Source organism: Simplicispira sp. (genome assembly GCF_028687295.1).
Taxonomy (GTDB): Bacteria; Pseudomonadota; Gammaproteobacteria; order Burkholderiales; family Burkholderiaceae_C; genus Simplicispira; species Simplicispira metamorpha.
On the sequence record NZ_JAQUAL010000010.1, the window covers coordinates 1 to 44,702 of the forward strand.

Consider the following 44,702-nt stretch of genomic DNA (forward strand, 5'->3'; position numbering starts at 1 on the left):
GCTGGCCGGGGCTTTTGTGCTGGCCAAGATTTGGCCGATGCCGAAGTCCGCTTTGTGCCTGGCGAGACCCCGCCCGATCTGGGCGATGTGGTGGAGCGCCACTACAAGCCACTGGTGATGCGCCTGGTCAATCTGCGCGTGCCCACCGTAGCCGCCGTCAATGGTGTCGCTGCTGGCGCAGGTGCCAGCTTAGCGCTGGCCTGCGACATGGTGGTTGCCAGCCAAGCAGCCTCTTTCATGCTGCCGTTTGCCAAGATTGGTCTGATCCCCGATACCGCCTGCTCTTGGCTGGTGCCGCAGCGCCTGGGTCAGGCCCGTGCTTTGGGCCTGGCGATGACAGGCAACAAGCTGCCTGCCGCCAAAGCTGCCGAATGGGGCCTGATTTGGGACGCTGTGGCCGAGGATGTCTTTGCAGATGCCGTGCAACAACTGGCCGAGCAACTGGCCACCATGCCCACCAAGGCGCTGGTGCGTACCCGCCAAGCCATGCAGGCCGGGCGCACCAATACGCTGGAACAACAGCTCACGCTGGAGGGCCTGTACATGCGTGAACTGGGCCGCAGCAGCGATTACGTGGAAGGTGTATCTGCCTTCCTGGAAAAGCGCCCTCCGCGCTTTACGGGTGCATGAGTCCGCTCTGCGCCCAATGCACCGTCCCGCCGCTGATCCAACCTGCTGTTGATACTGGAAGTATTTCCCATGTCTGAAGTCGATACCTCTAGCCTCAGCCCGCAAGCGCTGGCCGATGCCGCCAGCGATGCCATGTGGCAGCGCGACCGTGCTGCCCACGCTCTGGGCATGGAGCGTCTTTCGGTGGCGCCGGGTCATGCCACGTTGCGCATGGTGGTCCGTCCTGACATGGTCAATGGTCACCAAACTTGCCACGGCGGCATGATTTTTTCGCTGGCTGATACCGCCTTTGCTTACGCATGCAACAGCTACAACCTGAGCACCGTAGCTTCGGCCTGCCATATCGACTTTCTCGCGCCGGGGCGTGAGGGTGATGTGCTCGAAGCTGTGGCCGTCGAGCGTTCGGCAGCCGGTCGCACCGGGGTTTATGACGTCACGGTGAGCGTGGTCGGTGGCAAGACCGTAGCGCTGTTTCGGGGCAAGAGCTATCGCATCAAGGGTGAAGTAACAGCCAGTTTTGCTATGCAGGCCTGAGCGCCAGCGCCGTCCTGCTTTTCCCCTTTCATAAAAATCCTGGATGAAGGAGACCAATCTATGACCGTCAAGCAACCCGCTCCGGGCGATTTGGAACCCATCGAGACTGCCAGCCGCGATGAAATTGCCGCACTGCAACTCGAACGCCTGAAATGGTCGGTGCGCCACACCTACGACAACGTGGCCCCCTATCGTGAGAAGTGCATTGCCAAAGGCGTGCATCCCGACGATCTGAAGGCGTTGGCTGATCTGGCCAAGTTCCCCTTCATGACCAAGCTGGATTTGCGCGACAACTACCCTTTTGGTCTGTTTGCTGTGCCGCGCCAGAACGTGGTGCGTCTGCATGCTTCCAGCGGTACCACGGGCAAATCGATTGTGGTGGGCTACACCAAACAAGACGCCGACAACTGGGCAGATTTGGTGGCCCGTTCACTCCGCGCTGCCGGTGTGCGACCTGGTGACATGGTGCAGAACTCTTACGGTTACGGAATGTTTACCGGTGGTTTGGGCGCGCACTTTGGCATTGAGCGCCTGGGTTGCACAGCAGTGCCGATGTCGGGTGGCCAGACAGAAAAGCAAGTCCAGCAAATCATGGACTTCAAACCCGATGCCATCATGGTCACGCCGTCGTATTCACTGGTGATTGCCGAAGAGTTCGAGCGCCAAGGCATCACGCCAGACGAGATTTCACTCAAAGTCGGTATTTTTGGTGCCGAGCCTTGGGGCGAAGGCATGCGCGCTGAGATTGAGAAGAAATTGGGCATTGATGCCATCGACATCTACGGCCTGACTGAAGTCATGGGCCCTGGCGTGGCCTGCGAGTGCATCGAAACCAAAGATGGGCCAGTGATTTGGGAAGACCACTTCTACCCCGAAATCATCAACCCCGACACCGGCGAAGTGCTGCCCGATGGCGAGTTGGGCGAACTGGTGTTCACCTCGTTGACCAAAGAAGCTTTCCCGGTCATTCGTTATCGCACCCGTGACCTGACCCGCCTGTTGCCACCCACATCGCGCTCGTTCCGCCGCATGGGCAAGATCACTGGCCGCTCGGACGACATGCTCATTGTGCGTGGTGTGAACGTTTTTCCGACCCAAGTAGAAGAGCAAATTCTGCGTGACAAGCGCCTGTCGGGTAACTACCAGATCCATCTCAGCCGCGACGGTCACCTCGACAACGTGGAAATCCGCTGCGAATTGCAGCAGAACCTGAGCGGTCAGCTCAGCCAGGCTGAAGTGCAACAGCTGACCAAAGAGTTGCAACACCACATCAAGACCATTGTAGGTATTTCCACCAAAGTCACCGTCTTTGAGGCCCATACCCTGCCACGCACTTTGACTGGCAAGGCGCGCCGCATTTTCGATGATCGCCCCAAGCAAAACTAACCCGAGATTCGCATGACACAAGCCTATATTTGCGACGCTGTTCGCACCCCTGTTGGTCGCTACGGCGGTGCTTTGTCCTCGGTGCGTGCAGATGACCTGGGGGCCGTGCCACTCAAGGCACTGATGGAGCGCAACCCCCAGGTGGACTGGGCGGCGGTGGAAGACATCATTTACGGCTGCGCCAACCAAGCGGGTGAAGACAACCGCAACGTGGCGCGCATGTCCGGTTTGTTGGCTGGCTTGCCGGTACAAGTGCCTGGCACTACTGTCAACCGCCTGTGTGGTTCGGGCATGGATGCGATTGGCCTGGCAGCGCGCTCCATCAAGACCGGAGAAGCCAGTCTGATGCTGGCGGGTGGCGTGGAAAGTATGAGCCGCGCTCCATTTGTCATGCCCAAGGCCGACAGTGCCTTTAGCCGTACCAATGCGGTGTATGACACCACCATCGGCTGGCGCTTCGTCAACCCGTTGATGAAGAAGCTCTACGACACCCACTCCATGCCGCAAACGGCAGACAACGTGGCCGAAGAGTTCCAGATCGGTCGCGCTGACCAAGATGCGTTTGCACTGCGCTCACAACAGCGCTGGGCGGCTGCCCATGCCGCTGGCCGTTTTGCCGACGAGCTGGTGCCTGTGACCATCCCGCGCAAAAAGGGCGATCCGATCATCGTCGCCACCGATGAGCATCCACGCCCTGAAACCACGCTGGAAATGCTGGCCAAGCTCAAGGGCGTTAATGGCCCCGATTTGAGCGTTACGGCAGGCAATGCCTCGGGGGTCAACGATGGTGCTTGCGCCTTGCTGCTGGCTTCTGAAGAGGCCGCCAAGCGTTATGACCTGATCCCGCGTGCGCGCATCGTCGGTATGGCCACTGCTGGTTTGGCCCCGCGCATCATGGGTTTTGGCCCGGCTCCGGCTGTGCGCAAGGTGTTGGCGCAAACGGGCCTGACGCTGGCACAGATGGACGTGATCGAGCTCAACGAAGCCTTTGCGGCCCAGGGTCTGGCGGTTTTGCGTGATTTGGGTCTGCCCGACGACGCGGCCCATGTCAACCCCAACGGGGGTGCGATTGCCATAGGCCATCCGCTGGGCATGAGCGGTGCCCGTCTGGTGACTACCGCCAGCTATGAATTGGCCCGCCGGGGCGGTCGCTACGCGCTGTGCACCATGTGTATTGGCGTGGGCCAAGGCATTGCCATGGTGATCGAACGCGTCTGAAACACCCACAGAACCTATTCATCAGGAGACAAAACAATGAAATTTCAACTCAAGCAAATTGCCGTCGGTACCGCTTTGGCACTGGGCGCTGTGGTTGCGATGGCAGCCGATCCGATCAAGATCGGTGCCGTGCTGTCAGTGACGGGCCCAGCCGCTTTCCTGGGCGATCCCGAGCTGAAAACCTTGCAAATGTATGTGGAAGACCTCAACACCAAGGGCGGTGTGCTGGGCCGCAAGCTGGAGCTGGTGCATTACGACGATGGTAGCGACGCGAACAAGGCCAACGGCTTCACCAAGCGCCTGATCGACAACGACAACGTGGATGTGATCATTGGCGGCACCACCACGGGCGCCACCATGTCGATGGTGCCGTTGGTTACCAAAGCTGAAGTGCCCTTTATCTCGCTGGCGGGTGCCGTGGTGGTGATTGAGCCGGTGAAGAAGTGGGTTTTCAAAACCCCGCACACCGACCGCATGGCCGCCGAAAAAGTGTTTGAAGACATGAAAAAGCGCAACCTGACCAAGGTGGCGTTGCTGTCAGAAACTTCAGGTTTTGGCCAGTCGGGTAAAAAAGAAACCGAAGCTGTGGCTGCCAAATACGGCATCACGTTGGTGGCTAATGAAACCTATGGCCCCAAAGATACCGACATGAGCCCCCAGCTCACCAAGATCAAAAATACCGCCGGTGTGCAAGCCGTGTTTGTCTTTGGTTTGGGCCAAGGCCCGGCTATCGTCACCAAAAACTACAAGCAGTTGGGTATGGCGCTGCCGCTGTACCAATCTCATGGTGTGGCCTCGGACGAGTTCCTGAAACTGGCTGGTTCAGCGGCTGAAGGCGTGCGCTTGCCATCGCCAGCCCAGTTGATTCCTGAGCAACTGCCTGCCAACGACCCGCAAAAAGCCGTGGTCGCCGCTTACGACCTGGCTTACAAGACACGCTACAAGTCCGAAGTGTCTACTTTTGGTGGCTATGCCTACGACGCTTTGATGCTGACCGTCGATGCCATGAAGCGTGCCAACGGCACCGACAAAGCCAAGGTGCGCGATGCCCTCGAAGCCACCAAAGGCTTTGTCGCTACCAGCGGCACCTTCAACATGTCTGCCACTGACCACATGGGGCTGAACCTGTCCGCCTTCCGTATGTTGGAAGTCAAAGACAGCAAATGGCATCTGTTGCAGCAATAAACCCCTGACTGTGAGCACCTTGCACCATGTATTCCACCCTGAGCATTGAGCGCCAAGACCGTGTTGCCACGATCTGGATGGATCGTCCCGACGTGTTCAACGCCTTTGATGAGCAACTGATTGCCGATTTGGGCGCAGCCTGCGCCGAACTGGATGCCGATGCTTCGGTGCGGGTGGTGGTGTTGGCTGGCCGTGGCAAGCATTTCTCTGCCGGAGCCGATCTGAACTGGATGAAGCGGGCCTCGGTCTTTACCGAGGAAGAAAACCGTGCCGATGCGCGCAAGTTTGCCCACATGCTGCGCGCTCTGTCGGACATGTCCAAGCCCACCGTAGCCCGCGTACAAGGGGCTGCTTTAGGCGGCGGTACCGGTTTGGCTGCGGCTTGCGACATGGCTGTAGCTAGCGTGGATGCCCAGTTTGCGACCTCTGAAGTCAAGTTCGGCATCATTCCGGCGGTTATCAGTCCCTATGTACTGCGTGCCATTGGGCCGCGCCATGCGCTGCGCTACTTCCAAAGTGGCGAGCGTTTTTCAGCACAGCGGGCGCTAGCGATGGGTTTGGTGACGGAGGTGTGCGAGCGTGACCAGCTGGATGCCACTATCGTACAACTGGTTGGACTACTGATGAGCGGTGCGCCACTGGCGCAACAGTCCGCCAAACACCTGATTGCCGCTGTCGATGGGTGTCCGATTGATGCTGCCATCAGCGAAGAAACTGCCCAGCGCATTGCCCGCCAACGGGCCACCAGCGAAGCCAAGGATGGCATCAGCGCTTTCTTGGAAAAGCGCACACCGGCCTGGTTGCTCTGATTTTTCCCTCCACCGTATTGGCCTCAACCTTCAAGGAGTAATCGCCATGTACACGCAATCGTTCAGTGTGCCGGATGACGCCGGCCAAAAACACATCAAGGCCGTGGCGGCTGTCGAACCGCCAGAATTGATGGCGAAGTTCGATGCCCGCATCGATGCCGATGGCCGCATTGAGCCACAAGATTGGATGCCTGACGCTTACCGCAAAACGCTGGTGCGCCAGATCAGCCAGCACGCCCACAGCGAAATCGTGGGCATGCTGCCCGAAGGCAACTGGATCAGCCGCGCCCCCAGCTTGAAGCGCAAAGCCATTCTGATTGCCAAGGTGCAAGATGAAGGCGGCCATGGCCTGTATCTGTACAGCGCTGCCGAAACGTTGGGTACCAGCCGTGACCAGATGCTTGAAGCCTTACACAGCGGCAAAGCCAAGTACAGCTCCATCTTCAACTACCCCACGCTCAACTGGGCCGACATCGGCGTGATCGGTTGGCTGGTTGATGGCGCTGCCATCATGAACCAGGTGCCACTGTGCCGCTGCTCTTACGGCCCTTATGCCCGCGCCATGATCCGCGTTTGCAAGGAAGAGTCTTTTCACCAGCGCCAAGGCTATGAAGCCCTGCTGGTGATGATGCGTGGAACGGACGAGCAAAAAGCGATGGTGCAAGACGCCGTCAACCGCTGGTGGTGGAAGTGCCTGGCCATGTTTGGTCCACCCGATACCGACAGTCCGCACAGCGCCCAAGGGATGCGCTGGGGCATCAAGCGCGTCTCCAACGACGACCTGCGCCAGAAGTTCATTGATGCCACCGTGCCGCAGGCCAAGGTGTTGGGCATCACGTTGCCTGACCCCGACCTGAAGTGGAACGAAGAACGTGGTCATTACGACCACGGCCAGATCGATTGGGATGAGTTTTGGACCACGGTGAACGGACACGGCCCGTGCAACAAAGAGCGTCTCTCGACCCGCGTGAAAGCGCACAACGACGGCCAATGGGTGCGTGATGCAGCCCAGGCCCACGCCCGTAAACAGCAACAACGCGCAATGAAGGAAGCAGCATGAGCACCCCTGCACTGAAAGATTGGCCCCTGTGGGAAGTTTTTGTTCGCAGCAAGCAAGGCTTGGATCACAAGCACTGCGGTAGCCTGCACGCCTCGGATGCGCAGCACGCGCTGCAAATGGCTCGCGACGTGTACACCCGTCGCCAGGAAGGCGTGAGCATCTGGGTGATTCCTTCGGCGCAAATCACCGCCAGCAATCCTGATGACAAGGGTGAGTTGTTCGATCCAGCGGCAGACAAAATCTACCGCCACCCCACCTTCTACGAAATTCCCGAAGAAGTGGGGCACATGTAATCATGAGCGCAACCGCCAACTACCTGTTGCACCTGGCAGACAATGCCGTGGTGCTGGGCCAGCGCAACGCCGAATGGTGTGGCCACGGCCCCGTGATCGAAGAAGACATTGCGCTGGCCAACGTCAGCCTTGATTTGATTGGTCAGGCTCGTCTGCTGTACCAGCAAGCCGCTGTGGCCTTGGGTGGCGATGCCACCGAAGACAAGCTGGCCTACTTCCGCGATGTCCCCGATTTTCGCAACTACACCTTGCTGGAACTGCCGCACCGCAGCGCCTTGGTGGGTTATGCCAAGTCTGATATGGACTATGGCACCACCATCGTGCGCAACTTCCTCTACAGCGCTTTGATGGTGCTGGTCTGGGAGGCCTTGCAGCAGTCCAAAGATGAGCAACTGGCTGCTATTGCTGCCAAATCGCTCAAAGAGGTGCGCTATCACCTGCGTCACTCGCGCGACTGGCTGATCCGTCTGGGCGATGGTACGGATGAGTCACACGCCCGCGTGCAAGCGTCGCTGAACCACCTGATGCCTTACACCGAAGAGTTCTGGACGGACAGCAACATTGAAAGCGCTGCCGTGGCCGCCGGTGTGGGCGTGAGCGTGGCCAGCCTGCGCGCACAGTGGGATGCGTTGGTGGACGACGCACTGGCTGAGGCCACCCTGGTGCGCCCCCAGTTCGAAGGCTATATCACCCAAGGCAAACACGGTTTGCATTCTGAGCATCTGGGCTTTTTGCTTACCGAGATGCAAAGTCTGGCCCGCGCTCATCCCAACGCCACTTGGTAAGCACCATGAATACCGTTGTCGCTCCTGCGGACGCCATACAGGCAGCCTGGGCTGCCCTGGAAGCCTTGACCGATCCGGAAATCCCGGTGGTCTCGTTGCGCGAACTGGGCATTCTGCGCGATGTGCGCCAGGGCGCCGACGGGTTGGAGGTGGTCATCACCCCCACCTACAGCGGTTGTCCAGCGATGGGCCAGATTGAGGATGATGTGTACACCACCCTGCAAGCCGTTGGCTTGCAGGCCAAGGTGGTCACGCAATTGGCCCCGGCTTGGACTACCGACTGGATGACCGATATTGCCAAAGAAAAGTTGCGTGCCTACGGCATCGCGCCCCCTGGCCAACACTGTGCCAAAGGCCGTGAGGCCGGTGAGAGCGTACTGCGCTTTGTGCGCGGTGCCGCTGAGCCAGAACCGGCGGTACCTTGCCCGCACTGCGGCTCCAGCCATACCGTCGAATCCTCGCATTTTGGCTCCACGGCGTGCAAGGCGCTCTACAAATGCCTGGATTGCCAGGAACCTTTCGATTACTTTAAGCCGTATTGACGGCGTTATCAACGCCATTACCGGAAACGCCAGCATGTCTGCCCCCCATTTCCATGAACTCAAAGTCAAGCGCGTCAGCCCGGAAGCGGCTGGCGCGGTGGCCATCACTTTTGACATTCCGGCCAACCTGCGCGAAGCCTTCGCCTTTGAGCCAGGCCAGTTTCTGACGCTGCGCGCCACCATCAACGGCCAAGACGTGCGCCGCAACTACTCCATTAGCAGTCCTCGCAGCCGTCTGACCCGGCAAGGCGAAATTGAAGTGGGTATCCGTGCGGTAGAAAATGGCTTGTTTTCCAATTGGGCCACCACTGCTGTCAAGGCCGGTGATGCGCTGAGCGTGATGCCTCCCGATGGCCGATTTGTGGTGAAAAAGCAGCGTGCTCTGCACCGCGTGGGTTTCGCCGGTGGTTCGGGTATTACCCCGGTTCTGTCGATTGCCGCCACCACGCTGGAAGAGCAACCAGAGTCCAAGTTCACGCTGGTATATGGCAATCGGAACATGGCAACCGTCATGTTCAACGAAGCGTTGCAAGACCTGAAGGATCGGTTCGCTGGCCGCTTCACCATGATCCACATTTTGTCCAGCCAAGCCCAAGAAGTGGACTTGCTGCAAGGCTTGATCAATGGCGACAAGGTGCGCGCCCTGATTGACACCTTCTTGCCCGTCAAGAGCATGGACGAAGTGTTTATCTGTGGCCCTGAGCCGATGATGGATGCGGTAGAAAAAGCATTGGTAGATGCCGGCGTGCCCGCCAACCGCGTTTACAGCGAGCGCTTTAGTGCCGGTGCCCCTGCCGGTGCCCAAGTGGTGAGCATTGATGCGCCCAAGGCATCGGCAGCGCGCACCGTGCAACTGACGATCGTGGTGGATGGCACAGAGCACCACATGACGATGGCTTCCACCGAGCGGGTGCTGGACGTGGGGCTGGACGCTGGTCTGGATCTATCATTCTCGTGTAAGGCCGGTGTGTGCTGCACCTGCCGTGCCAAGGTGTTGTGTGGTTCGGTCACGATGGACAAAAACTACACCCTAGAAGCTGATGAAATCGCCCAAGGCTTTGTGTTGAGCTGCCAAGCCCGCCCTACCAGCGAGCAACTCACCATCAGTTTTGACGAGCGCTGATCCACCACCTGCATGAACGGCGCCGGGATTTGAGAAGCTGTTTGAAACAATGCAGCCAAGTGCTGATAAGTTAGCAGAACATTTCTCAGAACCGGCGGTTGCCAGTGGCGCTGCTGTCCAAGGTAATGTAGTAGCGCTGTTCTGACGCAGGCAAGGACGTCAAAAGGCGCAAGCAACGTATTGCCGTAGATGCATAGGGCTTGATCTCTGCCATCGTTGCCTATTTGGCAGGCATTGAGAACGGAGTCGGGCATGTACGGTGCCGATGCTTCCGTTCGGCATTCTGTGTCGTCAGCGCAAGACATCTGCGGGTGGGGGCTGCGCCAGAAAATTCGTTGTTCTGCTTTAGCGTGGGACTGCCCAGCGCGCCTTCGTCTGGCGAAACCTTGACTACCGACGCAGCCGTGATTGAGAGATTAATCTTTGGTAGTCCGGATGCATCATCAGGTCTGCAATAGCCTGCTGCTGGCACCAGGGACTTTCGCGGTATTTTTTCAGATAGCGTCCAGACCTGTGCAAAACAGGGGCAACATCACTGCACATTGACTACGATGTGCGCGGGTGCAGGGGAGCACCCATTCACGCTGCTTTTTTCGCCGCGTTGACTTTTCTATAAAACCATCCTCAAGGAGACAAACCATGAAAAAAAGCCTGACCCCCATCGCCCTATTGGCCGCGGCCCTGCTGGCTGCCAGCGGCACCGCCTTGGCAGACATCACAGTAGGCGTTACCGTGTCGGCCACAGGCCCTGCCGCCTCGCTGGGCATCCCAGAGAAAAACACCATTGCCTTGATGCCCCGCACCATTGCCGGGCAGAAGGTCAATTACATCGTACTGGACGATGCCTCTGACACCACCGCAGCGGTGGGGAACACGCGAAAACTCATCAGTGAGAGCAAGGTGGACGTGATTCTGGGCTCCAGTACCACGCCCAACTCGCTGGCCATGATCGATGTGGTGTCGGAGGCCAAGACGCCGATGATCTCCATGGCCGCCTCGGCACGCATTGTTGAGCCCATGGATGACAAGAAAAAATGGGTTTTCAAGACGCCGCAAAACGACATCATGATGTCTTTGGCCATTGTGGAGCACATGGCTGCTTCGGGCGTGAAAACGGTGGCTTTCATTGGTTTCTCTGATGCCTATGGCGAAGGCTGGTACCAGGAATTCAGCAAGGCTGCGGCCCTCAAGAATCTGCAAATCGTAGCCAATGAGCGCTACAACCGCACCGATACTTCCGTGACCGGGCAGGCCCTGAAGATGGTCTCAGCCAAGCCCGATGCTGTGCTGATTGCGGGTTCGGGCACCCCAGCTGCCTTGCCACAAAAAACGCTCAAGGAGCGGGGCTACGCCGGCAAGTTCTATCAGACCCACGGGGTGGCGAACGCTGACTTCCTGCGTGTGGGGGGCAAGGATGTGGAGGGCACTTTCCTGCCCGCAGGCCCGGTGCTGGTGGCTATGCAGTTGCCTGCCACCCATCCGGTGCGCAAATCGGCCAGTGCCTACGTGACCGCTTATGAAGCGGCCTATGGCAAAGGCAGTGTTTCTACTTTTGGCGCCCATGGCTGGGACGCTGGCGTACTGATGTCCGCTGCTGTTCCTGCGGCCCTGAAGAAAGCACAGCCCGGTACGCCCGAGTTCCGTGCCGCCCTGCGTGATGCACTCGAGCAACTCAAGGAAGTTCCGGGTGCGCACGGCATTTTCAGTATGTCTGCCAATGACCATCTGGGCCTTGATCAGCGCGCCCGCGTGATGGTGAAGATCGAAAACGGCGCCTGGAAATACCAGCCCTGAGACTGACCCGCCTGGCGTATAGGGCATCACCTGCGTTGCCTGCTGGCCAGGTCGCAGGTGTGCCTAGCTGCGCCGGGCACTTCACAGAAAGTCGAACATGGATTTCCAGATTGCCTTGCTGCTGGGGCAGGACGGCATCGTCAATGGCGCCATTTATGGATTGATGGCGCTGGCGTTGGTGCTGGTGTTTTCTGTCACCCGCGTGATTTTCATTCCGCAGGGTGAGTTTGTGGCCTTTGGTGCATTGACGATGGCCATGCTACAGGCGGGGCGTGCCCCCGCCACCCTGTGGCTGTTGCTGGCGCTGGCAACTGCCGTATTGGTGGTGGAAGCGTGGCGCTGGAAGAGTGGCGCAGCGGTCAATTGGCCTGCGGCGTTGTTCTGGTGTGTGGGTTTGCCTGCGCTTGCGTGTGTTCTGGTGTTGGGCTGGAAGCCTGTCTCCATGGCAGCCCAGGCCCTGGTTACGCTCGTGCTGATTACTCCACTGGGGCCGTTGCTGTACCGGCTGGCATTTCGTCCGCTGGCCGATGCGTCGGTGCTGATCTTGCTGATTGTCTCGGTGGCATTGCATGGCATCCTGGTGGGGTTGGGGTTGCTGTTCTTTGGCGCCGAAGGCTCGCGTACACCGCCTTTTTCCGAGGCACGGTTTGAGCTGGGCAATATTCCTGTATCCGGTCAGTCGCTGGTCGTGCTGGGCGTGACGCTGGTGCTGGTGCTGCTGCTGTTCCTGTTTTTTGGGCGCTCCATGGTGGGCAAGGCGCTGCGCGCTACTGCCATCAACCGTGTTGGGGCCCGGTTGATGGGCATTCCCACCGATATGTCGGGGGATGTGAGCTTTGCTTTGGCCGCCCTGATTGGCGGGGTTTCAGGCTTGCTGATTGCGCCGTTGACCACGGTGTATTACGACACCGGATTTCTGATCGGCCTCAAGGGGTTTGTCGCTGCGATTGTGGGTGGACTGGCCAGTTACCCATTGGCACTGGCGGGTGCGCTGCTGGTGGGGCAACTGGAAGCGTTCGCCTCATTCTGGGCCAGCGCATACAAGGAGGTTCTGGTGTTCACGCTGATTATTCCGGTGCTGTGGTGGCGTTCCCTCAACAGCCGCCATGTGGAGGATGAAGAATGAGTACGCCCGTTAAACCCATCGCTCCTTCTGTGGCACCGCTGGCCCCGGCCCCCGCACGTGGCTTGCTGACGCCCACCCAGTTGACGCTGGCGTGTGTGGTGATTTTTGCGCTGTGCTGGGGGGCATTGCCCGACTTCACCATTGTCGTGATGAGCTATATCGGCCTGTATGCGATCGTGGCGGCGGGTTTGGTCATGCTGACGGGTGTGGGTGGCATGACCTCTTTTGGCCAGGCGGCCTTTGTCGGTATGGGTGCTTATGCCACCGCCTGGGTCTGTACTGCGCCTGCATCCGTCCAGGCATTGGGGGGCATCGTTGGTATGGGCAGCCTGCCTTGGGTGGGCCTGGCGTTGGGGCTGGCATTGACGTTTGCCGTAGCGTGGGCACTGGGCTCTGTGACGCTCAAGCTGTCGGGGCATTACCTGCCGCTGTGCACGATTGCCTGGGGGCTGAGCCTGTATTACCTGTTTGGCAACATGCAGTTCTTGGGGGGGCAGACGGGTATCACGGGGGTTCCACCTTTGGTCGTGGCAGGCTGGTCGTTGGCATCACCCCGGGCGCTGGGTGTCGTTATCTGGGCAGTGCTGCTGGTGTCGCTGTGGTTGCTGCACAACCTGCTCGATTCGCGCGAGGGCCGCGCTATCCGTGCCCTCAAGGGCGGACGCGTCATGGCCGAGTCCATGGGCGTGGATACTGCCCGTTATCGGATCAAGCTGTTTGTGCTGGCCGCTTTGATGGCGGCCATCTCTGGCTGGCTGTATGCCCACCTGCAGCGTTTTGTGAACCCCACCCCGTTCAACCTGAACATCGGTATTGAGTACCTGTTCATGGCCGTAGTGGGGGGGGCGGGCCACCTCTGGGGGGCTGTGTTGGGAGCGGCGGTCATCACGTTGCTCAAGGAAAAATTGCAAGACCTGCTGCCCTCGCTGCTGGGCACCAGTGGCAATTTTGAGGTCGTGGTGTTTGGGTTGCTGATGGTTTTTGTACTGCAACGCTTTGCCGATGGCATGTGGCCGACACTGCAACGTGTCACAGCGCGTTTGCTGCGTCCCAGCGCTCCTGCTGCATTGCACCAGGCAGTGTCTTTGGAGCAGCGCACGTTGCCTGCGCCAGGCACAGTGCTGTTGCAAGCCAGTGCAGTCACCAAGCGGTTTGGAGGGCTGGTGGCCAACAATGCGGTCTCTATGGACGTCAAGGCCGCAGAGGTACATGCCCTGATTGGCCCCAACGGCGCTGGTAAGAGCACGTTTTTCAACATGATTTCGGGTGTGGACGACCCCACGCAAGGCGAGATACGGCTGATGGGGCAATCCATGCACGGCCTGCCATCGCGCGCTTTTGCTGCGCTGGGCCTGGGTCGTACATTCCAGCATGTGCGTTTGCTGGGCCAGCGCAGCGTGGTGGAAAACGTTGCGCTGGGGGCGCACCGCCGCGCACGGCGCGGCTGGCTGGCCTCCATGCTGCGCCTGGACCGAGGCGAAGAGGCCGCCTTGCTGGCCGAAGCGCGGCGCCAGATTGAGCGCTGCGGTCTGGGCGCGCATGCCGATGTACCTGCTGCCTCATTGGCACTGGGGCAGCAGCGCATCGTCGAGATCGCCCGGGCACTGGCCGCGCAGCCTGCGGTGTTGCTGCTGGATGAGCCCGCAGCCGGTTTGCGCCATCTGGAAAAACGCGCGTTGGCCGAACTGCTGGTGCAGTTGCGCGCTGAAGGGCTGGGCATTCTGGTGGTGGAGCACGACATGGAGTTTGTGATGAACCTGGCCGATCGCATCACGGTGCTGGAGTTTGGCACCGTCATCGCGGAGGGGACGCCTGCACAGGTGCAGGTCAACCAGCGTGTGCTGGACGCCTATCTGGGCGGGGGTGACGATCTGGCCAGCGGGGTGACCGTATGAGCACGTTGCTGCAACTGCAAGACCTGTGTGTTTCCTATGGAACGGTGGAGGCCGTCCATGGCGTTCACCTGGAGGTCAATGAAGGCGAGATCGTGACCGTTATCGGCCCCAACGGCGCGGGCAAGACCACGCTGCTGTGCGCTGCCATGGGTTTGTTGCCCGCGCGCGGCACGATCGCACTGGACGGCGAGCGTATTCCCCGCCCCAGTGTAGAGGCCATGGTGGCCCGTGGCGTTGCCCTGGTGCCTGAAAAGCGTGAGCTGTTTGGCGAGATGTCCGTTGAAGACAACCTGCTGCTGGGCGGGTTCTCGCTTTGGCGGCGTGGACAGCGCGACCAGGCGCAGCGCATGCAGGAGGTGTTCGATATCTTTCCGCGCCTGCGCGAGCGCCGTACACAAATGGCGTCCACCCTGTCAGGGGGCGAGCGCCAGATGCTGGCCATCGGGCGCGCCCTGATGGCCAGACCTCGTCTGCTGATGCTGGATGAACCGTCCTTGGGACTGGCGCCGTTGATCGTGCGCGAAGTGCTGTTGGTGGTGGCATCGTTGCGCAAGCTGGGCGTCTCGGTATTGCTGGTCGAGCAAAACGCCCGTGCTGCGCTGCAAGTGGCTGACCGCGCCTACGTGCTGGAGATGGGAGCGGTGGCATTGTCTGGCCCGGCTGCTGATTTGTTGCACGATCGGCGCATCATCGACACTTACCTGGGCTTGGGTCACGCTGCCAACTCCCCGGCCACATAAAAAGTGCGGGAGCCCGTGCTGGGCCCAGCCAGCCTGGGCAGGCTGGTGGTGCGGCAAGGGCTCCCGCTCTGGAGTAGCGCTGGTGTCGCCTCAGTCAGCGTAGGTGCCTGCGGCCTTGATGACGGCACCCCATTTGTCGATTTCTGCCTGCACAAACTTTTTGTGTTCGGCCGGTTCGATGCGCTTGTCGGTGGCCACCACGGCGCCCAGTCCCTCTTGCTTCTTGATGAAGTCGGGGTCTTTCAGCGCCACTTTCAGTGCGTCGTTGATCTTCTTGACCACCTCGGCAGGCGTGCCTTTGGGTGCGTACAGACCGTGCCAGATCGTGACCTGGAAGTCTTTGAGCCCCGACTCGGCCAGCGTGGGCAGCGCCTTCAGTGATGGCGTGCTCAGCCGTTGCATGGTGGTCACAGCGTAGGCCTTGACCTTTTTGGTTTCGATTTGCTGCGTGGTGTTGGTGGTCTGGTCGCACAACAGGTCGATTTGGCCGCCCATCAGGTCGGTGATGGCGGGTGCTGCGCCCTTGTAAGACACGGCAGTCATATCGGTCTTGATAGCGCTTTGGAACATCAGGCCGCACAGGTGCGAGGCCGATCCCAGCCCGGCGTTGCCCAGATTGATCGCGCCCTTGTTTTGTCCCATCCAGGCCAGCAGCTCCTGGTAGTTGTTGGCGGGCAGGGTGGGGCGCCCAATCAGCGTCATGGGCACGTCGTTGATGATGCCCAGGTATTCAAAATCGTTGGCGACGTTGAAGGAGAGTTTGCGGTAGAGCGCCGGCATGGTGGACATGCCAATGTGGTTGAGCAGCAGTGTGTAGCCATCGGGTGTGGCGCGCGCCACGCGGGCGGTGCCAATCGAGCTGCCTGCGCCCGCTGTGTTGTCCACCACGACGGTGGCGCCCAGTGGCTTGCGCAGCGCTTCAGCCAGGTCGCGGGCCACGCGATCGGTGGGGCCGCCCGCCGTGAAGGGCACGACCAAGGTGATGTTTTTACCCGCAGTAGGAAAGCTTTGTGCCTGGGCGCCTGCGGCCAATGCGGCAGCAGCTGCCACCAGAGTGATTTTCAGCATAGGTTGCATGGGTGTTCCTTGATATGAGCCGCGATGATAAACACCTGTTTCGGCCTTGGCATCGAGGAAAGCACTGAGCAGATCCGTATTTTTGATACAGCGCATTTTTAGTACAAAAAATGCCCTGAAGCCACGCGGGTAGAGCGCTACAAGCTATGAATAAGTGAGTGTTTTCGCGTTGGCGAAAACACCCGGCGCCATGCTTTAGCGGTAGCTGCGCGCGTCCTCGATCACTTTGCCGTCGTTGGGCAGCGACCCTGGGGCGACCAGCTCCACCTCGCCGCGCAGTTTGGTCACTTCGCGGATGGTGTCTTGCAGCCGTTCGGCCAGGCCACCGGCAAACTCGGCAGTTTCGGCGCGCAGCACCATCTGGTCGTTGGCCATTTCACCCGTGACCACGAGGCGCGCACGCAGCACCTGCGGAAAGCGCGCTGCAATGGCGGCCACCTGGGCCGGGTGGATGAACATGCCGCGCACCTTAGTGGTCTGGTCGGCCCGTCCCATCCAGCCTTTGATGCGGGTGTTGGTGCGCCCGCTAGGGCATTGACCGGGCAGAATGGCCGAGAGGTCGCCCGTGCCAAAGCGGATCAGCGGGTAGTCGGGGTTGAGCGTGGTCACCACCAGTTCGCCCACTTCGCCCTCGGGTACGGGGTCGCCGGTGCCGGGGCGCACGATCTCGACGATCACGCCCTCATCGAGCACCAGGCCCTCGCGGGCCGCAGTTTCGTAGGCGATCAGGCCCAGATCGGCGGTGGCGTAGCACTGGTAGCCCGCCACGCCGCGCTCGGCCAGCCAGTCGCGCAGGCTGGGCGGAAAGGCCTCGCCCGAGAGCAGGGCTTTGGTCACGCTGGGCAGGGGCTGGCGCAGTTCAGCGGCTTTTTCCAGAATCAGCTTGAGAAAGCTGGGGGTGCCGATGTAGCCGGCCGGGCGCAGTTCTGCCATGGCCTGCACCTGTTGCTCGGTCTGGCCGGTGCCGCCGGGGAACACAGTACAGCCCAGCGCATGGGCGCCGCTTTCCATCATGGAACCCGCTGGCACAAAGTGGTAGCTGAAGCTGTTGTGGATCAGCTCTCCCGCGCGAAAGCCTGCGGCGTACATGGCACGGGCCATGCGCCAGTAGTCGGGCCGGGCACTCTCGGGTTCATAGATCGGGCCGGGGCTGCAAAACACCCGCGGCATGGCGGCGCCAAAGCCGATGGCGCTGAACCCGCCAAACACGTTGTCTGTGCGCAGGGCCTGCTGGCGTTCCAGCAGCTCGTATTTGCGCGTCACTGGCAAGCGGGCCAGGGCGGCTCGGCTGGTGACGCTGGCCGGGTCCACGTCGGCCAGGATGGTGCTGAAGGCCGGTGCGTTGCTGCGCGCGTGCGCTATCTGGGCGGGCAAGGCGGCCAGCAGCGCTGCCTCGCGCTCGGCGGGGGCACGGGTTTCCTGGGTGTCGTAAAAAGAGGTCATGGTGAGCGGGCAAGGGTGGGTGAGCGTGGGAAGTGCTGTGGCAGGGGGGCAGTTTTCAGGCCAGCCAACGCTTGCGGCGTTTGTAGCTTTTCACGTCCTTGAAGCTCTTGCGCTCGCCGCCGCCCACGCCCAGGTAAAACTCTTTCACGTCTTCGTTGCTGGCCAGGTCGCTGGCAGCGCCGTCCATCACCACGCGGCCCGATTCCATGATGTAGCCATAGTCGGCGTATTTCAGCGCCATGTTGGTGTTTTGCTCGGCCAGCAGAAACGTCACTTTTTCTTTGGTGTTCAGGTCTTTGACGATGTTGAACACTTCTTCCACGATTTGTGGGGCCAGGCCCATGGAGGGCTCATCCAGCAGCACCATGCTGGGGTTGGTCATGATGGCGCGGCCAATGGCGCACATCTGCTGCTCGCCGCCCGAGGTGTAGGCCGCCTGCGAGGTGCGGCGCGTTTTCAGGCGCGGGAAGTAGTTGTAGACCTTCTCCAGGTTGGCCGCAATCTCGCCCTTGCTGGTGCGGGTGTAGGAGCCCGTCATCAGGTTCTCTTCGATGGTCAAGTGGGCAAAGCAGTGGCGCCCTTCCATGACCTGCACCACGCCGCGCTTGACCAGGTCAGCGGGCGAGAGGTTTTCGATGCGCTCGCCACGCAGCTCAATGGAGCCTTTGGTGACTGCGCCGCGTTCGCCCGCCAGCAGGTTGGAGATCGCGCGCAAGGTGGTGGTCTTGCCCGCGCCGTTGCCGCCCAGGATGGCCACGATGCCCCCTTCGGGCACCTGTAGCGAGACCCCCTTGAGCACCAGGATCACGTGGTTGTAAATGACCTCGATGCCGTTGACGTTCAGGACAATGTTTTGCTGTTCCATAAGGTTTCTCTCTCTGTGCCAATTGACAGGGCTGGCCCGCAGGCCTGTCAATTGGCGGCTCGCCAGGAGCCGCCAGGGCCTGCCCACCGCAAGGCGGGCAGGGGTGTCGATCAGGACTGGCAGTCGGCTGCGTCGCGGCGTGTCAGCTTCTTGTCGGCCAGGTACTTGTCCGAGCCAGCCTTGATGAGGGGCTTGAGGATTTGCTCATCGGACTGGTACCAGTCAGAAGTGATGTTCCACTTCTTGCCGTCCCAGGTCTGCACGCGCGCCCAGGTCGAGCCCATGTGGTCGGCGCAGCTGGTGGACAGGGGGCGCATCAGGCCGGTAAAACCCATGGCGTCGAGCTTTTTCTGGTCGAGGTTCAGGTTTTCCATGCCCCAGCGCACTTGTTCGCCGGTCATGACCTTGCCTTTACCAAAGCGCTCTTGCGCGCGGCGCACGGCTTCCACACCCAGCATCTGGATGATCACGCCGCGTGTGTACAGCACCGAGCCCACTTCATCCTTGGCGCCTGTGCCCTGGCCCTTGTCGTGGACGTGCTTCATGATGTCCTGGATGACCTTGGACTGGGTGCCGTAGCCGTTCAGGGCCAGGGCCTGGTAGCCCTTGGCGCCTTCGCCCACATCACGCACATCGGGCTCGGCACCGGCCCACCACACGCCGTACAGCTTGTCGCGCGGGAAGCCTGTGGCTTGCGCTTCTTTCAGGGCGGTGGAGTTCATCACACCCCAGCCCCACAGCATCACGTAGTCAGGACGGCTCTGGCGCACTTGCAGCCAGGTGGCTTTTTGCTCCACGCCAGGCGCGGTCACGGGCAGCATTTGCAGCTCAAAGCCGTGCATCTTGGCGCGCTCTTGCAGCAGCGGGATGGGCTCTTTGCCAAACGGGCTGTCGTGGTAGACCAGCGCAATCTTCTTGCCCTTGAGTTTGTCCAGGCCGCCAGCGTTCTTGCCGATGTGCTGGATCAGGATGTCGGCACCCGTCCAGTAGCTGCCCATGTAGGGGAAGTTCCACTTGAAGGCCATGCCGTCAGCTGCCACCGAGAGACCGTAGCCCAGCGTCATCAGCGGGATTTTGTCCACAGGGGCTTTTTCGGTCAGGGCAAAGGTGATGCCGGTGGCCTGGGGATCGAACAGGGTCACGCCAGGACGGGTTTTCAGGCGCTCGTAGCACTCCACACCCCGGTCGGTGGCATAGCCGGTTTCGCATTCTTCGAACGTGATCTTGACGCCATTGATGCCGCCATCGCGCGCATTGATCATCTTCAGGTAGTCCTGCTTGCCGTTGGCCCAAGGGGTGCCGTTGGGCGCATAGGGGCCGGTGCGGTACGACAGCAGCGGGAAGAACTGCTCTTTGGCCTGCGCGATGGCGCTGGTCACGGACGATGCACTGGCCGCCACGACGGCAACAGCGAGCACGATTTTGGAAAGCTTCATGGATGTCTCCTTGGTATGAATGTGGCTAAGCACGGGGGAAAACTCAATGGGGGAATGGCCAGAGGCGCATCTTTTGCTTGCCCATAGACCACAGCTTGGCCAAGCCGTGGGGCTCGACGATGAGGAACCAGACGATCAGGCCGCCAAAAATCATCAGCTCGGCGTGCGAGACGCCAGCGGTAGAAATCTCGATGCCGAACAGACCCAGCAAGGCGGGCAGGAACTGGTTGAGCACGATGGGCAGCAGCACGATGAAGGCGGCGCCAAAGAAGCTACCCATGATCGAGCCCATGCCGCCAATGATCACCATGAACAGCAGTTTGAAAGAGATGTCCACCGAGAAGGCGGCAGGTTCCCACGAACCCAGGTGTACAAACGCCCAGAGCGCACCGGCCATGCCGATGATGAAGGAGCTGACGGCAAAGGCGGACAGCTTCGCGTACATGGGGCGGATACCGATCACGCTGGCGGCCACGTCCATGTCACGGATGGCCATCCATTCGCGGCCAATGGCGCCGCGCACCAGGTTCTTGGCCAGCAGGGCAATCACCACCAGCAGGAACAGGCAGAACAGGTACTTGGCCATGGGGCTTTCAATGGGCATGCCCAGCACTTGCAGGTGGTTGACCGACACCGAGCCCGAGTCGGAGTTGTTGGTGAACCACTTGATGCGCAGGAACATCCAGTCGCTGAAGAACTGCGCGGCCAGCGTGGCCACGGCCAGGTACAGACCCTTGACACGCAGGCTGGGCAGGCCGAACAAGATGCCGAAGAACGTGGCGCACAGGCCGCCCAGGATGAGTGCCGGAATCAGCGGCAGGCCCGGAAAGCGAACGAAGAAGTTGAACGCCCCGTAAGCGCCCACGGCCATGAAGGCGCCCGAGCCCAGCGAGATCTGGCCGCAGTAGCCCACCAGAATGTTCACCCCCAGCGCGGCCAGCGACATGATGACCAGCGGGATGAGGACAGCGGTGTAGAAATAGTTGCTGGCCAGCAGCGGCACGGCAATGAAGGCAAAGGCCAGCAGCAGTGCAATGCCCACCCGGTCTTGCGTGATCGGGAAGATTTGCTGGTCGGCGCGGTAGCTCGTCTTGAACTGGCCGTTTTCGCGGTAAAGCATGTTTTATGTCTCCTTGTTAGCCATCAGGGGCATGATCTTTTGGCTACGGGCACTGCGTGCCCTTCGCCGAAAAATCATTCTTCGCTGCGCGAAGCACCCTTCGGGCGGATCGTGTGTTTCACACCCGATCAATGATTTTTTCACCGAACAGCCCTTGCGGACGGAACAGCAGGAAGGTCAGTGCCAGCACGTAGGCAAACCAGATCTCGATACCGCCGCCCACGTAAGGGCCCAGGTACACCTCGGAGAGCTTCTCGCCCACGCCGATGATCAGGCCGCCGATGATGGCGCCGGGCACCGAAGTGAGGCCGCCCAGAATCACCACTGGCAGGGCGCGCAGCGCCACGGTGGTGAGCGAGAACTGCACACCCAGCTTGCTGCCCCAGATCATCCCGGCCACCAGGGCCACGACACCGGCCACGCACCAGACGATGACCCAGATGCGGTTGAGCGGAATGCCGATAGATTGCGCCGCCTGGTGGTCATCGGCCACAGCGCGCAGGGCGCGGCCCGTGGTGGTCTTCTGGAAGAACACACTCAGCAGCACCACCAGCGCAGCGGCGATGGCAGCGGCATACACGTCTTCCTTGTTGACCAGCACGCCCCCCGGAAACACCGAGTCGAGCATGAAAATCGGGTCTTTGGGCATGCCGATATCAATTTTGTAGATATCGCTGCCAAAGATGGTCTGGCCCAAGCCTTCCAGGAAGTAGGTGATGCCCAGCGTGGCCATCAGCAGCGTGGCGCCTTCCTGGTTGACCAGGTGGCGCAGTACCAGGCGCTCAATCACCCATGCCACTGCAAACATGAAGATGCCTGCAATCACAAAGGCCAGCAGGTTGGCCAGCAGCATGCTGTCGATGCCCGTCCACTTGGGGATCCATTCGGCAAAACGGGCCATGGCCAGCGCTGCGAACAGCACCATGGCGCCTTGCGCGAAGTTGAACACGCCAGAGGCTTTGTAGATCAGCACAAAGCCGAGCGCCACCAGCGAATACAGCATGCCGGCCATCAGGCCGCCAATCAGGGTTTCAAGAAAAAATGCCATTTTTTGTTCTCCCGGCTCAGTGGCTCGTGCCCAGGTAGGCGCGGATCACGTCTTCGTTGTCACGGACTTCTTCGGGGGCGCCGTCGCCGATTTTTTTGCCGTAGTCCAGCACCACCACGCGGTCAGAGATGTCCATCACCACGCCCATGTCGTGCTCGATCAGCACGATGGTGGTGCCGAACTCGTCGTTCACGTCCAGGATGAAGCGGCACATGTCTTGCTTTTCCTCGACGTTCATGCCGGCCATGGGCTCGTCCAGCAGCAGCACTTGCGGCTCCATGGCCAGGGCGCGGCCCAGGTCGACGCGCTTTTGCAGGCCGTAGGGCAGCTGGCCCACCGGCGTTTTGCGGAAGGCCTGGATTTCCAGGAAGTCGATGATGTGCTCGACAAACTCGCGGTGCTTTTCTTCTTCGCGCTGGGCCGGGCCGATGCGCAGCGCCTGCATCAGCAGGTTGCTTTTGATCTTCAGGTTGCGCCCGGTCATGATGTTGTCGATCACGCTCATGCCCTTGAACAGCGCCAGGTTCTGGAACGTGCGGCCAATGCCCATCTCGGCCACCTGGCGCGAGTTCATGTGGGCAAAGGTCTGGCCCCGGAAGGTGATGGAGCCTTCCGAGGGTGTGTACACGCCGTTGATGCAGTTGAGCATGGAGCTCTTGCCAGCGCCGTTGGGGCCAATGATGGAGCGGATCTCGTGCTCTTTCACGTTGAAAGAGATGTCGGTCAGCGCCTTCACGCCACCAAAGCGCAGGCTGATGTTCTTGACGTCGAGGATGACGTCGCCAATCTTCTTGGTGCTCATGGGTGTGTCTTTAGGCAGCGGCTTTCACCGGGGTGAATGTTTTGGCGTCCGAGAGCTTGAGCGTGGCACTGACGCTGCCCGTGCGACCATCTTCGAACTTGACCTGGGTTTCGATGTACTGCTCGGTGCGGTCTGCGTACAGCGCATCGACCAGCACGCCGTACTTGTCGGCAATGAAGCCCCGGCGCACTTTGTTGGTGCGGGTGAGTTCGCCGTCATCGGCGTCCAGCTCCTTGTGCAGGATCAGGAAGCGGCTGACCTGGCTACCCGCCAGCAAGGTGTCGTTGGCCAGATCGGCGTTGACCTTTTCCACACACTCGCGGATGAATTCGTACACCTCGGGTTTTTGCGCCAGATCGGTGTAGCCCGCGTAGGGAAGGTTGCGCCGCTCAGCCCAGTTGCCCACGGCATCGAAGTCGATGTTGATCATCACGCACACGCGCTCGCGGCCATCGCCCAGCGCCACCACTTCCTTGATGTGCGGGAAGAACTTGAGCTTGTTCTCGACGTACTTGGGGGCAAACATGGCACCGTCGTTGGGGCCGCCCTTGATGCGGCCCACGTCTTTCACGCGGTCGATGATCTTGAGGTGGCCGTTGGCGTCCAGGAAACCGGCGTCGCTGGTGTGGTACCAGCCATCGGGTGTCAGCACCTCGGCGGTGGCGGCGGGGTTCTTGTAGTACTCCTTGAGCAGGCCAGCGGACTTGACCAGGATTTCGCCGTTGTCGGCCAGCTTGATCTGCACGCCCCGGATGGGCACGCCCACGGTGTCGGCGCGGGCCTGGTTGTCGGGTTGCAGGCAGACGAACACGGCCGTTTCGGTGGAGCCGTAGAGCTGCTTGAGGTTGATGCCGATGGAGCGGTAAAAAGTGAACAGGTCAGGGCCGATGGCTTCGCCCGCCGTGTAGGCCACCCGCACCCGCGAAAAGCCCAGGTTGTTGCGCAGCGGCCCGTACACCAGGAAGTCGCCCAGCGCGTACTTGAGCTTGTCGAGTGCGCCCACGTTTTCGCCGTCCATCAGCGCCGGGCCCACGCGCTTGGCCACGTTCATGCAAGCCTCGAACATCTTGCGCTTGAGGCTGCCTGCGTCTTCCATGCGGATCATCACGCTGGTCAGCAGGCCTTCGAAGATGCGCGGGGGTGCGAAGTAGTAGGTGGGGCCGACTTCTTTCAGGTCGATGGTCACGGTGCTGGCCGATTCGGGGCAGTTGACCACGTAGCCGCAGGCCAGCCACTGTGCGTAGCTGAAGATGTTCTGGCCAATCCAGGCCGGTGGCAGGTAGGCCAGCACTTCTTCGCTGCTGGTGAGCTTGTCGAACTCGGCGCCCGCCGTAGCGCGGTCGAGCAAACTGCCGTGCGTGTGCACCACGCCCTTGGGGTTGCCGGTGGTGCCCGAGGTGAAGAACATGGCGGCCACATCGTCGGGCTGCACCTTGGCCACTTCAGCGCGGAACCATTGTGGGTTTTTGCGGGCGAATTCGCTGCCCGATTCGATCAGGGTGTCGTAAGACGCCAGGCCTTCTTCGCTGTATTTGCGCAGTCCGCGCGGGTCGTCGTAGTAAATGTGGGAAATGCCGGGGCAGCGGTCGCGGATTTCGAGCAGCTTGTCTACCTGCTCCTGGTCTTCGACCACGGCAAAGCGCACTTCAGCGTTGTTCAGGGGGAACACGCATTCGGCGGCCACGGCATCCTGGTACAGCGGCACTGGAATGGCGCCCAGCGACTGCGCTGCCAGCATGGTGGCGTACAGGCGGGGGCGGTTGGCACCGATCACCACCATGTGTTCACCACGGCGCAGGCCCGCCTGGTGCAGGCCGGCAGCGACCTTTTCTACCAAAGCAGTCAGGGCAGTCCAGGAGTGGGGCTGCCAGATGCCATATTCTTTTTCGCGCAGCGCCGCGGCGTCGGGGCGCTCGGCAGCATGCTTGAGCAGCAGTTGCGGGAACGTGGTCTTCATTCCGGGTCCTCAAAAGTTCAGGGAGGCAGGCCCGTAGGGCTTGCGGTGGCGGGCCATGGGCCTGCAGTTTCCCTTGCATGGTAGGCCGTACTTTGACGTCAATTTGTCTTTGTGGCGACAATTTGCGGGTTTCCCCGGGTCGGGTAAAACCCTTGTGTGCGCGCAGTTTCTCAGCGGATCAGGCGGCCATCGCGCCCCACCACGGTCAGCTCCACAAAGCGCGATGCATTGCGCTCGGGGGTGGTGGCGTTGATCTCGAACCCCCCCAGGTCCAGCTTTTTCAGGCTCCAGGTGGCGTCGATGAAAGCGGCGCGCGTGGGGTTCTTGCCTGCGCGCTGCAAGGCCTCGGCAAACACCCGGGCGTTGATGTAGCCCTCCAGCGCGATGTGCGATGGTTCGGCGTTGGCGTCCAGCGCCCGCCAGGCCTTGAGGAAGTCGCGTGCCACGGCGGTGGCGGCGTTGGTGGGCACGGGCACCACCTGCGAGATGGCCATGCCGGTGGCGTCCTGCCCCAGCGCCTTGATGTTGGCGCTGGTGCCCAGCACCGAAACGGCATACAGGCTCACTCCCCGGCGCGCTGCGCGAAAGTGTTTGACAAATTCCAGTGCAGGCTTGCCTGCCAGCCCGACCAGCACCGCTTCGGGGCCGCTGTCGGCGAGTTTGTGGGCCGCTGTCTTGGCGTCCGAGGCATCGCTCTCGACCGTGGCCGAGACGGCATCGGGCAGGCGCGCACGCACCATGGCCTGCTGCGCGCCGGTGAACACTTCGCGGCCAAAGGTGTTGTTCTGGTAGGCAATGCCGATGCGCTTGATGCCAATGGTGGCCAGGTGCTGCACCAATTTGTCGGCCTCTTCGGCGTAGCTGGCGCGGATGTTGAAGATGTGCCGCGCCCCAGCCACGCGCGAGACCTGGCCGCCGGTGTAGGGCGCAAAAAACGGCATGTTGCCGTTGTTCAGCTTGGGCAGCATGGCCTCGACCATGGGGGTGCCAAAGCAGTTGAACAAGGCAAAGCAGTCGGGGTCGGCCAGCAGCTGCTCCAGGTTGGACAGGGCGCGCGGCACCTCGTAGGCGTCGTCCAGGCTGTGCAGCTCGATAGGGCGGCCATGGATGCCGCCGCGTGCATTGATGACCGCCAGCGCCGCCTTGGCGCCTTGTTGCAGGGCCGTACCCAGGTCGCCCAGTGGGCCGCTCAGTGCGGTGGTCTGGCAGATTTTCAGGGGCGTCTCCTGCGCCCGGGCACTGTGCATGCCCACCCAGGGCAGTGCCAGCGCAGTGCCCAGCAGGCGCCGGCGTGCAGGCGAGGCGGGGGTGGCAGGGCCAGCGGCGCAGGCCGGGGCACAAGGTGCGTCAACAAGGTGGTGCATGGTGGTCGGGTTCCTGAATCCTGAAGAGAGGAGGGGGCCGCAAGGCAGCGCAGGCGGCCATCATGGGCCAGTGTGCAGTCAGAGTTTGTCTTGCAGCTGACAATCTGGCTCGTGGAAATCCCGTAGCCGTGGCGCTGCCGACGGCCTGTTTTTGTCTCGCGCACCCGTTGAACCATGCATGAACTTTCGCTGCACCAGCGCCGCCGTTTGCCACGCGCTGAAGAAATCGATGGCATCCCCTGGCTGGCTGCGTTGCGGCCTGCCGAGCGTGAGCGGGCCGTGGCCTCGCTGCTGGTGGGAGATGCCAGCGCGGGCGACTATGTGTGCCGCGTGGGCAAGCCGGTGACGTACTGGTTTGGTGTGGTGGAAGGGCTGCTCAAGATGAGCGCCGACAGTGCCGACGGCGCCTCCATGACCTTCACCGGCGTGCCGCCGGGCGGCTGGTTTGGCGAGGGCACGGCCCTCAAGCGCGAGCCCTATCGCTACAACATCCAGGCGCTGCGCAAAAGCGTGGTGGCGGGCCTGCCCATAGACACCTTTCACTGGCTGCTGGACCACTCGATTGGCTTCAACCGCTTTGTGATGAACCAGCTCAATGAGCGGCTGGGCCAGTTCATCGCCGCGCGCGAGATCGACCGCCTGAACAACCCCGACGTGCGTGTTGCGCGCAGCCTGGCGGCGTTGTTCAACCCGGTGCTCTACCCCAGTGTGGGCGAGGTGCTGCGCATCACCCAGCAAGAGATGGCCTACCTGGTGGGCCTGTCGCGCCAGCGGGTCAATGAGGCGCTGGCCACGCTGCAATCGCAGGGTGTGATCCGGGTGGAATATGGCGGTCTGCGCGTGCTGAACCCCGATGCGCTGCGCTCCAGCATATTTCATTAAAAATGGCCTCCAGGCCAATGTGGATGGGCGCAAGCAGCTATTCAATTGGTAGCAATTTCGATGCCCCTTCCTGCCCTGGCAGAGGCCGTGCATCAGGTATAACCAACGCACTTGCTGCAAGGAGTTTTTCCATGACGTGGATGTTTGTGCCGGTGCGTCACCGGTTTTTCCTGGCGGTGCTGCCTGCACTGCTGGCGGGCTGTGCCAGCCTGACCACTCCCCCGGCGCCAGTGCGCACCGAGGTGGTGCTGGCCGTCACGGCATCCATGGAGCTGCTCACGTTCAACGCGGGCCAGCCCGCACACATCTTGCAGCGCACGCCCATCACCGGCCTGCCTGCGGGCGATGCGCTGGTGGGCATCGACTACCGCGTGGCGCGGGGCGTGCTGTATGCGCTGTCGCAGGCGGGGCGCCTGTACACGCTGGACGCCCGCAGCGGTGCCTTGCAGCCCGTGGGCGCAGGTGCCTCGCTGGCGTTGCCGCAGGGCGCTTTTGGCATGGACTTCAACCCCACCGTCGATCGCATCCGGGTGGTGGGCCCCGGCGGCCTGAACCTGCGTCTGCACCCCGATACGGGCGCGCAGGTCGATGGCGATGCCGCCCAGAGCGGCGTGCAGCCCGATGGCGCCCTGCACTACGCTGCGGACGACGCCCACGCAGGCCAGCGGCCCGACATCGTGGCCGCCGCCTACACCTACAACATCCGCAACGAGCAGCTCACCACCAACTACGCCATCGACCGCCGCCAGGGCACGTTGGTCATGCAAGGCTCGCTGGAGGGCGCCGTGCCCGTGGTATCGCCCAACACCGGCGCCTTGCGCACCGTGGGTGCCCTGGGGCTGGGGCCGCTGGCCGATGCGGCGTTCGATATTTCGGATGTGTCCAATACCGCGCTGGTGGCGCTGCGCACCGGGGGTCATGCGTCCACCCGGCTCTACCAGATTGACCTGGCCAGTGGCCGCGCGACGGCGCTGGGCACCGTGGGCGATGGCGCAGCGCTGCTGGGCATCGCCATTGCGCCATGAGGTGCGCGGACATGGGCGCCCACGGGGGTGCAGTCCTGCTGTGGTGCGCCGGGGCTTGGCTGGCTGCGAGCGCACAGGCCGCTGACGTACAGGTGCAGGTACAGGACGCCAGTGGCCGCAGCGTGGCCGATGCGGTGGTGTTTCTGGAGTCTGAACAGGCGCGCCGCCAGGTGCGCCCCGTGGCGGGCCTGGAGATGGCGCAAAACCACAAACAATTTGTGCCCCAGGTGCTGATCGTGCCGGTGGGCAGCGAGGTGCGCTTTCCCAACCACGACACGGTGCGCCACCATGTCTATTCGTTCTCGCCCGCAAAGAAGTTCGAACTCAAGCTCTACGCCGGCACGCCCGCCCAGCCGGTGCGCTTTGAGCAAAGCGGCGTGGTGGTGCTGGGCTGCAACATCCATGACCAGATGGTGGGTTGGGTGCTGGTGCTCGACACCCCCTACTACGCCCAGACCAGTGCCAGCGGCCAGGCGGCCCTGAGCGCCGTGCCCGCAGGCCGCTACCGGCTGCGCACCTGGCACGCCCGGTTGCCCGCAGGGGCGCCAGTACCCGAGCAGGCCCTGGAGGTATCTGCCTCCGGTGCCACCGCCCTGGTGCGGCTGGCGGAGCTGGCACCTTGAGCGCGCTGCACGTAGGTTGGCAGCGCAGCCTGGTGGTGCGGCTGGTGGGCATGTCTTTGCTGTTGCTGCTGTTGGTGCAGGTGGCCGGATTTGGCGTAGTGCGCGCCGCCATCGAGCGCAATGCACGCAGCCAGATTGCCCGCGCGCTGGACACCGATGAAAACGTCTGGCGCCACCTGCTGGCGCAAAACGCCGATCGTCTGCGCCAGGGTGCCACGCTGCTGGCGGCAGACTACGGCTTTCGCTCGGCGGTGCATTCGGACGATCTGGACACCATCGAATCGGCCCTGCAAAACCACGGCCTGCGCCTGGGCGCTTCCGTCACTGCGCTGCTGGACACGGGCTTGCAACTGCGCTCGGTCAGCCGCGCCCAGGGCATGGGCGACCTGCAAGACGCGCTGGCCCAGATGCTGCCCGTGCTCTCGGGCACGCAGCAAGGCAGCCACATCGCGGTGGTGGACGGCTTACCCTACCAATTCGTGCTGGTGCCTTTGAAGGCGCCCGTGCTGGTGGGCTGGGTGCTGATGGGCTTTCCGGTACACCAGGCGCTGGCCGATGAAATGCACCAGCTGCTGTCGGTGCAGGTGGCGCTGCGCGTGCGCGCTGCCGATGGCGCCTGGGCTGTGCCCGTCAGCACCCTGCCCGAAGGTGCGTTGCAGATGCTGCGCGCACAGACCGGCCCCGTTACCGAGCTGGCCAGTGTCCAAGGCACCTTGCTGGCGCGTGCCAGCGCCCTGGCCGATGGCCAGGCGCAGGCGCTGCTGCTGCGCTCGGTCGATGAGGTCGTCGCCCCGTACCGCCAGTTGCAGGTGCTGCTGGCCATCATCACCGTGGTGGGTCTGCTGCTGGCCGCGCTGGGCAGCGGCCTGATGGCGCGGCGCGTCACCACGCCGCTGCGCTCGCTGGTGCTGGGCACCCAGCGCCTCTCGCGCGGCGAGTACGACGTGCCCGTCGAGCACACCGACCGCAACGACGAGGTCGGCTACCTGGCCCGCTCGTTTGATCACATGCGCATCGGCATTGCCGAGCAGCAAGCCGAAATCCGCCACCTGGCGTACTGGGATCGCCTCACCGGCCTGCCCAACCGCGAGCGCTTTCGCGACACCGTGTTGCAGGCCATCGAGGCCCACGCCGCCTACACCACGCAGGCCATGCCGCTGGCGGTGATTACGCTCGACCTCGACCGCTTCAAACACGTCAACGACGTGCTGGGCTACGCCTTTGGCGATCAGTTGCTGCAAGCCGTGGCCGACCGCCTGCGCCAGCAGGTCATGGCCCACGGCGACATGGTGGCGCGCCTGGGCGGCAACGAATTCGCCCTGCTGCTGCGGCGCACCGACGCGTCTGCCGCGCTGGAAGTGGCGCGGCGCATCGCCCACGCCTTTGAAGAGCCCCTGGCCTTTGGCGAGCAAACCGTGGACTTGAGCGCGGGCATGGGCATTGCCTGCTGGCCCACAGATGCCACCGATGTCGATACGCTGCTGAGCCACTCCGAGGTGGCCATGTACGCCGCCAAGCGCCGCCTCGATGGCCCCCAGCTCTACGACGCGGCACTGGACTCGGCCAGCGCGCAAACCCTGTCGCTGCTGACCGAGCTGCGCCGCGCCGTCGAGCAAAACGAGCTGCGCCTGTACCTGCAACCCAAAGTGGCCTTGCAAGGCGGCCACGGCCTGGCCGCCGAAGCCCTGGTGCGCTGGCAGCACCCGCAGCGCGGCCTGGTGCCGCCTGCCGAGTTCATCCCGTTTGCCGAGCAGACCGGCTTTGTGCGCCAGCTCACGCTGTGGATGTTCGATGCCGCTGCCCGCTTGCTGGCCGACGAGCGCACGCGGGGCATGGGGCTGCGCATCTCGGTCAACCTGTCCACCCGCGACCTGCTCGACCCCGCCCTCAGCGTGCGCCTGGGTGCCATGCTGGTGCGCCACGGCGTGCAGGCCAGCGCTTTTTGCCTGGAGATCACTGAAAGCGCCATCATGGACGACCCCCAGCGCGCCGAGGCCATGCTCAACCGCCTGTCGCAGCAGGGCTTCAAGCTCTCGATCGACGACTTCGGCACCGGCTACTCCTCGCTGGGCTACCTCAAGCGCCTGCCGGTCGATGAGCTGAAAATCGACAAGTCTTTTGTCATGGGCATGCAGACCGATGAGAACGATGCCACCATCGTGCGCTCCACCATCGACCTCGCGCACAATCTCGGGCTCACGGTGGTGGCCGAGGGGGTGGAGAACGCCGCCATCCTGGAGCGGTTGCGTGCGCTGGCCTGTGATGAAGCGCAGGGCTACCATATCGCCCGCCCCTTGCCGGTGGATGCCTTTCTGGCCTGGCACGCACAGCAGACCTGAGGCGATGCCCATGCCCGGCCCATCCGCCCGGTTTATTTATGCCAAATCCGTGCCCAGCCCTTGCTTGGTGGGCGCGACCAGCTATCAAATTTGAAATTTATGTCCTCTGCCGCCCGCCCTCCCCGGGGCCCTGATGCCCCGCTGACCGCCGCCGCGCCAGCGCCCGGGGGCCAGTCTGCGCGGCCCGTGCTGCGCCGCCCGGTGCTCTCGTCCGCGCCCAGTGCGCCAGCGCCTGCCGGTGCCCGCCCCCCGCGCTCTGCGCCCCGGGGCGCCGCTTCCGCACCGCGCGAGGACGGCCACCGCCCGCCCGCGCCCGCCAACCGCGTCTGGTCGGCTGATGCGCCGCCCGCCCGCCCGGCAGGCACTGCGCCCCGTGGCAACGCCAGTGCCCCGCGCCCCGCAGGCAGCGCCCCGCGTGGTGGCGCCCCGGTGCCACCGGCCTACCGCGCGCCCCGTGGCGCTGCCCCCACACCGTCCCGTGCCGCCGACCCCGCCGCACCCCGCACCAGTGCCGCGCGCCCGGCCCCCGGCCCGCGCCCGGCACCAGCGCCCAATCCCGATGGCAGCATGCGCCTGAACAAGCGCCTGGCCGAACTGGGCCTGTGCTCGCGCCGTGAGGCCGACGACTGGATTGCGCGCGGCTGGGTCTATGTGAACGGCGAAGTGGCCGAGATGGGCGTCAAAGTCACGCCGCAAGACCGCGTCACCGTCGAGCGCGCGGCCCAGCGCCAGCAAGACAGCCAAGTCACCATCCTGCTGAACAAGCCCATCGGCTACGTCTCGGGCCAGGCCGAAGACGGCCACACCCCGGCGGTGATGCTCATCAACCCGCGCACCCACTGGCAGGGTGACGCCAGCGGCCTGCGCTTTACGCCGCCGCACCTGCGCGGCCTGGCGCCCGCCGGGCGGTTGGACATCGACTCGGTGGGCCTGTTGGTGCTGACGCAGGATGGCCGCGTGGCGCGCCAGCTCATCGGTGAAGACTCTGAGCTGGAAAAAGAATACCTGGTGCGCGTGGTTTACCACGGCCCCGGCCAGGCTCCCATCAGCCACCCCGATGCACGCAGCGCGCCGCTGCAAGAAATCCACGAGCACGACCCGGTCAGCACCAACGTGCAGGCGGTGTTTCCGCCCGCGCTGCTCGATCGCCTGCGCCACGGCCTGAGCCTGGACGGCCAGCCGCTCAAGCCCGCCCGCGTCGAATGGCAAAACCCCGAGCAGCTGCGCTTTGTGCTCACCGAGGGCAAAAAACGCCAGATCCGCCGCATGTGTGAGCAAGTGGGCCTCAAAGTGGTGGGCCTCAAGCGCATCCGTATGGGCCGCATCACGCTGGGCAACCTGCCCGTGGGCCAGTGGCGCTATCTGGCGCCCGGCGAGCGGTTCTGAGCGCGCGCACATTTTTGTTTTTTCATGACACCAACCCTGCCTTTCAGGAGAACCCCGTGAGCCAACCCCCCTACCGACTGGTGACCCGCAGCGACTTTGATGGCCTGGTGTGCGCCGTGCTGCTCCATGAGCTGGAGCTGATCGACGACATCCTGTTCGTCCACCCCAAAGACATGCAGGACGGCAAGATCGCCATCACCGAGCGCGACATCACCACCAACCTGCCTTACGTGCCCGGCGCGCACCTGGTGTTTGACCACCACGAGTCCGAAACCGTGCGCAACACCGGCGAGCGTGCCAACCACATCATCGAGGCGCATGCCCCCTCGGCGGCGCGCGTGGTGTACAACCACTACGGTGGCAAGGCGCGTTTTCCGCGCGTCACCGACGAGATGATGGCCGCCGTCGATCAGGCCGACTCGGCCCAGTATTCGCGCGAAGACATCCTCGACCCCCAAGGCTGGGTGCTGCTGAACTACCTGATGGACTCGCGCACCGGCCTGGGGCGTTTTCGCGAATTCCGCATCAGCAACTACCAGCTGATGATGGACCTCATCAAATACTGCCGCGACCACACCATCGCGCAAATCCTGGCCCTGCCCGATGTGCAAGAGCGCGTCACGCTCTACTTTGACCACGCCGCCCGCGCCAAAGAGCAAATCCTGCGCTGCGCCACCCAGCACGGCAACCTGGTGGTGCTGGACTTGCGCGCTGAAGAAACCATCTGGGCGGTCAACCGCTTCATGATTTACGCGCTGTTCCCCACGGCCAACATCTCCATCCATGTGATGTGGGGTGTGCAAAAGCAGAACACCGTGTTTGCCACCGGCAAGTCCATTCTTGACCGCAGCAGCCAAACCCACGTGGGCAATCTGATGCTCGAATACGGCGGTGGCGGCCACAACGCGGCGGGCACCTGCCAGATCGCCAACGAGCAGGCCGAAACCGTTTTGCAAGCGCTGGTGCAGCGCATTCGCGCCGACGGCTGAGCATTGCGCGCTGGCCCCACGCAATGGGGCTCCACGCATGACTGCCCCCAAGCCCCCTCCCGCCGCTGGCCCGCCGCCGCCTCCTGGCGGCGTGCTGCGCCAGTGGCGCATGGCCGACCTGCGCGGCGCCGCCCGCCTGGCCACCCAGGCCACGCAGGGCGTGACCCACATCGTCGAGGGCATCCACCAGTCGGTGCTGGGCACCCTGGGCGTGCCCGGCGGCACTGAGCCGGGCCGCACGCGCGGCCTGACGGGGCTGGTGTACCGGGGCATCTACGGTGCCACCGGCCTGGTCGATGCTGCCTTACAGGGCGCACTCTTGCGCCTGGAGCCCTGGTTGCCCAGCCCGCAAGATGCAGCGGCCAAAGCCGCCCCGCAGCGCCAGGCGGTGCTCGCCGCCCTCAACGGCGTCATGGGCGACCGCCTGGCCCAGGACGCCAACCCGCTGGCCACCCCCATGGGGCTGTACCAGCACGGCCAGCCGCTGGATGTGGCCGCCCTGCACGCCCGTGGTGGCGCCACGGGCAAGGTTTTGCTGCTGGTTCACGGCCTGTGCATGAACGACCTGCAATGGCAGCGCGCAGGCCACGACCACGGCCAGCACCTGGCCCGGGCGCTGGGCTACACGCCGGTATACGTGCGCTACAACAGCGGCCTGCACACCTCGGTCAACGGGCGCGCGCTGGCGGGCCTGATCGACACCTTGCTGGCCGACTGGCCCGTGCCGGTGCAGACTTGCGCGGTGCTGGCGCACAGCATGGGTGGGCTGGTGGTGCGCAGCGCCTGCCACCAGGGCCGCCAGGCGGGCCAGCACTGGCCGCAGCAGCTGGGCCCCATCGTTTTTTTGGGCACGCCGCACCACGGCGCACCGCTGGAGCGCGCGGGCCACTGGCTGCAACTGCTGCTGGGCAGCACGCCCTACAGCCGCCCGCTGGTGCGGCTGGGCCAACTGCGCAGCGCGGGCATCACCGACCTGCGCCACGGCCATGTGCTGGATGCCGACTGGCAAGGGCGCAGCCGCTTCCAGTCGGGCGCTGACCTGCGCCAGCCCCTGCCGCTGCCCGAGGGCGTGGCCTGCTATGCCATCGCCGCCACCCTGGCGCGCCAGCGCAGCCCCCTGGCCGAGCGCCTGGTGGGCGATGGCCTGGTGCCCCTGCGCAGCGCCCTGGGCCTGCACGACGACCCCGCCCGTACCCTGGCATTTGCCCCAGACCACCAGCGCGTGCTGCACGGCCTGGGGCACCTGGCGCTGCTCAGCGATGCGCGGGTGGCGCGCCAGCTGGTGCAGTGGCTGGCCACGCCCGGCATCTGAAAGCCCCGGGCGCTGCGGGCTGCGCGCCCTTGAAACACGCCCGCATGGCCCCACATCGGCTGCGCTGGCTGCGCCCCGGAGCATGTTCTGAGCGCCTGGCCATGTACCCCGTTCCAACCGTGAGACACCGACCTACACCATGAGCAAACAAACCCTCTCCTTCCAGGCCGAAGTGGCGCAACTGCTGCACCTTGTCACGCACTCGCTGTACTCCAACCCCGAAATCTTCGTCCGCGAACTGGTCTCCAACGCCTCGGACGCCTGCGACAAACTGCGCTTTGAGGCGCTGAACAACGCCGCCCTGTTCGAGAACGCGCCCAACCTGGAAGTGCGCGTCACCTTCGACAAAGACGCCAAAACGCTCACCATCACCGACAACGGCATCGGCATGAGCGCGCAAGAGGCCATCGACCACCTGGGCACCATCGCCAAGAGCGGCACCAAAGACTTCATGGGCAAGCTCTCGGGCGACCAGAAGCAAGATGCCCAGCTCATCGGCCAGTTTGGCGTCGGCTTTTACTCGGGCTTCATCGTGGCCGACAAGATCACCGTCGAATCGCGCCGTGCTGGCCTGCCCGTGAGCGAAGGCGTGCGCTGGGTCAGCGGCGGCAGCGGCGACTTTGAGGTCGAAACCATCGACCGCTCTGCGCGCGGCACCAGCGTCATCCTGCACCTGCGGGGTGATGCCGAGGAATACCTCAACGCCTGGAAGCTCAAGCAGGTCATAGCCAAATACTCCGACCACATCAGCCTGCCCATCCTGATGGAAAAGGAAGAGTGGAAAGAAAGCGAGAAAGAAGGCGAGCCCGGCGCCATGGTCAAGACCGGCGAATGGGAAACCGTCAACAAGGCCAGCGCCCTGTGGACGCGCCCCAAGAAAGAAGTCACCGACGAGCAGTACGCCGACTTCTACAAAGCCATCAGCCACGACTTTGAAGCGCCGCTGACCTGGGCGCACAACCGCGTCGAGGGCAACACCGAATACACGCAGCTGCTCTACATCCCGGCCAAGGCGCCGTTTGACCTGTGGAACCGCGACAAAAAAGCGGGCGTCAAGCTCTACGTCAAGCGCGTCTTCATCATGGACGACGCCGAAGCGCTGCTGCCCAGCTACCTGCGCTTTGTCAAGGGCGTGATCGACTCGGCCGATCTGCCGCTGAACGTCAGCCGCGAACTGCTGCAAGAAAGCCGCGACGTGCGCGCCATCCGCGAAGGCTCCACCAAGCGCGTGCTCAGCATGCTGGAAGACCTGGCCAAGCACGACCGCCACGACGCGCCCGCTGAAGGCACCGATGGCGTGACCGACGTGGTCGATGCCGACGACAAGGCCAAAGAAGGCAAATACAGCAAGTTCTACGCCGAGTTTGGCGCCGTGCTCAAAGAGGGCCTGGGCGAAGACTTTGGCAACCGCGAGCGCCTGGCCAAGCTGCTGCGCTTTGCCAGCACCACCAGCGACACCGTGAGCGTGGGCTTTGCCGACTACAAAGCGCGCATGAAAGAAGGCCAGGACGCCATCTACTACATCACCGCCGACAACCTGGCCGCTGCCAAAAACAGCCCGCAGCTCGAAGTGTTCAAGAAAAAGGGCATCGAAGTGCTCTTGATGACCGACCGCGTGGACGAGTGGGCGCTGAACTACCTGCAAGACTTTGACGGCACGCCGCTGCAATCGGTGGCCAAGGGCGCGGTGGACTTGGGCAAGCTGCAAGACGAGGCCGAGAAAAAAGCCGCAGAAGAAGCCGCCGAAGCCTTCAAGCCCGTGCTGGCCAAGCTCAAAGAAGCCCTGAAAGACAAGGCCGAAGACGTGCGCGTCACCTCGCGCCTGGTCGATTCACCCGCTTGTTTGGTGGTGCAGGACGACGGCATGAGCACGCAACTGGCGCGCATGCTCAAGCAGGCCGGCCAGAAGGCGCCTGAATCCAAGCCCGTGCTGGAAGTGAACCCCGAGCACGCGCTGGTGAAAAAGCTCGACGGCAGCGTGCACTTCCACGACCTGGCGCACATCCTGTTCGACCAGGCCCTGCTGGCCGAAGGCGGCCTGCCCGATGACCCCGCCGCCTACGTCAAGCGCGTGAACGCCCTGCTGGCCTGAAGCTGGTGAATATGGAGCCAAATCGGGCTCCAGCGCTTGCTGGATAAGCGCAAGCAGCTATCAAAATCAAAGCAAGACCCCGGCAGTGCGCAGGCACTGGCCGGGGTTTTTTATGCCTCTGCTTCCGCGATGGCTTCGATGCCCATGCCCGCAGGCGTGGTGTCGATCAGCGTGTGCAGCACGATCCACTCGGATGGCGGGCAGAGCGTGGCATACAGGGCAGTTCCAAGGTGGTGGCCGGAGGATTGCGCCACATTAAGTGGCGCATAAAGTGCTTTGCGCCACTTGATGTGGCACGCAAGTCGGTTTGTGCGCCACAAAACGGAGCGCCGGGAAATTGGAGGTGGATTCCAATTTTTAGCAAAAAAATGCTCTAGAGCGTGTTATGAACTTCGAAAAATTCTCTTTTGTGATAAGCACTTACGCACGTTTTTGCAAAAGTGGGAATCGTGGAATTCTTCAATAAAATCAAAGACTTGCACGGAAGTTCATAACACGCTCTAGCCCTTGCCAGTCAAGCGCAAGAAGCTATCAATACAGAAGCAAAACCCCGGTAGTGCGTAGGCACTGGCCGGGGTTTTTTGCTGGGGAAATTGCAAGCTGGGTGGCTGTGCTGTGTCAGTCGTGCAGTGCATCGATAAATTCGTCGGATTAGCCCCCGACTTGTTCAATTTGGGCATGTGAAGGTGCGCTATCGTTGTCTTGAGAAGAACACGGCGTAGATTGCTACACTGTTTGCGTTGAGTAACTTTATTTCTCAACAAATTAGTGATTTCTGTATTCAAAAAATCTCAGAAAATTTTTACTAAGATTAAATAAATTCAGTGTTAATTGTTTGAGATTTCTATGTCATGTAGCGTAGCGCTAGTCAAAATTCTTCCAGAAAATTTTTTAGAAGATTTTCTTAACGGAAGCCTGTACCTAAATACATGTGCATATTTTTCGCAACTCGATCAAAGCGATATCGTTCGGTCTGATCCGCACGATGGAGCTACAGAAGCAAGGCAAATACTGGAAGTGGCGATAAAAGACTCGATAGGGAATTGGATTCCAATTAGTGGTGTGGAGAATCCGATCATCTCTCGCAGCGATGAAATCTCAAATCTAAATATTCTTTGCTTCTATATGATGACCGACCTCCCGAAAGACGAGTTCGATGAACGGAATCTTGAATTTGGTAACGTTGCGGTCTTCATTTCCAATCTTTCAGATTTTATCCAAAGAGTTAATAGAGCGGCGGCTTCATCAAATTGGGTGGTGACAAAGGGGCCGGTGGAGTATGTTGAACGAAATGCTCATAATGGTTTTATGGGGCCGTTCCGTAAGTTTAAGAATTATTCTTATCAGCGTGAGTTTCGGTTTGTTTTTGCTACTGAGAAGCGGATGCCAATTCGTCTAGAAGTTGGTAATTTGCGAGATATTGTCTATGTGACTTCAAGCTCGAAGGTTGCAAGTATCTGGAAAGCTACGCGAGGCTCAAATTTCTAGCTTTTTCATCAAGAGAAATTCAAAATGCTATGCTTTTATTTTGCTTCAAATGTAAACTATTAGCACTTATTCCAAGGGCGCCAAAGTTGGCTTTTGCCATCACCGATGCGTTTAGCGCAGGTTTTACAGTTGCTTTGCCAGCTTTGATTTTTTGCGCTGGTACAGGTTTGCTTTTCTAGCTATGCTGATGATTCTTGCAGTGCTGTGCTTCGACCTTGTGTTGGCCCAGCACTGCAGCGGACAATGCTTCCTTTTACCGCTTAATTTAACCGTCATGACTCAGAAGAAAATTATGCCAAAAATGATTTTTATTTCTTGCCTTGCCATTCTTATAGCTGGGTGTGGAAATTCCGTCGAAGTTGATAAATGCGTTGCCCGAGGTGTTGAATATTTCAAGGAGATGGGGTCGTACCCGAATCTTACTTCTGCGCCAGATGCTGGGCGAAAAGCTGAAGATGTTGCTAGGGAGCGATGCGGGCGAACAGTTACAGCATTCTGATATGAGGTTTTTGTGAGTTATGCTAAATTCTCTAGTTTGATGCTGATAAGCGACACGGCTTAAATCAAGTATTGGTGGATATAGTTACTACTTTGGATTGATTTTAATTTTTATTGAATATATGAAAAATATTTATGTAGGATTTTCATTTGCTCTTTTGTCATTTGCATCGTTCGCGCAGCAGTCAACGAGTAAATCTATGTCATTTGAAGAGTGTCTGCAGGTTATTCAGAGAACTGCTACTCAGTTGGGCGTTGCTCCAGTCAATATAACAGAAACAGCGGATATGCGGATGGTTCGATTTTCAACCAGTGATGGATCTGTTTTGGTGACATGCAGTAGGCCAGATAGAAAAATGATTATGACTGTTTCTAAAAATTAAATTTGATTATTTATGTCTTGTTTTTTATGATGGTGCTGCTAGTTCAGTGCTAAATAAAGATTCTCCAGCTGCTGATTTTCTGTTAATTTAGTCAGCGCATCAATAATATTGGATTGCATTGATCTAATGATTTTTAAAGCTAACCAAAGTCAGTGGTGTCGCCTAATTGACTTTTGTGTAATCGAGTGCCCAATGTCATCTATGGCACTATGGCGATATTCAAGTCAGCTGCTGTAAGTTCACAGTTTTTGTCGTGGGACTCGGAGAAAAATACGCTGCCGGCCCTTGATGGATAAGCGCAAGCAGCTATCAAAATAAAAGCAAAACCCCGGCAGTGCGCAGGCACTGGCCGGGGTTTTTTCAGCCTCTGCTTCCGCGATGGCTTCGATGCCCATGCCCGCAGGCGTGGTGTCGATCAGCGTGCGCAACACGTTCCACTCGGATGGCGGGCAGAGCGTGGCATACAGGGCAGTTCCAAGGTGGTGGCCGGAAGATTGCGCCACATGAAGTGGCGCAAATAGGTTTCAACAGAGCGCCGCGAAATTGAAGGAAGAATTCCAGTTTTTACCCAAAAACCGCTCCAGCCCTTTTTGGGTAAGCGCAAGCAGCTATCAAAATCAAAGCAAAAGCCCGGAAGTGCGCAGACACTGACTGGGAGTTTTTTCAGCTCGGTGCAGGCGTGCGGGCAGGGGTTCCGGAGCCAGTCGGCTTAAAAAGTACCGCCAAAAGATACCAAGAAGACAAAAACAGGGCACTGGTCGATAAAAACGCCCTTCCCGGCAGGGTGGCGCGGCACGATACGCCCATCTCCAACCCACCGGCAGCAAACACCATGAACGCCTCCCACAGCAACACCACCCCTTTGATCCTGCGTGACACCCGTGCCTGGCAGTGGCAGGTGTGGGCCTCGTTTGGCGTGGCCGTGTTTTTGTGCGCCGTCGGCCTGGCCTGGTTGCCCGGCGAGCCGCTGGAGCAGGCTTTCATGGTGATGGGCTATGTGTTCTGCCTCAGCGCGGTGTTCGGCCTGTCGAAGTTTGTGCGCGACAACGACGGCGCCCGCCGGGGCGAGGCCACCGATACGCCCCTGTGGAAGCTGGTGGTGTGGGGCGGTTTTGCCATCGCCATGCTGCTCACCGGCTGGGGCCTGCTGGGCATGGACATCAACGACACCTACAAGGCGTTTCTGGGTGTGAGCTGGCTGTATCTGGTGACCACCGCCTTCACCCTGGCCAAGATGCTGCGCGACCGCCACGAGGCCGATGTGCTCGAAGCGCGCCTGCAAGGCCGCCGCGAAGCCGCCCAGGCCCGTGCGGGCAGTGTGGAGTGATGGTGGTGCCATCTGCTAGCGCTGGCCGTTACCCCCTGTACCCCATTTTTTCTGAGGAGCCTGTCATGAGCACTTGGTTGACTTTCCCCCTGGCACGCTGGCTGCTGGCCGCTAGCGCCCTGTGCAGCGCGGCGCTGCTGCCGCTGCCCGCGCAGGCGCAGAGCGAAGCATCGGCGGCGCTGTCTTTGCTGCCGCTGGCCTCGGTGGTGGGCACGGCGTCGGCGGGGGCTGCGGCCTCGGGGGCGGCGGTGGTGTTGCCCGCAGCGCTGTCGGTGGCCGGGGCGGTACTGACGGTGCAGGCTGTGCAGGTGTCTGCCGTGGGCACGGTGTACCTGCTGGAGCGCGCGTCCGATGGCGCCCAGGCCAGCGTGGAGGTGCTGGGGCGCGGCATTGGGGCATCGGCCCACGGCGTGGGGACGGTGGTGGCATGCAGCGTGATCGGCACCGGCGTGCTGCTGTCGGTGGCGGGCGAGGTGCTGGCCTTTGTGCCCAACGCCATCGGCCAGGCCCTGCTGCACAACGAGCGCCTGTGAGGAGCGCAGCCATGCACATTCCCATCGCACGCGCCACAGCCGCCCGGTACCGCCAGCACGCCTCGCACGCCCCGCGCCCTTTGCCCACGCAGCGCCCGGTGCGGGGCGCCGCGCTGCTGGCCAGCGCCCTGTGCGCCTTGGTGATCGCCGCCCCGGCACCGGCCCACGCGGGCCGCGCCTGCGACCGCGCCCAGCCCCCGGCCCTGCGCACCATCGAGCGCGGCATGGCGCTGGCCCAGCGCACCGCCGCCGCGCTGGACGCCGAGCACGCCCGCGCAGGCACCCAGGTAGTGCTGCTGGGCCGCGCCGGGCAAGACCTGAGCGCCTACGGCCTGCGCTACTCGCACCTGGGCTGGGCCTACAAAACGCCACAAGGCCCGTGGCGCATCGTCCACAAGCTCAACGACTGCGGCACGGCCGTGGGCCAGGTCTATCGCCAGGGGCTGGGCGAGTTCTTTATGGACGACCTGCACCGCTACGAGGCCGTCTGGGCCGTGCCCACGCCCGCCGTGCAGCAGCACCTGCTGGCCGTGCTGCCCGACAACGCGCGCGCCCGCGTGCTGCAACACCGCCCCTACAGCATGGTCAGCTACGCCTGGGGCCAGCGCTACCAGCAATCCAACCAGTGGGCCATCGAGACGCTGGCCGCCGCCATGGAGCCTGCCACCATCCGCACGCGCGACCAGGCGCAGGCGTGGTTGCAGTTCAAGGGCTATGTGCCGACCACGCTGCACATCCGCGCCTTGCAGCGCCTGGGCGCGCGCGTGGGATCGGCCCACATTGCGTTTGACGACCACCCGCCGCGCCAGCGCTTTGCCAACCAGATCGAGACCGTGACAGCCGACTCGGTGCTGGACTGGTTGCAGCGCACCCAGTGGACGGCTGCGCCGGTGGTGCTGCCAGAAAAATAATGCTAAAAATGGCCTCTGGCGCCCGCAGGATAAGCGCTAGCAGCTATTAAAAAAATAGTAATTTGCACGCACGGTCTACCATCGCATCCGTGATTCCAAGGAGCATCCCATGAGCAAACCCCTGCGCTTGTCTGAAAAATGGTTCCGCCGCGGCCTGTGGCTGGTGGCGCTGGTGTTTGCCAGTTTTTTGATTGGCTTGGGCGGCACCATCGTGGGCGATTTGCCCAAGGTGGAAGCCACGCTGCAACTCGATGATTTTCTGGACAAGGGCGCTGCCCAGGCCCTGCGCGCGCAACTCCAGCAGGCGCACACCGCCGAACAAGACGCCCAGACCGCGCTGGAGCAGGCCCAGTTGCAGCGCAGCAAAGCGCGCAGCGAAACCCAGGCCGAGCGCGAAACCTTCAGCAACTGGCTGGCCGCCCGCAGCGTGACCCAGCGCGCCGAGCACGACCCCGAGGTGCTGGTGCGCACCCAGGCGCTGGACGCCCTCAAGCAAACCGAGCGCCGCACCCAGCAGGCCGTGCAGGTGCAAGAACAAGCCGCGCTGGATGCGCGCCAAAACGCCGCAGCCACCCGCCAGCGCCTGAGCGATCTGGAAAGCAGCGGCTACGCCCGGATGAACGCCGAGCGCCGCAAGGTCGAGCTGCGCGTGTTTTTGTACCGCCTGGCACTGACCTTGCCGCTGCTGGCGCTGGCCGGGTGGCTGTTTGTCAAGCAGCGCCGCAGCACGTACTGGCCGTTTGTCTGGGGCTTTATCTGGTTTGCGCTGTTCGCCTTCTTTGTCGAACTGGTGCCCTACCTGCCCAGCTACGGTGGCTACGTGCGCTACGTGGTGGGCATTGCCGTGACGGTGCTGGTGGGGCGCTACGCCATCCTGGCCCTGAACCGCTACCTGGAGCGGCAAAGACAAGCCGAGGCGCTGCCCGACCAGGAGCGGCGCAAGGAGCTGGGCTACGACGTGGCCCTGGCGCGCCTGGCCAAAAACGTGTGCCCGGGCTGCGAGCGCCCGGTGGACTTGAAGAACGAGCAGATCGACTTCTGCCCGCACTGCGGCATTGGCCTGTTTGACCGCTGCGGCCACTGCCACACGCGCAAGAGTGCGTTTGCGCGCTTTTGCCACGCCTGCGGCACGGTGGCCGCAGGGCGCGCTGGCAGCGCCGATTGAGCTGGGCGCTGTCAGCGGGGCCCAGCCTGGGTCAGAAGCTTTCCCAGTCGTCGTCGTTTTTGCTGCTTTGCGCGGCGGCGATGCGTGGTGCGGGCGCTGCGGGTGCTGCCGCCTTGGGCTTGCCCGCCAGTGCGGGTGCCGGGCGCGCTGCGGGCGCGCGTGGGCTGGAGGCGCTGCGGGCCAGGGCCGGTTGGGCCGCCGGGGTGCTGGGGCGCACTGCGGGCGGGGGCGTGGCGCTGCGGTTCTGCACCTCGTAGCGGCCCAGCTGGAACACGGCCACGGCCTGCACCAGTTGCTGCGCCTGCTGGTTCAGGCTGGCGGCGGCGGCGGCCGATTCCTCGACCAGTGCGGCGTTTTGCTGCGTGACCTGATCGAGCTGGGCCACGGCCTCGCTGACCTGGCCAATGCCCACCGTCTGCTCGCTGGTGGAGGCGCTGATCTCGCGGATCAGGCCCGTCACGCGCTGCACCTCTTGCACGATGTGCTGCATGGTGGTGCCTGCGGTATCGACCAGTTTGCTGCCCGCGTCCACCTTGTCCACGCTGTTGCCAATCAGCACCTTGATTTCTTTGGCGGCCTCGGCGCTGCGCCCGGCCAGGCTGCGCACCTCACTGGCCACCACGGCAAAGCCCCGGCCTTGTTCGCCTGCGCGGGCGGCTTCCACGGCGGCATTCAGCGCCAGGATGTTGGTCTGGAAGGCAATGCCGTCGATCACGCCAATGATGTCGGCGATCTTGCGCGAGGCGGTGTTGATCTCTTCCATGGTGGTGACAACCTGCTCCATCACGGCGCCGCCCTGGGTCGCGGCATCGCTGGCGCTGGTGGCCAGCTGCGTGGCCTGGCGCGCGGTATCGGCGCTGGTCTGCACGGTGCTGGATATTTCTTCCATCGACGCGGCGGTTTGCTCCAGGTTGCTGGCCTGGGTTTCGGTGCGCTGGGACAGGTCGCTGTTGCCGGTGGCAATTTGCTGCGCGCCGGTGGCAATGCTGTCGCTGCTGGCGCGCACGGTGCTGACGATCTGGCGCAGCGATGCTTGCATCTCGTGCATGGCGTGGACCACGCTGGTGCGGTCGGCCCGGCTGTCGTCGATGGTGGTGCTCAGATCGCCTGCGGCGATGGCGTTGGCGGCGGCAGCCACATCGGCAGGCTCGCCACCGAGCTGGCGTGTCAGGCTGCGCGTGATCAGCGTCCCGATGGCCACGCCCGCCAGCACGCCGCCCAGGGTCAGGGCGATGAGCAGGGTGCGGATGTTGGCGTAAATCACGTCGGTTTCTTCGCTCAACGCCTTGGCATTGGCGCTTTTGCGTTCCACCAGTGCGGTCATCAGCTCGGTGAGCTTGTTGGCGGTGGGCGCACTGACGGTAAACAGCTGCCGCGTGGAGTCGGTCAACTCGGGCAGCGGCTCTGCGCGCAGCGTGGCGGCCATGTCTTTGGCAATGGCCTCGTAGGCCAGCAGGGCGTTGTGGGTATCGGCCAGCTGGGCCTTGCCCGCGGGTGTGAAGAAGGTTTTTTCTGCC

The 44,702-nt window shown here is 62.2% G+C and carries 41 protein-coding genes; 29 read left to right on the forward strand and 12 right to left on the reverse strand.

Annotated features, from left to right (window positions below; genetic code table 11):
• From PHX69_RS02325 to PHX69_RS02395, 15 genes are all read left to right on the forward strand, one after another.
• On the forward strand, nucleotides 1-630 hold a 630-nt coding region (locus tag PHX69_RS02325; protein WP_288042212.1), incomplete at its 5' end, for an enoyl-CoA hydratase-related protein.
• Between the two features lie 69 nt (nucleotides 631-699).
• Nucleotides 700-1,164 carry a hydroxyphenylacetyl-CoA thioesterase PaaI gene (gene paaI, locus PHX69_RS02330; RefSeq protein WP_119013399.1) on the forward strand — a complete coding sequence of 155 codons (465 nt, stop codon included), beginning with the start codon at nucleotides 700-702 and terminating at the stop codon, nucleotides 1,162-1,164.
• A 60-nt stretch (nucleotides 1,165-1,224) separates the two neighbouring features.
• Entirely contained in the window at nucleotides 1,225-2,550 is a 1,326-nt protein-coding gene (gene paaK / locus PHX69_RS02335; protein ID WP_288042215.1) for a phenylacetate--CoA ligase PaaK, read from the forward strand.
• A 12-nt stretch (nucleotides 2,551-2,562) separates the two neighbouring features.
• Nucleotides 2,563-3,768, forward strand: a complete 1,206-nt coding sequence (gene pcaF / locus PHX69_RS02340; RefSeq protein WP_288042216.1) for a 3-oxoadipyl-CoA thiolase — start codon at nucleotides 2,563-2,565, stop codon at nucleotides 3,766-3,768.
• A 36-nt stretch (nucleotides 3,769-3,804) separates the two neighbouring features.
• Nucleotides 3,805-4,953 (forward strand): ABC transporter substrate-binding protein, encoded by a 1,149-nt coding sequence (locus tag PHX69_RS02345; protein WP_119013396.1) that lies wholly within the window; start codon nucleotides 3,805-3,807, stop codon nucleotides 4,951-4,953.
• 26 nt (nucleotides 4,954-4,979) lie between these two features.
• Complete coding sequence (locus PHX69_RS02350; RefSeq protein ID WP_288042217.1) at nucleotides 4,980-5,762, forward strand: enoyl-CoA hydratase/isomerase family protein; 783 nt, start codon at nucleotides 4,980-4,982, stop codon at nucleotides 5,760-5,762.
• Nucleotides 5,763-5,808: 46 nt separating this feature from the next.
• Complete coding sequence (gene paaA, locus PHX69_RS02355; protein ID WP_288042218.1) at nucleotides 5,809-6,822, forward strand: 1,2-phenylacetyl-CoA epoxidase subunit PaaA; 1,014 nt, start codon at nucleotides 5,809-5,811, stop codon at nucleotides 6,820-6,822.
• On the forward strand, nucleotides 6,819-7,115 hold the full coding sequence (paaB, locus tag PHX69_RS02360) for a 1,2-phenylacetyl-CoA epoxidase subunit PaaB (protein ID WP_119013393.1): 297 nt from the start codon (nucleotides 6,819-6,821) through the stop codon (nucleotides 7,113-7,115). The genes paaA and paaB overlap by 4 nt, the downstream gene beginning before the upstream one ends.
• A gap of 2 nt (nucleotides 7,116-7,117) precedes the next feature.
• Nucleotides 7,118-7,900: a 1,2-phenylacetyl-CoA epoxidase subunit PaaC gene (gene paaC / locus PHX69_RS02365; RefSeq protein WP_288042220.1), complete on the forward strand. Its 783-nt coding sequence runs from the start codon at nucleotides 7,118-7,120 to the stop codon at nucleotides 7,898-7,900.
• 5 nt (nucleotides 7,901-7,905) lie between these two features.
• Nucleotides 7,906-8,442 (forward strand): 1,2-phenylacetyl-CoA epoxidase subunit PaaD, encoded by a 537-nt coding sequence (gene paaD, locus PHX69_RS02370; RefSeq protein ID WP_288042221.1) that lies wholly within the window; start codon nucleotides 7,906-7,908, stop codon nucleotides 8,440-8,442.
• 34 nt (nucleotides 8,443-8,476) lie between these two features.
• Entirely contained in the window at nucleotides 8,477-9,565 is a 1,089-nt protein-coding gene (locus PHX69_RS02375) for a 2Fe-2S iron-sulfur cluster-binding protein (RefSeq protein ID WP_288042223.1), read from the forward strand.
• A 639-nt stretch (nucleotides 9,566-10,204) separates the two neighbouring features.
• Nucleotides 10,205-11,359 carry an ABC transporter substrate-binding protein gene (locus PHX69_RS02380; RefSeq protein ID WP_119013389.1) on the forward strand — a complete coding sequence of 385 codons (1,155 nt, stop codon included), beginning with the start codon at nucleotides 10,205-10,207 and terminating at the stop codon, nucleotides 11,357-11,359.
• Nucleotides 11,360-11,456: 97 nt separating this feature from the next.
• A complete protein-coding gene (locus tag PHX69_RS02385) occupies nucleotides 11,457-12,485 on the forward strand; it encodes a branched-chain amino acid ABC transporter permease (protein WP_288042224.1) in 1,029 nt (342 codons plus the stop codon).
• Nucleotides 12,482-14,380 carry a branched-chain amino acid ABC transporter ATP-binding protein/permease gene (locus tag PHX69_RS02390; RefSeq protein ID WP_288042225.1) on the forward strand — a complete coding sequence of 633 codons (1,899 nt, stop codon included), beginning with the start codon at nucleotides 12,482-12,484 and terminating at the stop codon, nucleotides 14,378-14,380. The genes PHX69_RS02385 and PHX69_RS02390 overlap by 4 nt, the downstream gene beginning before the upstream one ends.
• Nucleotides 14,377-15,120, forward strand: a complete 744-nt coding sequence (locus PHX69_RS02395) for an ABC transporter ATP-binding protein (RefSeq protein WP_288042226.1) — start codon at nucleotides 14,377-14,379, stop codon at nucleotides 15,118-15,120. Before PHX69_RS02390 ends, PHX69_RS02395 begins: the two co-directional genes overlap by 4 nt.
• Before the next feature lie 90 nt (nucleotides 15,121-15,210).
• Here PHX69_RS02395 and PHX69_RS02400 read toward each other — a convergent pair whose 3' ends face one another.
• From PHX69_RS02400 to PHX69_RS02440, 9 genes are all read right to left on the reverse strand, one after another.
• Nucleotides 15,211-16,197, reverse strand: coding sequence for a tripartite tricarboxylate transporter substrate-binding protein (locus tag PHX69_RS02400; protein WP_119013385.1), 987 nt, complete (start codon nucleotides 16,195-16,197; stop codon nucleotides 15,211-15,213).
• A 195-nt stretch (nucleotides 16,198-16,392) separates the two neighbouring features.
• A complete protein-coding gene (locus PHX69_RS02405) occupies nucleotides 16,393-17,640 on the reverse strand; it encodes a phenylacetate--CoA ligase family protein (protein ID WP_119013384.1) in 1,248 nt (415 codons plus the stop codon).
• A gap of 55 nt (nucleotides 17,641-17,695) precedes the next feature.
• Nucleotides 17,696-18,505 carry an ABC transporter ATP-binding protein gene (locus PHX69_RS02410; RefSeq protein WP_119013383.1) on the reverse strand — a complete coding sequence of 270 codons (810 nt, stop codon included), beginning with the start codon at nucleotides 18,503-18,505 and terminating at the stop codon, nucleotides 17,696-17,698.
• 110 nt (nucleotides 18,506-18,615) lie between these two features.
• On the reverse strand, nucleotides 18,616-19,941 hold the full coding sequence (locus PHX69_RS02415) for an ABC transporter substrate-binding protein (protein ID WP_119013382.1): 1,326 nt from the start codon (nucleotides 19,939-19,941) through the stop codon (nucleotides 18,616-18,618).
• A 43-nt stretch (nucleotides 19,942-19,984) separates the two neighbouring features.
• A complete protein-coding gene (locus PHX69_RS02420; protein ID WP_119013381.1) occupies nucleotides 19,985-21,061 on the reverse strand; it encodes a branched-chain amino acid ABC transporter permease in 1,077 nt (358 codons plus the stop codon).
• Nucleotides 21,062-21,179: 118 nt separating this feature from the next.
• Nucleotides 21,180-22,109 carry a branched-chain amino acid ABC transporter permease gene (locus PHX69_RS02425; RefSeq protein WP_119013380.1) on the reverse strand — a complete coding sequence of 310 codons (930 nt, stop codon included), beginning with the start codon at nucleotides 22,107-22,109 and terminating at the stop codon, nucleotides 21,180-21,182.
• Between the two features lie 16 nt (nucleotides 22,110-22,125).
• Nucleotides 22,126-22,911: an ABC transporter ATP-binding protein gene (locus PHX69_RS02430; RefSeq protein ID WP_288042229.1), complete on the reverse strand. Its 786-nt coding sequence runs from the start codon at nucleotides 22,909-22,911 to the stop codon at nucleotides 22,126-22,128.
• Nucleotides 22,912-22,921: 10 nt separating this feature from the next.
• Nucleotides 22,922-24,868: an AMP-dependent synthetase/ligase gene (locus tag PHX69_RS02435; RefSeq protein ID WP_288042230.1), complete on the reverse strand. Its 1,947-nt coding sequence runs from the start codon at nucleotides 24,866-24,868 to the stop codon at nucleotides 22,922-22,924.
• A 170-nt stretch (nucleotides 24,869-25,038) separates the two neighbouring features.
• Complete coding sequence (locus PHX69_RS02440; protein ID WP_119013377.1) at nucleotides 25,039-26,232, reverse strand: ABC transporter substrate-binding protein; 1,194 nt, start codon at nucleotides 26,230-26,232, stop codon at nucleotides 25,039-25,041.
• A 174-nt stretch (nucleotides 26,233-26,406) separates the two neighbouring features.
• Between PHX69_RS02440 and PHX69_RS02445 the strand changes: the two genes are divergently transcribed.
• The 8 genes from PHX69_RS02445 (at nucleotide 26,407) to htpG (ending at nucleotide 36,880) form a co-directional block, all read left to right on the forward strand.
• Nucleotides 26,407-27,114 (forward strand): Crp/Fnr family transcriptional regulator, encoded by a 708-nt coding sequence (locus PHX69_RS02445; RefSeq protein ID WP_288042231.1) that lies wholly within the window; start codon nucleotides 26,407-26,409, stop codon nucleotides 27,112-27,114.
• 131 nt (nucleotides 27,115-27,245) lie between these two features.
• The gene (locus PHX69_RS02450; RefSeq protein WP_288042232.1) at nucleotides 27,246-28,139 is read left to right on the forward strand and encodes a DUF4394 domain-containing protein; all 894 of its coding nucleotides are present in this window, start codon (nucleotides 27,246-27,248) and stop codon (nucleotides 28,137-28,139) included.
• Between the two features lie 11 nt (nucleotides 28,140-28,150).
• Entirely contained in the window at nucleotides 28,151-28,762 is a 612-nt protein-coding gene (locus PHX69_RS02455) for a methylamine utilization protein (protein ID WP_288042233.1), read from the forward strand.
• Nucleotides 28,763-28,812: 50 nt separating this feature from the next.
• Nucleotides 28,813-31,101 (forward strand): putative bifunctional diguanylate cyclase/phosphodiesterase, encoded by a 2,289-nt coding sequence (locus PHX69_RS02460; protein ID WP_288042245.1) that lies wholly within the window; start codon nucleotides 28,813-28,815, stop codon nucleotides 31,099-31,101.
• Between the two features lie 567 nt (nucleotides 31,102-31,668).
• Nucleotides 31,669-32,487 (forward strand): pseudouridine synthase, encoded by an 819-nt coding sequence (locus tag PHX69_RS02465; protein WP_288042246.1) that lies wholly within the window; start codon nucleotides 31,669-31,671, stop codon nucleotides 32,485-32,487.
• A gap of 56 nt (nucleotides 32,488-32,543) precedes the next feature.
• Nucleotides 32,544-33,476 (forward strand): exopolyphosphatase, encoded by a 933-nt coding sequence (locus PHX69_RS02470; protein WP_119013420.1) that lies wholly within the window; start codon nucleotides 32,544-32,546, stop codon nucleotides 33,474-33,476.
• A gap of 37 nt (nucleotides 33,477-33,513) precedes the next feature.
• Complete coding sequence (locus tag PHX69_RS02475) at nucleotides 33,514-34,788, forward strand: esterase/lipase family protein (protein WP_288042234.1); 1,275 nt, start codon at nucleotides 33,514-33,516, stop codon at nucleotides 34,786-34,788.
• A gap of 139 nt (nucleotides 34,789-34,927) precedes the next feature.
• Nucleotides 34,928-36,880 carry a molecular chaperone HtpG gene (gene htpG / locus PHX69_RS02480; protein WP_288042235.1) on the forward strand — a complete coding sequence of 651 codons (1,953 nt, stop codon included), beginning with the start codon at nucleotides 34,928-34,930 and terminating at the stop codon, nucleotides 36,878-36,880.
• A gap of 110 nt (nucleotides 36,881-36,990) precedes the next feature.
• On the opposite strand, the gene PHX69_RS02485 is transcribed toward htpG, so the two are convergent.
• Nucleotides 36,991-37,134 (reverse strand): hypothetical protein, encoded by a 144-nt coding sequence (locus PHX69_RS02485; RefSeq protein ID WP_288042236.1) that lies wholly within the window; start codon nucleotides 37,132-37,134, stop codon nucleotides 36,991-36,993.
• A 577-nt stretch (nucleotides 37,135-37,711) separates the two neighbouring features.
• On the opposite strand from PHX69_RS02485, the gene PHX69_RS02490 reads away from it, so the two are divergent.
• The gene (locus tag PHX69_RS02490; RefSeq protein WP_288042237.1) at nucleotides 37,712-38,368 is read left to right on the forward strand and encodes a hypothetical protein; all 657 of its coding nucleotides are present in this window, start codon (nucleotides 37,712-37,714) and stop codon (nucleotides 38,366-38,368) included.
• A 181-nt stretch (nucleotides 38,369-38,549) separates the two neighbouring features.
• A complete protein-coding gene (locus tag PHX69_RS02495; protein ID WP_288042238.1) occupies nucleotides 38,550-38,867 on the forward strand; it encodes a hypothetical protein in 318 nt (105 codons plus the stop codon).
• A gap of 621 nt (nucleotides 38,868-39,488) precedes the next feature.
• Here PHX69_RS02495 and PHX69_RS02500 read toward each other — a convergent pair.
• Nucleotides 39,489-39,680: a hypothetical protein gene (locus PHX69_RS02500; protein WP_288042239.1), complete on the reverse strand. Its 192-nt coding sequence runs from the start codon at nucleotides 39,678-39,680 to the stop codon at nucleotides 39,489-39,491.
• Between the two features lie 401 nt (nucleotides 39,681-40,081).
• Here PHX69_RS02500 and PHX69_RS02505 point away from each other — a divergent pair, with 401 nt between their 5' ends.
• From PHX69_RS02505 to PHX69_RS02520, 4 genes are all read left to right on the forward strand, one after another.
• Nucleotides 40,082-40,576, forward strand: a complete 495-nt coding sequence (locus tag PHX69_RS02505) for a YiaA/YiaB family inner membrane protein (RefSeq protein WP_288042240.1) — start codon at nucleotides 40,082-40,084, stop codon at nucleotides 40,574-40,576.
• Nucleotides 40,577-40,641: 65 nt separating this feature from the next.
• Nucleotides 40,642-41,109 carry a hypothetical protein gene (locus tag PHX69_RS02510; protein WP_288042241.1) on the forward strand — a complete coding sequence of 156 codons (468 nt, stop codon included), beginning with the start codon at nucleotides 40,642-40,644 and terminating at the stop codon, nucleotides 41,107-41,109.
• A gap of 11 nt (nucleotides 41,110-41,120) precedes the next feature.
• On the forward strand, nucleotides 41,121-42,020 hold the full coding sequence (locus PHX69_RS02515; protein WP_288042242.1) for a DUF2145 domain-containing protein: 900 nt from the start codon (nucleotides 41,121-41,123) through the stop codon (nucleotides 42,018-42,020).
• Between the two features lie 109 nt (nucleotides 42,021-42,129).
• Nucleotides 42,130-43,185 (forward strand): zinc ribbon domain-containing protein, encoded by a 1,056-nt coding sequence (locus PHX69_RS02520; RefSeq protein ID WP_288042243.1) that lies wholly within the window; start codon nucleotides 42,130-42,132, stop codon nucleotides 43,183-43,185.
• A 31-nt stretch (nucleotides 43,186-43,216) separates the two neighbouring features.
• Here the strand turns inward: PHX69_RS02520 and PHX69_RS02525 are convergent.
• The coding region (locus PHX69_RS02525; RefSeq protein WP_288042244.1) for a methyl-accepting chemotaxis protein at nucleotides 43,217-44,702 on the reverse strand (1,486 nt) is incomplete at its 5' end.

What these genes read in the sequence shown, in the direction of transcription:
- paaI (WP_119013399.1), top strand. Translation starts at nt 700, where the DNA reads ATGTCTGAAGTCGATACCTCTAGCCTCAGCCCGCAAGCGCTGGCCGAT.
- paaK (WP_288042215.1), top strand. Translation starts at nt 1,225, where the DNA reads ATGACCGTCAAGCAACCCGCTCCGGGCGATTTGGAACCCATCGAGACT.
- pcaF (WP_288042216.1), top strand. Translation starts at nt 2,563, where the DNA reads ATGACACAAGCCTATATTTGCGACGCTGTTCGCACCCCTGTTGGTCGC.
- PHX69_RS02345 (WP_119013396.1), top strand. Translation starts at nt 3,805, where the DNA reads ATGAAATTTCAACTCAAGCAAATTGCCGTCGGTACCGCTTTGGCACTG.
- PHX69_RS02350 (WP_288042217.1), top strand. Translation starts at nt 4,980, where the DNA reads ATGTATTCCACCCTGAGCATTGAGCGCCAAGACCGTGTTGCCACGATC.
- paaA (WP_288042218.1), top strand. Translation starts at nt 5,809, where the DNA reads ATGTACACGCAATCGTTCAGTGTGCCGGATGACGCCGGCCAAAAACAC.
- paaB (WP_119013393.1), top strand. Translation starts at nt 6,819, where the DNA reads ATGAGCACCCCTGCACTGAAAGATTGGCCCCTGTGGGAAGTTTTTGTT.
- paaC (WP_288042220.1), top strand. Translation starts at nt 7,118, where the DNA reads ATGAGCGCAACCGCCAACTACCTGTTGCACCTGGCAGACAATGCCGTG.
- paaD (WP_288042221.1), top strand. Translation starts at nt 7,906, where the DNA reads ATGAATACCGTTGTCGCTCCTGCGGACGCCATACAGGCAGCCTGGGCT.
- PHX69_RS02375 (WP_288042223.1), top strand. Translation starts at nt 8,477, where the DNA reads ATGTCTGCCCCCCATTTCCATGAACTCAAAGTCAAGCGCGTCAGCCCG.
- PHX69_RS02380 (WP_119013389.1), top strand. Translation starts at nt 10,205, where the DNA reads ATGAAAAAAAGCCTGACCCCCATCGCCCTATTGGCCGCGGCCCTGCTG.
- PHX69_RS02385 (WP_288042224.1), top strand. Translation starts at nt 11,457, where the DNA reads ATGGATTTCCAGATTGCCTTGCTGCTGGGGCAGGACGGCATCGTCAAT.
- PHX69_RS02390 (WP_288042225.1), top strand. Translation starts at nt 12,482, where the DNA reads ATGAGTACGCCCGTTAAACCCATCGCTCCTTCTGTGGCACCGCTGGCC.
- PHX69_RS02395 (WP_288042226.1), top strand. Translation starts at nt 14,377, where the DNA reads ATGAGCACGTTGCTGCAACTGCAAGACCTGTGTGTTTCCTATGGAACG.
- PHX69_RS02400 (WP_119013385.1), bottom strand. Translation starts at nt 16,197, where the DNA reads ATGCAACCTATGCTGAAAATCACTCTGGTGGCAGCTGCTGCCGCATTG.
- PHX69_RS02405 (WP_119013384.1), bottom strand. Translation starts at nt 17,640, where the DNA reads ATGACCTCTTTTTACGACACCCAGGAAACCCGTGCCCCCGCCGAGCGC.
- PHX69_RS02410 (WP_119013383.1), bottom strand. Translation starts at nt 18,505, where the DNA reads ATGGAACAGCAAAACATTGTCCTGAACGTCAACGGCATCGAGGTCATT.
- PHX69_RS02415 (WP_119013382.1), bottom strand. Translation starts at nt 19,941, where the DNA reads ATGAAGCTTTCCAAAATCGTGCTCGCTGTTGCCGTCGTGGCGGCCAGT.
- PHX69_RS02420 (WP_119013381.1), bottom strand. Translation starts at nt 21,061, where the DNA reads ATGCTTTACCGCGAAAACGGCCAGTTCAAGACGAGCTACCGCGCCGAC.
- PHX69_RS02425 (WP_119013380.1), bottom strand. Translation starts at nt 22,109, where the DNA reads ATGGCATTTTTTCTTGAAACCCTGATTGGCGGCCTGATGGCCGGCATG.
- PHX69_RS02430 (WP_288042229.1), bottom strand. Translation starts at nt 22,911, where the DNA reads ATGAGCACCAAGAAGATTGGCGACGTCATCCTCGACGTCAAGAACATC.
- PHX69_RS02435 (WP_288042230.1), bottom strand. Translation starts at nt 24,868, where the DNA reads ATGAAGACCACGTTCCCGCAACTGCTGCTCAAGCATGCTGCCGAGCGC.
- PHX69_RS02440 (WP_119013377.1), bottom strand. Translation starts at nt 26,232, where the DNA reads ATGCACCACCTTGTTGACGCACCTTGTGCCCCGGCCTGCGCCGCTGGC.
- PHX69_RS02445 (WP_288042231.1), top strand. Translation starts at nt 26,407, where the DNA reads ATGCATGAACTTTCGCTGCACCAGCGCCGCCGTTTGCCACGCGCTGAA.
- PHX69_RS02450 (WP_288042232.1), top strand. Translation starts at nt 27,246, where the DNA reads ATGACGTGGATGTTTGTGCCGGTGCGTCACCGGTTTTTCCTGGCGGTG.
- PHX69_RS02455 (WP_288042233.1), top strand. Translation starts at nt 28,151, where the DNA reads ATGGGCGCCCACGGGGGTGCAGTCCTGCTGTGGTGCGCCGGGGCTTGG.
- PHX69_RS02460 (WP_288042245.1), top strand. Translation starts at nt 28,813, where the DNA reads ATGTCTTTGCTGTTGCTGCTGTTGGTGCAGGTGGCCGGATTTGGCGTA.
- PHX69_RS02465 (WP_288042246.1), top strand. Translation starts at nt 31,669, where the DNA reads ATGCGCCTGAACAAGCGCCTGGCCGAACTGGGCCTGTGCTCGCGCCGT.
- PHX69_RS02475 (WP_288042234.1), top strand. Translation starts at nt 33,514, where the DNA reads ATGACTGCCCCCAAGCCCCCTCCCGCCGCTGGCCCGCCGCCGCCTCCT.
- htpG (WP_288042235.1), top strand. Translation starts at nt 34,928, where the DNA reads ATGAGCAAACAAACCCTCTCCTTCCAGGCCGAAGTGGCGCAACTGCTG.
- PHX69_RS02495 (WP_288042238.1), top strand. Translation starts at nt 38,550, where the DNA reads ATGCTGATGATTCTTGCAGTGCTGTGCTTCGACCTTGTGTTGGCCCAG.
- PHX69_RS02505 (WP_288042240.1), top strand. Translation starts at nt 40,082, where the DNA reads ATGAACGCCTCCCACAGCAACACCACCCCTTTGATCCTGCGTGACACC.
- PHX69_RS02510 (WP_288042241.1), top strand. Translation starts at nt 40,642, where the DNA reads ATGAGCACTTGGTTGACTTTCCCCCTGGCACGCTGGCTGCTGGCCGCT.
- PHX69_RS02515 (WP_288042242.1), top strand. Translation starts at nt 41,121, where the DNA reads ATGCACATTCCCATCGCACGCGCCACAGCCGCCCGGTACCGCCAGCAC.
- PHX69_RS02520 (WP_288042243.1), top strand. Translation starts at nt 42,130, where the DNA reads ATGAGCAAACCCCTGCGCTTGTCTGAAAAATGGTTCCGCCGCGGCCTG.